The 54,873-nt window shown below is 57.5% G+C and carries 59 protein-coding genes (2 of these 59 running past the window's edge); 27 read left to right on the plus strand and 32 right to left on the minus strand.

Features of this window, described 5'->3' with window-relative positions; translation table 11 throughout:
• The 3 genes in view from leuS to holA are tightly spaced (each overlapping or abutting the next) and all read left to right on the plus strand, a layout consistent with a single transcriptional unit that may run on beyond the window.
• A protein-coding gene (gene leuS / locus AC2TCY_RS18175; protein WP_480849493.1) for a leucine--tRNA ligase crosses the window boundary here: on the plus strand, positions 1-2,325 show its 3' portion. 216 nt of this gene lie to the left of the window's left edge; 2,325 of the gene's 2,541 nt are visible here — the last part of the coding sequence; the start codon falls outside the window, past its left edge; it ends in the stop codon at positions 2,323-2,325.
• Positions 2,312-2,803 carry an LPS assembly lipoprotein LptE gene (lptE, locus tag AC2TCY_RS18180; RefSeq protein ID WP_480849494.1) on the plus strand — a complete coding sequence of 164 codons (492 nt, stop codon included), beginning with the start codon at positions 2,312-2,314 and terminating at the stop codon, positions 2,801-2,803. The genes leuS and lptE overlap by 14 nt, the downstream gene beginning before the upstream one ends.
• Positions 2,800-3,828 carry a DNA polymerase III subunit delta gene (gene holA / locus AC2TCY_RS18185; RefSeq protein ID WP_480849495.1) on the plus strand — a complete coding sequence of 343 codons (1,029 nt, stop codon included), beginning with the start codon at positions 2,800-2,802 and terminating at the stop codon, positions 3,826-3,828. The genes lptE and holA overlap by 4 nt, the downstream gene beginning before the upstream one ends.
• On the opposite strand, the gene AC2TCY_RS18190 is transcribed toward holA, so the two are convergent.
• Entirely contained in the window at positions 3,825-5,012 is a 1,188-nt protein-coding gene (locus tag AC2TCY_RS18190; protein ID WP_480849496.1) for a TIGR03862 family flavoprotein, read from the minus strand. The genes holA and AC2TCY_RS18190 overlap by 4 nt on opposite strands.
• Before the next feature lie 45 nt (positions 5,013-5,057).
• Here AC2TCY_RS18190 and AC2TCY_RS18195 point away from each other — a divergent pair, with 45 nt between their 5' ends.
• Complete coding sequence (locus AC2TCY_RS18195; protein ID WP_480849497.1) at positions 5,058-5,354, plus strand: HNH endonuclease; 297 nt, start codon at positions 5,058-5,060, stop codon at positions 5,352-5,354.
• On the opposite strand, the gene AC2TCY_RS18200 is transcribed toward AC2TCY_RS18195, so the two are convergent.
• Genes AC2TCY_RS18200 through AC2TCY_RS18210 form a run of 3 tightly spaced genes read right to left on the minus strand, consistent with a single transcriptional unit; the run spans position 5,355 to position 7,422 of the window.
• Entirely contained in the window at positions 5,355-6,068 is a 714-nt protein-coding gene (locus tag AC2TCY_RS18200; RefSeq protein WP_480849498.1) for a VOC family protein, read from the minus strand.
• Entirely contained in the window at positions 6,065-6,673 is a 609-nt protein-coding gene (locus tag AC2TCY_RS18205) for an enoyl-CoA hydratase/isomerase family protein (RefSeq protein WP_480849499.1), read from the minus strand. Before AC2TCY_RS18205 ends, AC2TCY_RS18200 begins: the two co-directional genes overlap by 4 nt.
• The gene (locus AC2TCY_RS18210) at positions 6,670-7,422 is read right to left on the minus strand and encodes an SDR family oxidoreductase (RefSeq protein ID WP_480849500.1); all 753 of its coding nucleotides are present in this window, start codon (positions 7,420-7,422) and stop codon (positions 6,670-6,672) included. Before AC2TCY_RS18210 ends, AC2TCY_RS18205 begins: the two co-directional genes overlap by 4 nt.
• Positions 7,423-7,551: 129 nt before the next feature.
• On the opposite strand from AC2TCY_RS18210, the gene AC2TCY_RS18215 reads away from it, so the two are divergent.
• The 5 genes from AC2TCY_RS18215 to lpxK all read left to right on the plus strand — a co-directional run bounded on the left by AC2TCY_RS18215 (position 7,552) and on the right by lpxK (position 13,571).
• Positions 7,552-9,075: a DUF2125 domain-containing protein gene (locus AC2TCY_RS18215; RefSeq protein ID WP_480849501.1), complete on the plus strand. Its 1,524-nt coding sequence runs from the start codon at positions 7,552-7,554 to the stop codon at positions 9,073-9,075.
• Between the two features lie 145 nt (positions 9,076-9,220).
• On the plus strand, positions 9,221-10,567 hold the full coding sequence (locus AC2TCY_RS18220; protein WP_480849503.1) for a TldD/PmbA family protein: 1,347 nt from the start codon (positions 9,221-9,223) through the stop codon (positions 10,565-10,567).
• Complete coding sequence (locus AC2TCY_RS18225) at positions 10,554-11,354, plus strand: inositol monophosphatase family protein (RefSeq protein ID WP_480849505.1); 801 nt, start codon at positions 10,554-10,556, stop codon at positions 11,352-11,354. Before AC2TCY_RS18220 ends, AC2TCY_RS18225 begins: the two co-directional genes overlap by 14 nt.
• Entirely contained in the window at positions 11,351-12,586 is a 1,236-nt protein-coding gene (locus AC2TCY_RS18230) for a 3-deoxy-D-manno-octulosonic acid transferase (protein ID WP_480849507.1), read from the plus strand. Before AC2TCY_RS18225 ends, AC2TCY_RS18230 begins: the two co-directional genes overlap by 4 nt.
• Positions 12,573-13,571: a tetraacyldisaccharide 4'-kinase gene (gene lpxK, locus AC2TCY_RS18235; protein ID WP_480849509.1), complete on the plus strand. Its 999-nt coding sequence runs from the start codon at positions 12,573-12,575 to the stop codon at positions 13,569-13,571. Before AC2TCY_RS18230 ends, lpxK begins: the two co-directional genes overlap by 14 nt.
• Positions 13,572-13,616: 45 nt before the next feature.
• On the opposite strand, the gene AC2TCY_RS18240 is transcribed toward lpxK, so the two are convergent.
• Together AC2TCY_RS18240 and AC2TCY_RS18245 are read right to left on the minus strand one after the other, a co-directional pair.
• The gene (locus AC2TCY_RS18240) at positions 13,617-14,279 is read right to left on the minus strand and encodes a DsbA family protein (RefSeq protein ID WP_480849511.1); all 663 of its coding nucleotides are present in this window, start codon (positions 14,277-14,279) and stop codon (positions 13,617-13,619) included.
• A 14-nt stretch (positions 14,280-14,293) separates the two neighbouring features.
• On the minus strand, positions 14,294-14,800 hold the full coding sequence (locus tag AC2TCY_RS18245) for a DUF721 domain-containing protein (RefSeq protein WP_480849513.1): 507 nt from the start codon (positions 14,798-14,800) through the stop codon (positions 14,294-14,296).
• An 81-nt stretch (positions 14,801-14,881) separates the two neighbouring features.
• On the opposite strand from AC2TCY_RS18245, the gene mutY reads away from it, so the two are divergent.
• Positions 14,882-15,937 carry an A/G-specific adenine glycosylase gene (gene mutY / locus AC2TCY_RS18250; RefSeq protein WP_480849515.1) on the plus strand — a complete coding sequence of 352 codons (1,056 nt, stop codon included), beginning with the start codon at positions 14,882-14,884 and terminating at the stop codon, positions 15,935-15,937.
• A gap of 59 nt (positions 15,938-15,996) precedes the next feature.
• On the plus strand, positions 15,997-17,133 hold the full coding sequence (locus AC2TCY_RS18255; RefSeq protein WP_480849517.1) for an alkane 1-monooxygenase: 1,137 nt from the start codon (positions 15,997-15,999) through the stop codon (positions 17,131-17,133).
• 73 nt (positions 17,134-17,206) lie between these two features.
• On the opposite strand, the gene AC2TCY_RS18260 is transcribed toward AC2TCY_RS18255, so the two are convergent.
• The 4 genes from AC2TCY_RS18260 to AC2TCY_RS18275 form a co-directional block, all read right to left on the minus strand.
• Positions 17,207-18,589: an adenylate/guanylate cyclase domain-containing protein gene (locus AC2TCY_RS18260; RefSeq protein WP_480849519.1), complete on the minus strand. Its 1,383-nt coding sequence runs from the start codon at positions 18,587-18,589 to the stop codon at positions 17,207-17,209.
• A 142-nt stretch (positions 18,590-18,731) separates the two neighbouring features.
• Positions 18,732-19,835: a DNA methyltransferase gene (locus tag AC2TCY_RS18265; RefSeq protein ID WP_480849521.1), complete on the minus strand. Its 1,104-nt coding sequence runs from the start codon at positions 19,833-19,835 to the stop codon at positions 18,732-18,734.
• Positions 19,836-19,940: 105 nt separating this feature from the next.
• Positions 19,941-20,555, minus strand: coding sequence for a ribonuclease HII (locus tag AC2TCY_RS18270; protein ID WP_480849523.1), 615 nt, complete (start codon positions 20,553-20,555; stop codon positions 19,941-19,943).
• A 109-nt stretch (positions 20,556-20,664) separates the two neighbouring features.
• Positions 20,665-21,129, minus strand: coding sequence for a hypothetical protein (locus AC2TCY_RS18275; protein ID WP_480849525.1), 465 nt, complete (start codon positions 21,127-21,129; stop codon positions 20,665-20,667).
• A 177-nt stretch (positions 21,130-21,306) separates the two neighbouring features.
• On the opposite strand from AC2TCY_RS18275, the gene AC2TCY_RS18280 reads away from it, so the two are divergent.
• From AC2TCY_RS18280 to AC2TCY_RS18290, 3 genes are all read left to right on the plus strand, one after another.
• Entirely contained in the window at positions 21,307-21,594 is a 288-nt protein-coding gene (locus AC2TCY_RS18280) for a hypothetical protein (protein WP_480849526.1), read from the plus strand.
• On the plus strand, positions 21,566-22,267 hold the full coding sequence (locus AC2TCY_RS18285; RefSeq protein WP_480849528.1) for a winged helix-turn-helix domain-containing protein: 702 nt from the start codon (positions 21,566-21,568) through the stop codon (positions 22,265-22,267). Before AC2TCY_RS18280 ends, AC2TCY_RS18285 begins: the two co-directional genes overlap by 29 nt.
• Positions 22,268-22,356: 89 nt before the next feature.
• Entirely contained in the window at positions 22,357-23,928 is a 1,572-nt protein-coding gene (locus AC2TCY_RS18290; protein ID WP_480849530.1) for a DUF427 domain-containing protein, read from the plus strand.
• 142 nt (positions 23,929-24,070) lie between these two features.
• Here the strand turns inward: AC2TCY_RS18290 and AC2TCY_RS18295 are convergent, their stop codons facing one another.
• The 6 genes from AC2TCY_RS18295 to AC2TCY_RS18320 form a co-directional block, all read right to left on the minus strand.
• A complete protein-coding gene (locus AC2TCY_RS18295) occupies positions 24,071-24,868 on the minus strand; it encodes a DUF1217 domain-containing protein (RefSeq protein WP_480849532.1) in 798 nt (265 codons plus the stop codon).
• Positions 24,865-25,266, minus strand: coding sequence for a flagellar biosynthesis repressor FlbT (gene flbT, locus AC2TCY_RS18300; RefSeq protein ID WP_480849533.1), 402 nt, complete (start codon positions 25,264-25,266; stop codon positions 24,865-24,867). Before flbT ends, AC2TCY_RS18295 begins: the two co-directional genes overlap by 4 nt.
• Positions 25,266-25,640: a flagellar biosynthesis regulator FlaF gene (gene flaF / locus AC2TCY_RS18305; RefSeq protein ID WP_480849535.1), complete on the minus strand. Its 375-nt coding sequence runs from the start codon at positions 25,638-25,640 to the stop codon at positions 25,266-25,268. Before flaF ends, flbT begins: the two co-directional genes overlap by 1 nt.
• A 77-nt stretch (positions 25,641-25,717) precedes the next feature.
• The gene (locus AC2TCY_RS18310; RefSeq protein ID WP_480849537.1) at positions 25,718-26,929 is read right to left on the minus strand and encodes a flagellin N-terminal helical domain-containing protein; all 1,212 of its coding nucleotides are present in this window, start codon (positions 26,927-26,929) and stop codon (positions 25,718-25,720) included.
• Positions 26,930-27,138: 209 nt separating this feature from the next.
• Complete coding sequence (locus AC2TCY_RS18315; protein WP_480849539.1) at positions 27,139-27,486, minus strand: flagellar biosynthesis protein FlgN; 348 nt, start codon at positions 27,484-27,486, stop codon at positions 27,139-27,141.
• Positions 27,476-27,751, minus strand: a complete 276-nt coding sequence (locus AC2TCY_RS18320; protein ID WP_480849541.1) for a rod-binding protein — start codon at positions 27,749-27,751, stop codon at positions 27,476-27,478. The genes AC2TCY_RS18315 and AC2TCY_RS18320 overlap by 11 nt, the downstream gene beginning before the upstream one ends.
• 110 nt (positions 27,752-27,861) lie before the next feature.
• On the opposite strand from AC2TCY_RS18320, the gene AC2TCY_RS18325 reads away from it, so the two are divergent.
• The 3 genes from AC2TCY_RS18325 to AC2TCY_RS18335 are packed head-to-tail and all read left to right on the plus strand — an operon-like array spanning position 27,862 to position 30,691.
• The gene (locus AC2TCY_RS18325; RefSeq protein WP_480849543.1) at positions 27,862-29,100 is read left to right on the plus strand and encodes a flagellar hook-length control protein FliK; all 1,239 of its coding nucleotides are present in this window, start codon (positions 27,862-27,864) and stop codon (positions 29,098-29,100) included.
• A gap of 3 nt (positions 29,101-29,103) precedes the next feature.
• Positions 29,104-29,769: a flagellar hook capping FlgD N-terminal domain-containing protein gene (locus AC2TCY_RS18330; RefSeq protein WP_480849545.1), complete on the plus strand. Its 666-nt coding sequence runs from the start codon at positions 29,104-29,106 to the stop codon at positions 29,767-29,769.
• A complete protein-coding gene (locus tag AC2TCY_RS18335; RefSeq protein ID WP_480849546.1) occupies positions 29,762-30,691 on the plus strand; it encodes a phosphotransferase in 930 nt (309 codons plus the stop codon). Before AC2TCY_RS18330 ends, AC2TCY_RS18335 begins: the two co-directional genes overlap by 8 nt.
• Position 30,692: 1 nt before the next feature.
• Here the strand turns inward: AC2TCY_RS18335 and AC2TCY_RS18340 are convergent, their stop codons facing one another.
• From AC2TCY_RS18340 to AC2TCY_RS18360, 5 genes are all read right to left on the minus strand, one after another.
• Positions 30,693-31,997, minus strand: a complete 1,305-nt coding sequence (locus tag AC2TCY_RS18340) for an NAD(P)/FAD-dependent oxidoreductase (protein ID WP_480849548.1) — start codon at positions 31,995-31,997, stop codon at positions 30,693-30,695.
• Positions 31,994-32,812 (minus strand): ABC transporter permease, encoded by an 819-nt coding sequence (locus tag AC2TCY_RS18345; protein ID WP_480849550.1) that lies wholly within the window; start codon positions 32,810-32,812, stop codon positions 31,994-31,996. Before AC2TCY_RS18345 ends, AC2TCY_RS18340 begins: the two co-directional genes overlap by 4 nt.
• Complete coding sequence (locus tag AC2TCY_RS18350; protein WP_480849552.1) at positions 32,809-33,699, minus strand: ABC transporter permease subunit; 891 nt, start codon at positions 33,697-33,699, stop codon at positions 32,809-32,811. Before AC2TCY_RS18350 ends, AC2TCY_RS18345 begins: the two co-directional genes overlap by 4 nt.
• A complete protein-coding gene (locus tag AC2TCY_RS18355) occupies positions 33,699-34,826 on the minus strand; it encodes an ABC transporter ATP-binding protein (protein ID WP_480849554.1) in 1,128 nt (375 codons plus the stop codon). Before AC2TCY_RS18355 ends, AC2TCY_RS18350 begins: the two co-directional genes overlap by 1 nt.
• 70 nt (positions 34,827-34,896) lie before the next feature.
• Positions 34,897-35,982, minus strand: a complete 1,086-nt coding sequence (locus tag AC2TCY_RS18360) for a polyamine ABC transporter substrate-binding protein (protein WP_480849556.1) — start codon at positions 35,980-35,982, stop codon at positions 34,897-34,899.
• A 176-nt stretch (positions 35,983-36,158) separates the two neighbouring features.
• On the opposite strand from AC2TCY_RS18360, the gene AC2TCY_RS18365 reads away from it, so the two are divergent.
• Together AC2TCY_RS18365 and AC2TCY_RS18370 are read left to right on the plus strand one after the other, a co-directional pair.
• Positions 36,159-36,806 (plus strand): GntR family transcriptional regulator, encoded by a 648-nt coding sequence (locus AC2TCY_RS18365; protein WP_480849558.1) that lies wholly within the window; start codon positions 36,159-36,161, stop codon positions 36,804-36,806.
• A gap of 75 nt (positions 36,807-36,881) precedes the next feature.
• On the plus strand, positions 36,882-38,279 hold the full coding sequence (locus tag AC2TCY_RS18370; RefSeq protein ID WP_480849560.1) for an aspartate aminotransferase family protein: 1,398 nt from the start codon (positions 36,882-36,884) through the stop codon (positions 38,277-38,279).
• A 167-nt stretch (positions 38,280-38,446) separates the two neighbouring features.
• Here AC2TCY_RS18370 and AC2TCY_RS18375 read toward each other — a convergent pair whose 3' ends face one another.
• From AC2TCY_RS18375 to AC2TCY_RS18385, 3 genes are all read right to left on the minus strand, one after another.
• Positions 38,447-38,710 carry a hypothetical protein gene (locus AC2TCY_RS18375; RefSeq protein ID WP_480849562.1) on the minus strand — a complete coding sequence of 88 codons (264 nt, stop codon included), beginning with the start codon at positions 38,708-38,710 and terminating at the stop codon, positions 38,447-38,449.
• A 148-nt stretch (positions 38,711-38,858) separates the two neighbouring features.
• Positions 38,859-40,175, minus strand: coding sequence for a lytic murein transglycosylase (locus AC2TCY_RS18380; protein WP_480849564.1), 1,317 nt, complete (start codon positions 40,173-40,175; stop codon positions 38,859-38,861).
• A 62-nt stretch (positions 40,176-40,237) separates the two neighbouring features.
• A complete protein-coding gene (locus AC2TCY_RS18385; RefSeq protein ID WP_480849566.1) occupies positions 40,238-40,951 on the minus strand; it encodes a helix-turn-helix transcriptional regulator in 714 nt (237 codons plus the stop codon).
• 82 nt (positions 40,952-41,033) lie between these two features.
• On the opposite strand from AC2TCY_RS18385, the gene AC2TCY_RS18390 reads away from it, so the two are divergent.
• Positions 41,034-41,732: a glutathione S-transferase family protein gene (locus AC2TCY_RS18390; protein ID WP_480849568.1), complete on the plus strand. Its 699-nt coding sequence runs from the start codon at positions 41,034-41,036 to the stop codon at positions 41,730-41,732.
• Positions 41,729-42,115 carry a DUF1801 domain-containing protein gene (locus tag AC2TCY_RS18395; protein ID WP_480849569.1) on the plus strand — a complete coding sequence of 129 codons (387 nt, stop codon included), beginning with the start codon at positions 41,729-41,731 and terminating at the stop codon, positions 42,113-42,115. Before AC2TCY_RS18390 ends, AC2TCY_RS18395 begins: the two co-directional genes overlap by 4 nt.
• On the opposite strand, the gene rnr is transcribed toward AC2TCY_RS18395, so the two are convergent.
• Genes rnr through dapE form a run of 3 tightly spaced genes read right to left on the minus strand, consistent with a single transcriptional unit; the run spans position 42,106 to position 46,140 of the window.
• Positions 42,106-44,364: a ribonuclease R gene (gene rnr, locus AC2TCY_RS18400; RefSeq protein WP_480849571.1), complete on the minus strand. Its 2,259-nt coding sequence runs from the start codon at positions 44,362-44,364 to the stop codon at positions 42,106-42,108. The genes AC2TCY_RS18395 and rnr overlap by 10 nt on opposite strands.
• Positions 44,365-44,421: 57 nt before the next feature.
• The gene (locus AC2TCY_RS18405) at positions 44,422-44,997 is read right to left on the minus strand and encodes a TIGR04282 family arsenosugar biosynthesis glycosyltransferase (protein ID WP_480849573.1); all 576 of its coding nucleotides are present in this window, start codon (positions 44,995-44,997) and stop codon (positions 44,422-44,424) included.
• A 3-nt stretch (positions 44,998-45,000) separates the two neighbouring features.
• Positions 45,001-46,140 carry a succinyl-diaminopimelate desuccinylase gene (gene dapE / locus AC2TCY_RS18410; RefSeq protein WP_480849575.1) on the minus strand — a complete coding sequence of 380 codons (1,140 nt, stop codon included), beginning with the start codon at positions 46,138-46,140 and terminating at the stop codon, positions 45,001-45,003.
• 208 nt (positions 46,141-46,348) lie between these two features.
• On the opposite strand from dapE, the gene AC2TCY_RS18415 reads away from it, so the two are divergent.
• Positions 46,349-47,407: a transporter substrate-binding domain-containing protein gene (locus AC2TCY_RS18415; RefSeq protein WP_480849576.1), complete on the plus strand. Its 1,059-nt coding sequence runs from the start codon at positions 46,349-46,351 to the stop codon at positions 47,405-47,407.
• On the opposite strand, the gene AC2TCY_RS18420 is transcribed toward AC2TCY_RS18415, so the two are convergent.
• Positions 47,404-47,748, minus strand: coding sequence for a hypothetical protein (locus AC2TCY_RS18420; protein ID WP_480849578.1), 345 nt, complete (start codon positions 47,746-47,748; stop codon positions 47,404-47,406). The genes AC2TCY_RS18415 and AC2TCY_RS18420 overlap by 4 nt on opposite strands.
• Positions 47,749-48,099: 351 nt before the next feature.
• Between AC2TCY_RS18420 and AC2TCY_RS18425 the strand changes: the two genes are divergently transcribed.
• Positions 48,100-48,603 (plus strand): hypothetical protein, encoded by a 504-nt coding sequence (locus AC2TCY_RS18425; protein WP_480849579.1) that lies wholly within the window; start codon positions 48,100-48,102, stop codon positions 48,601-48,603.
• Between the two features lie 133 nt (positions 48,604-48,736).
• Here the strand turns inward: AC2TCY_RS18425 and dapD are convergent, their stop codons facing one another.
• The 3 genes from dapD to AC2TCY_RS18440 all read right to left on the minus strand — a co-directional run bounded on the left by dapD (position 48,737) and on the right by AC2TCY_RS18440 (position 51,279).
• Complete coding sequence (dapD, locus tag AC2TCY_RS18430) at positions 48,737-49,564, minus strand: 2,3,4,5-tetrahydropyridine-2,6-dicarboxylate N-succinyltransferase (protein WP_480849581.1); 828 nt, start codon at positions 49,562-49,564, stop codon at positions 48,737-48,739.
• A gap of 153 nt (positions 49,565-49,717) precedes the next feature.
• Positions 49,718-50,317 carry a GntR family transcriptional regulator gene (locus AC2TCY_RS18435; protein ID WP_480849583.1) on the minus strand — a complete coding sequence of 200 codons (600 nt, stop codon included), beginning with the start codon at positions 50,315-50,317 and terminating at the stop codon, positions 49,718-49,720.
• Between the two features lie 44 nt (positions 50,318-50,361).
• The gene (locus tag AC2TCY_RS18440; RefSeq protein ID WP_480849585.1) at positions 50,362-51,279 is read right to left on the minus strand and encodes a threonine/serine dehydratase; all 918 of its coding nucleotides are present in this window, start codon (positions 51,277-51,279) and stop codon (positions 50,362-50,364) included.
• A 79-nt stretch (positions 51,280-51,358) separates the two neighbouring features.
• On the opposite strand from AC2TCY_RS18440, the gene AC2TCY_RS18445 reads away from it, so the two are divergent.
• Both AC2TCY_RS18445 and AC2TCY_RS18450 read left to right on the plus strand, forming a co-directional pair.
• The gene (locus AC2TCY_RS18445) at positions 51,359-52,201 is read left to right on the plus strand and encodes an LOG family protein (protein ID WP_480849586.1); all 843 of its coding nucleotides are present in this window, start codon (positions 51,359-51,361) and stop codon (positions 52,199-52,201) included.
• Between the two features lie 3 nt (positions 52,202-52,204).
• On the plus strand, positions 52,205-53,308 hold the full coding sequence (locus AC2TCY_RS18450) for a cystathionine gamma-lyase (protein ID WP_480849588.1): 1,104 nt from the start codon (positions 52,205-52,207) through the stop codon (positions 53,306-53,308).
• Here the strand turns inward: AC2TCY_RS18450 and AC2TCY_RS18455 are convergent, their stop codons facing one another.
• The gene (locus tag AC2TCY_RS18455) at positions 53,309-53,692 is read right to left on the minus strand and encodes a hypothetical protein (protein WP_480849590.1); all 384 of its coding nucleotides are present in this window, start codon (positions 53,690-53,692) and stop codon (positions 53,309-53,311) included. It abuts the gene before it with no gap.
• 160 nt (positions 53,693-53,852) lie between these two features.
• Between AC2TCY_RS18455 and AC2TCY_RS18460 the strand changes: the two genes are divergently transcribed.
• Both AC2TCY_RS18460 and AC2TCY_RS18465 read left to right on the plus strand, forming a co-directional pair.
• Complete coding sequence (locus AC2TCY_RS18460) at positions 53,853-54,776, plus strand: DnaJ C-terminal domain-containing protein (RefSeq protein ID WP_480849592.1); 924 nt, start codon at positions 53,853-53,855, stop codon at positions 54,774-54,776.
• A protein-coding gene (locus AC2TCY_RS18465) for a hypothetical protein (protein ID WP_480849594.1) crosses the window boundary here: on the plus strand, positions 54,773-54,873 show its beginning. The gene runs 244 nt beyond the window's last position; only the first 101 of its 345 coding nucleotides appear in the window; its start codon is at positions 54,773-54,775; the stop codon falls past the right edge of the window. The genes AC2TCY_RS18460 and AC2TCY_RS18465 overlap by 4 nt, the downstream gene beginning before the upstream one ends.

Below are 54,873 nucleotides of genomic sequence, written 5' to 3' on the forward strand. Positions count from 1 at the left end.
CTGCACCCGATGGGCTGGGATGCGTTCGGGATGCCGGCGGAAAACGCCGCGATGGCCATAGGCGGCCACCCCAAAGACTGGACCTACGGCAATATCGCCGACATGCGTGGGCAGATGAAGCCGCTGGGCCTGTCGATCGATTGGTCTCGTGAATTCGCCACCTGTGACCCGGAATACTACGGCCAACAGCAGGCGTTGTTCATGGATATGCTCGAGTCCGGGCTGGTTTACCGCAAGAACGCCGTGGTGAACTGGGACCCGGTCGACATGACCGTTCTGGCCAACGAACAGGTGGAAAACGGCCGCGGCTGGCGCTCGGGCGCGTTGGTCGAGCGCCGCGAGCTGACCCAGTGGTTCTTTAAAATTTCGGACTATTCCGAAGAATTGCTCGACGCGCTGGACACATTGGACAACTGGCCGGCCAAAGTGCGGTTGATGCAGGAAAACTGGATCGGCAAGTCGCGCGGGTTGCAGTTTGCATTTGATCGCACCGATGGCGAAGAGCCCATTACCGTTTATACGACCCGCCCGGATACGCTGTTGGGGGCATCGTTTGTTGGCATTTCACCGGACCACCCGATTGCCAAGCAACTTGAGGCTAAAAACTCAGAAGTAGCTGAATTCGTTGCGGAATGCCGAAAAGGCGGCACCACGGAAGAAGCCATCGAAACGGCTGAAAAGCTGGGATATGACACCGGTATTCGGGTCAAGCACCCACTGGACCCGAATTGGGAACTGCCGGTCTGGATCGCCAACTTCATCCTGATGGATTACGGCACCGGCGCGATCTTTGCTTGCCCGGCCCACGACCAACGCGACCTGGATTTCTGCCGCAAATACGGCCTGCCCGTGGTCGATACATTCTTTGCGCTGGATGACGACACGCCGGTCGACAAGATCGCCTTTGTCCCGCCAAAAACCGAAAACGTCCGCTGGGTGAATCATTTTGCCGGTCTGACCGAGGCCACAGGCGACGAGGCGATCGACGCCACGGTCGACTTTGCCGAAAAAGCGGGCTGGGGCGAAGGCGTCACCAAGTACCGCCTGCGCGACTGGGGGTTATCCCGTCAACGCTACTGGGGCTGTCCGATTCCCGTTGTGCATTGCGATTCTTGCGGCGTAGTACCTGAAAAGAAAGAAAACCTGCCGATCCGCTTGCCTGACGATGTCACGTTCGACAAACCGGGCAACCCGCTGGATCGTCACCCGACATGGCGTGATTGCGCCTGCCCGTCCTGTGGCGCCCCGGCCAAGCGTGAAACCGACACGATGGACACATTCGTCGATTCGTCGTGGTATTTTGCCCGTTTCACTGCTCCACACGCGGAAACGCCCACAGATCTGGCCGAGGCCGAATACTGGATGAATGTCGACCAGTATATCGGCGGCATTGAGCATGCGATTCTGCACCTGCTTTATTCTCGCTTCTTCGCACGGGCGATGAAGATTACCGGACACCTGCCGGAAAAAGCCATCGAGCCCTTCGATGCGCTGTTCACGCAAGGCATGGTGACGCATGAAATCTATCAGACCCGCGACAACAAGGGCCGGCCGGTCTATCACCTGCCCGAAGAAGTCGAAGACGGTAAACTCAAGGCAACCGGCGAAGCGGTCGAGATCATCCCCTCGGCCAAAATGTCGAAGTCCAAGAAAAACGTGGTCGATCCGGTCAGCATCATCTCGGCCTTCGGCGCCGATACTGCGCGCTGGTTCGTTCTGTCCGATTCGCCGCCAGAGCGGGATGTTGAATGGACCGCCGCAGGGGCTGAGGCTGCGTTCAAACACCTGAACCGGGTGTGGAACCTTTGCGACAAAATCGGTGCAATGGCCCCTGACGCAAAAGGCGAAGGGGATCAGGACTTACTGCGCGAGATGCACAAGACAATCCGCGACGTGACCCTCGGCGTTGAAAGCTTTGGCTTCAACGCGGCCATCGCAAAGCTCTATGCGTTCACCAATACGCTGGCAAAATCCAAAGCAGGAGCCGCAGCCCAGAAGCAGGCGATCAAAACACTGGCGCAGCTGATGTCACCGATGACACCGCATCTGGCCGAGGATATCTGGGCACATCAGGGCGGCGAAGGCTTGGTGGCGGTTGCCTCGTGGCCGGTCGCGGATGAGGCAATGCTGATCGACGATACCGTCACGTTGCCAATTCAGATCAACGGCAAGCGTCGCGCGGAAATCAGCGTGGCCAAGGATCTGGACAAGGCCGAGGTTGAAAAAATCGCGCTCAGCACCGAAGCTGTGCAAAGAGCGCTGGATGGTGTAGCGCCCAAGAAAGTGATTGTTGTCCCGGGCCGGATCGTAAATGTCGTCGTTTGATCGCAGAACCCTATTGTTCATGCCGCTGGCTTTGGCTGCTTGCGGCTTTGAGCCGGTTTACGCCCCCGGCGGCTCGGGCTCTGCTTTGTTTGGCAAGGTCGCGGTATCCGAGCCGAACACGACCGAAAGCTTCCTGCTGGTGCGAAATCTAGAGCATCGGCTGGGTCGCAGCGCCGAATCCAGCAGCGATTATAAGCTGAACGTGAATGTTTCGACCGTCACGCGGGCAGCGGCGATCACCACATCGAACGAGACAAATCGTTATACGATCGACGGGCGCGCCAGATACTCCCTTTTGTCGAACGAGACCGGCCAGGTCGTCACCTCGGGCAATGTGATTGATTTTGTTGGGTATTCAGCGGCAGGCTCGACCGTTTCGACACTTGCGGACGAGCGCGCCGCCAAGGAACGGCTGATGGTCATACTGTCGGATCAGATTGTTACCCGACTCTACGCGGCACCGGGCCTGTCCTCATGAAACTCAGCCCGCGCGAGGCCGAAGGGTATTTCGCCAAGCCGGACGCAAGCAAAACCGGGCTGCTGATTTATGGTGCCGACGCAATGCGGGTCGCGCTGAAGCGACAGCAGGTTCTGACGGCTCTTCTTGGCCCGGGCGCCGAGGAAGAGATGCGACTGACGCGAATGCCCGGCGCCGAATTGCGCGGTGACCCGGCCCAATTGCTGGACGCGGTCAAAGCGGTCGGATTTTTTCCCGGTCCCCGCGCGGTGTTTGTCGAAGATGCTACCGATGTTGCGGCCCCGGCAATTCTTGCGGCGCTAGAGGATTGGATACCCGGCGATGCGCAGATCATCGTGACAGCCGGACAGCTCAAACCCAGTTCCAAGATTCGCAAAGGCTTCGAAAGCCATCCTGATGCTTTCGCAGTTGGCATCTATGACGACCCGCCTTCGCGCGCAGAAGTTGAACGAGTTCTGACACAGACCGGGTTGCAGAATATCCCGCGCGATTCCATGTCGGCGCTGAGCGAGCTGGCCGTTAGCCTCAGCCCCGGAGACTTTGCGCAGACCATCGAGAAACTGTCGCTATATAAGCGTGGTGACTCATCCGAGCTTGGCATTGACGATATCGAAGCCTGCGCGCCGCGTTCGACCGAGGCTGCACTGGATGACGTACTGAACGTCGTCGCAGAAGGTCGCGCGGGCGAGATCGGACCGCTTATCCGGCGGTTGCAGGCGCAAGGCACCAACGGCGTGACCCTGTGTATTGGCGCAACGCGCCATTTTCGCACACTCTACGCATGCGCGTCCCACCCTGGCGGGGCCGCTCAGGGGATTGGGAAACTACGTCCTCCGGTTTATGGCAAGAGACGCGATCGCATCCTGCGCCAGGCGCAAGGCTGGGGCGCACCGAAGCTGCAGACTGCCCTGACGGTCCTGACGGATACCGATCTTTCGTTGCGCTCGGCTGGGCAAACCGCACCCGCCATGGCGCTGGTCGAGCGGGCGATGATCCGGCTGGCCATGCTGGCGCGCAACGGTTAACCGGCGCCTTTTTGGTCCAACCATTCCGCCGCGGCGCGCCCTGCCCAGCGACCGGAGGCCAGACATGCGGTCAGCAAGTAACCCCCTGTCGGAGCTTCCCAATCCAGCATTTCGCCGGCGCAAAATACGCCGGGCAGCGCAGTCAGCATCAATCCACTGTTCAACGCGCCACGCATTACCCCTCCTGCAGTCGAGATCGCCTCGTCCATCGGCCTTAGACCGGCGTGGTGAATTGGCAGTTTCTTCAAAACCTGAGGAGGCGGCTGCGGCAATGCCGAGCTTTTGGTCATTTCATGAAACAGAGCGATTTTCTGAGGCGACAGACGTAATCCGCTTTTCAGCCAACTCGTCAGTGACGCCTTGGGTTTCCTGGCCGCAAAGCGTGCTTGCAAGGTTTCTAGCGTCAGGTCCGGGACCAGATCCGCGAATAGGGGCTCACCTGATCGCAGAGCCGGGGTCAGCGGATACAGCCCGCCGCCCTCTAGACCCTTTAAGGAGATCACGGCTTCTCCGCGACTTTCCAATTCACCAGCGGACCAGCTGACGGACTTGAGCGCTGCGCCGAAATGCGGCTGCATGTGATGGCTCCATTTTACAGTCAGAGCCGAGTTCGCCGGGGCAAAAGCCGCAAGAGAAACACCCTTTTCTTCCAATATCCCGGCCCAGGCTCCGTCCGAGCCCAAACGCGCCCAACTGGCGCCGCCCAAAGCCAGGATCGTTGTTTCTGCTGTTACACGCTGTATACCGTCTGGTGTTTCAAAGGTCAGGGTCGAACCGTCCCAACCGGTCCATCTCCAGCGCGTTTTGACTTGCACACCCTGTTGATCCAACCGCGCAAGCCAAGACCGCAACAGGGGTGAAGCCTTCATCGCTTTGGGAAATACGCGCCCTGTCGATCCGGTGAACAAATCCTGCCCAAGCGCGCGTGCCCAGACTTGAATGGCCTGCGAATCCAGATCGGAAATCATCGGGCGCAACCAATCCGCAGCCTCTCCATAGGCGGCCATCATGGCATCCAACGGCTCGTCCTTGGTCAGGTTCAGTCCTGATTTCCCGGCCATCAGGAACTTGCGCGCAACGGACGGTTTCGCTTCGGCTACCAAAACATCGTGACCGGCTGCGGCAAGTTGTTCAGCCGCCATCAAGCCGGCGGGTCCTGATCCGATCACCATTGTCTGCGCCATTGATGTCCCCTTGCGTTATCCACCCATCGGCGCAACCCTGCCGTGATGACCACCAGCGATCCAATCTGCCCCTTGTGTGACCGGCCTATCCCCGACGGGGGCGGCAGCCTGCACCATCTGATCCCAAAACTCAAAGGAGGCAAGGGCGGACCGACTGTTCTGTTACATCAGATCTGCCACAAAGAGATCCATGCGACCCTGACCGAAGCCGAATTGGCGCGCAGCTTCCACACGGTCGAGGCCCTGCGCACCCATCCCCGGCTTGAAACGTTCCTGAACTGGGTTCGCAAACGCCCGCCCGGTTTCCGCTCGAAAGTACCGGGCAAACGGCGCGGGCGATGATCAGGCAGCGAAAATCGGATCAGTCAAACCCTCGACCTCGATCCCCTGGTAGTCGGGCACTGGGGCGAATTGAGCGTCGGCAATGTGCTGGAATTCCAGCGTCGTATAAGGGCGCTTCCATAGCCACTCGCGGTTTTCCACCGCCCACAAATCCGGGTTCGGCGGTGTTTCCCCAGTCAACGCATAGAAATGCAGATCAAACCCATAGGGTGCCACGTCCTGCATGGACAACAACCGCATTCCCAGCGACCGGCAAGCCGCGTCCTCAGCTGCGATGTCACCGGTGCGCAGTGTGATCTGACCAATACAAGCTTTTGCGAAAGGGGCCTCGGGTGATGAAACATCAGCGGGCCGGTTACCCTCAAAATCATGTTGTAGCAGTTCGATGGCAAAGCCTTCAGGATCGCTGAGATGGCACATATAGCCGATATCCAGAAACTGCTTCGGGGCGCTGACTGCTACACCCAATCGGCGCAAACACGACGCGGCCGCGTCGACATCTGGTAGGGTAACTCCGATCTTCCAGTAACGCTGACCTCTGTCCTGCGAATACCCGCCCCCACCCGGCACCAGCAACAGGTCTGAGTCCTGTCCCCGATAGCCAACGCGGCAAGCGTCGCCCTCGGCCCGGACCGTCATACCCAACGCGTCACGGTAGAATTTGGCCAAAGCCTCCGGGTCGGCCACACGCAGCTTCAGCGCAGAAATCCTCATCGACACAGGTCCGCTATTCCCTCGGCAATCTCTGGTTCGGCACCGAGGCTGTCGGCCACGAGATCGCGGGCGGACTGCATCAGCGCATCGGGTTCAACAACACGGTCAACCAAACCAAAATCATAGGCTTCTGCAGCAGTGATCTTTTGCCCGGCCATCAGGATTAACTTGGTTCGTGACGGTCCAATCAAGGCAGACATGCGTTTGGGATCAGAGGGTTGGGGAAGGAATCCCAGTTTCATCACGGGATAGAAGATTTTGGCGGACGGCACAGCAATCCGCAGGTCGCAGGCCAGAACCATCCCGTTGGCTCCGCCGGCCAGCGTTCCATTCAGCGCCGCTACTGTCAGACAGGGCAGCGCAGCAATGGCACCGGACAGCGTTTCCCACAAGTCCGACATCGCAAGCCCCGCGCGGGCTTCGTTCAGATCGGCCCCGGCGCTGAAAACACGGCCCGTGCCCGTCAGAATCAGCGCCCGGGCGTCCACGGCCGCCTCAGCAATCGCTAGCAATTCCGTCAGCATCGCGCCGGTCAGCGCGTTCGCCTTTTCGGGGTTATTGAGGGTGACCGTCCAAAGGCCGCCCTCTTTCGTCAAATCAATCACGTCAAGCCAACTATTTGGCGAATGTCCTCACGCCGCAGAGAAATCTCCGTCCCCAAAAACTCGTCGGCATCCGATGAACACATCCAAAGCAACGCCCGCGCAGGCCAGTCGGCCGGAATGTGATCATCCCAATCCAGCTGGCTTACGGGATTGATCCCGCTGGCCTTGATCACACGCTGCATGTCCGTGGCGACCGTGCCCGGAGACAGCCCCATAGCTCGAATGCCGTGATGTGCTTCTTCCAGATGCAGGCACTCGGTCAGCATCTTGGCCCCGGCTTTCGACGCGCAATAATGGCTCCAGGCCTCAACTGGATTCGACGCCGCCCCTGATGATATGGTCAGCACGGTTCCGCCGCCGGCTGCACGCATCACGGGAAGCGCGGCGCGCATACCGTAGAAAATACCCTTTAGGTTTATGTCGATCGCCGTGCTCCACGCAGCGACATCGGCGTTGGACATATGGAAGATGGGATCGATCACCCCTGCATTGCCGATCAACACGTCAAGGCCACCAAACCGGTCAACGCAATCAGCAACAACCTGTTCAACCTGAGCAAAATCGCTGACGTCACAGGCCAGTGCCATGGCGTTTTCCCCCAGTGCTGCAGCCAATGATGCTATTTGGTCGCTACTGCGCGCCACCAACACCACATTGGCCCCTGCTGCGGCAAATACGCGCCCCGCTTCAGCGCCGATCCCTCGACTGGCGCCAGTGATAAGTACGGTTTTACCTTTCATTCGCTCCATCTAATCCTTTTAGTTTGAAATCAGGTAAAGTCGTACAGCGCAAAGGGGGAATTGGTCCACCCCTTGCCCCTTGACGATGGTGGCCACAAACACGACCATGCCGAAAAATTGATAGAGAAGGGTTCTCTTATGTCTGTTTTCCTCCGCCGCAGCTGCGGTGCAGCCATGGCTTATGCCGTCGTCGCCCATGGCGCTTTCGCCGATGTGACTGCCGATGATGTCTGGGCCGATTGGAAGGCCTATCTGGCAGGCGTGGGCTACACCGTCTCCGGAGACGAAAACGTATCGGGCAATATCACCACGATTTCGAACATGACCATGTCACTGGCGGTACCAGATACTGACGAGCAGATTAATGTCGTTATTCCAGAAATGACATTGACGGAAAACGGCGATGGCACTGTTGGCATTGGCTTTCCCGAAAGCTATCCGATCACGATTGCCGGAGACACAGAAGGCGAGCCCTTCAAGGCCGAGCTGTTGTTTACCAATGAAGCGCTGGACATGGTCGTTTCGGGCACACCGGAAGAAATGACATATGACTACTCAGCCGCAAGCATGGGGTTGGGTCTGACATCAATCGAGTTTGACGGCGAAACCATCCCGAAAGATATTCTCGACCTGAACCTCAAGATTAGCAACGTGGCGGGCTCATCGCTGATGAAGATCGGTGAAGATCGCAACATCACGCAGAAGTTCACAGCTGACAACATCACGTACGACGTTGCCTTCGATGATCCTGAAAGCGACGACACCGCCCGGGTCAAGGGCAACCTGGATCAGTTGACCTTTGAGGGCGACAGCCTGATCCCGGCCGAAATCGATCTGGAGAACGTACAGGGCTTTTACGATGCAGGCTTTGCCGCGTCAGGGATATTCACCTATGGTTCCGGCAATACGGAAATGGCCGGCACCGCGGAAGGTGAAGCATTCTCATTGGGCAGCGACTCGAAAGGCGGGCGCTTTGCTGGCAGCATAGACGCCGAGCGTATCGTCTATGATCTCGAGCAAAACAGCTCCAAAGTCGCTGTTACCACGGCTGATCTGCCTTTCCCGATTGAAATTGCCATGGAAAATGCCGGTTTGAAATTCGAGTTTCCGGTTCAGGCGTCCGAGGAAATCCAGCCTTTCGGTTTCGCCATGAACCTCACCGATTTCACCATGTCCGACGTACTTTGGAGTATTTTCGATCCAGCGGGCGCACTGCCTCGCGATCCCGCCACCATTTCGCTGGATACAAGCGGCACCGCCAAGGTATTGGTCGATTTCATGGACCCGGAATCGGTTGAAACGCTTGAAACCGGCGATGTCACGCCCGGTGAACTGCATTCCCTGAAAATCAATGAGCTGATTGTCTCGTTGGTGGGCGCGAAGCTGACCGGGAACGGTGATTTCACCTTCGACAACTCCAACACCGAAGCGTTTGACGGAATGCCCGCCCCTTCCGGCGAAGCAAACCTGCAGTTGGTCGGCGCGAACGCTCTGATCGACAAGCTGATTGGAATGGGGCTTGTGTCTGAAAACGACGCCCTTGGCGCGCGGATGATGATGGGCCTGATGGCTGTTCCCGGCGAAGAGCCGGACACGCTGAATTCAAAAATCGAATTCACCGAAGACGGGCAGATCGTGGCCAACGGTCAGCGCATCAAGTAATCAAAATGCTGGGAAAGGCGGCCTGGCGGCCTTTCCCAATCAATTCCCGCCATTGCGACGCTCGGACACTGCACGCTTTTGAGCCGTGGGTCTTGCGACGCGGGCGGTCCGGGGCTAGGTCCAGATTAACCAGACCGGAGGCCACATGACCCGAACACCCGAAGAGATCAGCCATCACCTGCTGGACGCGGCCCGCAACGCGGGGGCCGAGGCAGCGGACGCCATCGTGATCGACGGGTCTTCGGTTTCCGTCGATGTACGTGGCGGTGCGCTCGAGCATGCCGAACGGGCCGAAGGAACCGATCTGGGTTTGCGCGTATTTCTGGGCAAGAAGCAGGCAATCGTCTCCAGCTCGGACAGCAGCGCCGAAACACTAAGAGCAATGGCCGAACGCGCGGTTGCCATGGCCAATGAAGCGCCCGAAGACCCCTTTACCGGCCTCGCGGACGCAGATCAGTTGATCACCGATTGGGACATGGAGGCGCTGGAGCTGTTCGATCCGACCTCCGAACCCAGCGCCGAGGCCCTGATGCAGGATGCGTTAGAGGCTGAATCGGCTGCTCTGGCGGTAAACGGTGTGACACAGGTTTCGGACGCGGCGGCGGCTTACGGCACCCATCGCGTCCACCTTGCAGCAACGAACGGATTCTCGGGCGGCTACGCGCGGACCAGCCGATCTACATCCTGCGTGGCGATCTCGGGCGAAGGTACAGGGATGGAGCGTGACTATGACGGCGACAGCCGCAGTTTTCAGTCCGACCTGCGTAGCCCAACCGAAATCGGCCGAACCGCCGGAGAACGTGCGGTTGGGCAAGTTGGCGCGCGCAAGCCTGCGACCGGCAGTTTTCCGGTTCTGTTTGACGAACGCATCTCATCCTCACTGATCGGGCATTTACTGGCGGCCAGCAACGGTGCCGCGATTGCGCGCGGGGCCTCATGGCTCAAGGATTCGCTAGGCCAGCAGGTGTTGCCCGAGCAGCTGTCGCTGATTGAAGACCCCCACCGTCCGCGCATTTCCGGCTCGCGCCCGTTTGACGCTGAAGGCCTGCCGACGCGCCGCCGTGCGATTGTCGAAAACGGAATACTGACCGGGTGGACGCTGGATCTGTCGAGTGCACGCAAACTGGGCATGGCCTCAACCGGAAACGCGGCACGCGGCGTGTCCGGCCCACCGTCCCCGAGCAACTGGAACCTGAGTCTCACGCCTGGAAACCGCAGCCGCGACGACCTGATGCGCGACATGGGCACCGGGCTGCTTGTGACATCGATGATTGGATCTACGATCAACCCCAATACCGGCGATTATTCACGCGGGGCTTCGGGGTTTTGGATCGAAAACGGCGAAATCAGCCATCCGGTTAACGAATGCACCATCGCAGGAAATTTGCGCGACATGCTGATGCGGATCATCCCGGCCAACGACGCGCGTACTTATCTGTCACGCGTGGTGCCCTCGATCCTGATCGAAGGGATGACACTTGCCGGCAACTGATCTGCCTCTACTGATCGAAGCCGCGCTTGAGTCGGGCAGGATCGCGACCCGGTACTCGGGCCCTCAGGCACAGCGCTGGGACAAACCCCAAGGCGCGGGGCCCGTGACCGAGGCCGACCTGGCCGTAAACGCGATGCTGGAACGCGACCTTCAGGCCGCGCGCCCAGATTATGGCTGGTTGAGCGAAGAGACCGAGGATTCCCCTGACCGGCTTTCCCGCGACAAGGTGTTTATCATTGACCCAATCGACGGCACCCGCAGCTTTGCCGAGGGCGCGCGGACTTGGGCTCATTCTCTGGCTGTCACTGAGAACGCAGAAGTGACCGCAGCCGTCATTTACCTGCCGATGCGCGATCTTCTTTTTGCGGCGGCCAAAGGTCAGGGTGCCACGCTGAACGGGGCACGGATCCACGCCTCGCCGCCCACTTCGTTGCAAAACGCTGAAATCCTCGCTGCAAAACCCAACCTTGACCCTAGGCACTGGAAGCTGGGCAACGTTCCGGACTTCAAACAAGCTTATAGACCCTCGCTGGCATATCGCATGGCATTAGTCGCGCAAGGTCGGTTCGACGGCATGTTAACCCTGCGCCCAAGTTGGGAGTGGGACATTGCCGCGGGTGAACTAATCCTGCGCGAGGCTGGCGGGCTATGTACAGATCGTTTGGGGCGGGCATTACAGTTCAACAACACCCATCCCCGCCTTAACGGAGTAATTGCTGCCGGCCCCGCCCTGCACGCGCAAGTTCAAGCTTTGCTTGACCCGAATGGCTCTGGAATCCCAGCATGAGCAAGCCACGTTCACTCAGCCTCGCGGCTTACCGGGTATTGTCCTGGGGGGTCCAGCAAAATGGCAAGACCGTCGCGACTCCGCGGCCGGATGGCGAAGTTCTATGGGTTCACATCGACTCTCAGGACAGGCTGCGAGTGGTCGATGATGTCTGCCGCCGAATACTATCCGCGCGGCCAGGGCTGTCCCTGCTTTTGACGGCGCCGCCCGACGCGGATCTGACCAGATGGGATGACAGCGTTGCACCAGTGGTCAGCCTGCCTGCGGAACAGACAGGAGCCGCACGCGGATTTCTGGAACACTGGTGCCCGGACATGGGGATCTGGGTTGGTGGTGGCTTGATGCCGAATGTCATCACGCGCGCAGAGGAACGGGGTATCCCCCTGATCCTGATTGAAGCCGGGCTGGATACCAAAATTGCACGCGGCGGACGCTGGTTGCCTGACATAACACGCTATACGCTGGACTGCTTTCGTCAGATATTGGCCCCGAATGACGAGATCGCACGCCAGATCAGGCGTCTGGGTGTCACCTCGACCAAAGTGACTGTCTCACCCCCGCTGCGGATTAGTTCAACCCCTAGCCCCTGGCCCGAAGACGAGCTTATTGAAACCAACCACGCATTGGCAGGCCGACCCGTCTGGCTGGCGGCATGGGTGAAGGACAAGGAATTCATTTCGGTCCTGAGCGCCCACCGACAGGCGCTGCGGATGCTGCCACGCCTTGCGCTTGTTTTGCATGTTGCAGACCTTGCCGAGGCTGCTCCGTTGCAGCGACGGCTCGAATCCATGGACCTGCGGTGTGCGAATTGGGATGACGGCCAGCCAATCGAGGACACCACACAGGTGATCTTATCCGCCGAAGCTGAGGATCTGGGGCTTTGGCATCGCGTGTCGTCCGTGACATTCATGGGCAGCTCGCTGGAACGCGGCGCGGGCGGGCGCAATCCTTTAACCTCAACCGCATTGGGGTCAGCAGTCGTCCATGGACCCTTTGTGCACAGGTACAAGGACAGTTATGACAAGCTCGATCAAGCGGGTGCAGCACTGACCGTTAGGTCCGCCACTGAATTGGGCGATGCGGTTGTTGAAGTACTCGCACCGGACCGCTGCGCTGATATGGCATTGTCAGGATGGCAGGTGGTGACTGAAGGCGCCACACAGACCGATCAAATGGTAGACATGGTCTTGGACATTTTGGACCAGCGGAGAGCCCAAGATGCGCGCACCTGACTTCTGGAACACAAAACCTGATCAGCTTGATCTGCGGGCGCGGCTATTGGCACCTTTGGGTCGGCTCTACGCAGCGGCCACCGCGCGACGCGTTGCGTCCGAACAGGGTTTCGTGCCTGGAATACCAGTGATCTGCGTAGGGAACCTGAATGCCGGAGGCACCGGGAAAACCCCGACCGTGATCTGGGTTTTGGAACAATTGCGGGACAACTGGCATCGCCCGCATGTGGTCACGCGCGGCCACGGCGGATCGCTGGAAGGCCCTATACAGGTTGACCCTCGGGTTCACACCACGGCGCAAGTTGGAGACGAACCGCTATTGCTCGCGGCCTTTGCCGAAGTCTGGGTGGCCAAGGACCGCGCTGCCGGAGCGCAGGCCGCGGCAAAAGAGGGTGCTACGGTGATCGTTCTGGACGACGGGTTTCAAAATCCCTCGGTCACAAAGAATTTCTCGATTCTCGTCGTGGATGCGGCGCGCGGATTCGGAAACGGTCTGTGCCTTCCCGCTGGCCCCTTGCGTGAGCCTGTTTCGGCAGGACTTGAACGGGCTGACCTTGTCCTTTCGCTGGGTGACGCTGACGCTCAGACCGGATTCGCCGAAACCTGGAGCGACTGCCTGACCGTCCCACATGCGACCGGTGAAGTCCGACCTCTGCAAACCGGTATGGACTGGAGCGACACTCCGGTTCTGGCTTTTGCCGGTATCGGCTATCCGGAAAAGTTCTTTCAAACCTTGCGCGCAGAAGGTGCGACGTTGCTACGAGCCGAGGCGCTGGACGATCACCAACCACTGACTCCGGCCCTGATGACTCGTCTGGAGAATGAAGCCAAAATCCTGAAGGCACAGTTGGTCACCACAGAAAAAGACGCAGTTCGCCTGCCCGCCACGTTTCGCCATAAGGTGATCACATTGCCGGTTCGTCTGAACGTGAACGAAAAAGACAGGGTGAACGAAATGCTTACGCAGGTCGCGCCGTCCCCCTGATCCGGGGATGCCGGCTGGCCCCGACGAGGCCGGCCAGAGAAGCTATCAGCTGCCGAGTTCGTCTTCGATCAGCTTTTTGAAATCTTCGTAAGACTGGTTTTCAACCTTCTTGCCGTTGACGATGAACGACGGAGTCGCCTGAATCCCGTCACGCTCGGCGTTTTCCTGATACCAGGCAACCAGCGTCTGCGCGCGGGTTCCGTCCTGCAGACAGGCGTCCAGCTGGTCGTTGTCGATACCGGCCAGGCGTCCGAGCTTGCGCAATTCATCCACGATCTCGGCTGGGCCACCTGCTTTGGTCCATTCCGACTGACCTTCATAGACCAGATCGGTGATGCCAAAGAACTTTTCGGGCCCGGCACAACGCGCCACCATTGACGCCCACAGGCCATAGCGATCGAAATAGACTTCACGATAGGTGAATTTAACCTTGCCGGTGTCGATGAATTCTTCCTTCAGCTGCTTGAACGGCCCCGTGTGGAAATTCGCGCAGTGCGGGCAGGTGTAGGATGCGTACTCGATGATTTCGACCGGCGCGTCCTCGGCCCCCTGCACCATTTCGACGATGGTCGAGGTGTCCAGGTCAGCCTCTTGCGCCTCGGCGCTGCTAATCAGCGGATAGGCGGGGTTGGAATTTGACAGCGTCAGCCAATAGCCGCCAGCGGCTACGGCGACAGCCGCACAGATTACGGTTGCAATACGGCTCATTACTCAGCCCTTTCTCAGAGTTTCTGCTTGGATAAAACGTTGCGGCCCAGACGTTCAAGAGCTGCGCGCAAATCTCCGTCAAGGACATCACGCGACACATTGTCTGCCTCGGCTACAATTTCAGGTGGTATCTCGGGTTTCGCTGGTTTCGGCTTGTGTTCGAAACTGGCCTGCCCCTCGGCAAATCCGGTCGGAGCGGTCTGGGTGATGCGTACACGGCTGATCGCATTGAAGCCATAAACCGCATTGACCTTATCGCGCAGCTGATCCTTTTGCATTTCCAGCATCGGAGCCTGCGGCCCGGTCGTCAGCACAGTCAACGTCGCGCCAAACCCGCCCTTGCCATAGCCCACCTTTACCGGGCGGGCGATTGTGGCGATGTCTTGCCCCACGATCTCGGCCCAATGGGTCAGAAGACGCGATACGGCAAACCCACGGCTTTCGCCGGCACGCCGAATTTGGTCGTTCAGCAAGGTTGCGGTGCGTTTGAACCCGCGGGTCGAGGAACGTCTGCGCTGCATCTGGTTTCCAACTCCTGCGCCGCTATTGTAAAGGGCAGAATAACGGGCGCCAGCGAAACCCGACAGGGAGATAGATAAAACTTGCGTGACTCGAGTGATTTTGACGTGAGCGCCGCTTTGCTCGACTGGTACGACGGCCACGCGCGGGAAATGCCATGGCGTGTTGGTCCGGCGGATCGCGCGGCAGGTGTGCTGCCAGATCCCTACAGCGTCTGGTTGTCCGAGGTGATGCTGCAACAAACCACTGTTGCTGCCGTGCGCGACTACTTTCTGCGGTTCACGGCGCGTTGGCCAGACGTAATGGCATTAGCCGCTGCACCAGATGATCAGGTCATGGGTGAATGGGCCGGACTGGGATACTACGCCCGTGCCCGCAATCTGCTGAAATGCGCTCGCGTTGTAACACAGGACCATGGCGGTAATTTCCCCGACAGCTATGACGCGCTGCTGAAACTGCCGGGCGTTGGCCCTTATACGGCCGCCGCGATTTCCGCCATTGCCTTTGATCGGCCCGAGACGGTTCTGGATGGAAATGTTGAGCGGGTCATGGCGCGGCTCTATGACATCCACGACCCTCTGCCGGGGTCAAAACCTCAACTCAAAGAAAAGGCCGCAAACCTGACGCCCGCGACGCGCCCCGGGGATTACGCTCAGGCTGTCATGGATTTGGGGGCTACGATCTGTACGCCCAAGTCTCCGGCATGTGGTATCTGCGTTTTACGTGCCCCTTGCCAAGCACAATTCGCTGGAACTCAGGCCGATCTGCCACGCAAATCGCCAAAGCAGCCCAAACCAACGCGCTACGGCCATGTCTATATTGCCCAGCGGGCGGACGGGGCAATGCTGCTGGAACGTCGCCCCGACAAAGGCCTATTGGGCGGGATGCTGGGTTGGCCAGGATCGGAATGGTCCGAAACCCCATCCGAGGCACCTCCATTCCCGGCCGACTGGCAAACCTTGCCCGGCGAAGTGCGTCACACGTTTACACATTTCCACCTGGTCCTGCACATCTGGACGGCCCACCTACCCGAAGACGCCCAGATCGGGGACCTGATGGTATTGGAAAAACACTCCTTTCGCCCCGGAGACCTGCCTACTGTAATGCGCAAAGCCCATGACCTCTGGCGCGGCCAATAGCCCGATTGTGCATTCCAATTGGACGTGGCTAGTTGGCCGCAATTCTTTGGAGGTTCACGATGATCCCGCCAGGCACTCTGTCCCGTTGGCAATCCGCCCTGCCCTTTTGGGTTTCTTACCTGCTGATCCCGCTGATCTGGGTAGCTGCCTGTTCAGGCGGCTGGTACATTCTGCTGGTTCCGCTTTCGACCTGGTGGGCATTTGCGGTACTGGACAGGTTAACCGGACTAAACCTTGAGAACGCGGACCCAGATACGCCCGACGCAGCGCTGCGCTGGTACATCCTGCTGACACAGGCCTGGGCTCCGGTGCAATTCCTGACGCTCTTTGGATTGATCTGGTATGTGACCGGTTCTGACGCATTGTCTCCGCTGGAGAAGGTTGGCGTATTTTTTGGGATGGGCGTAATCTCGGGTACGGTCGGGATCAATTACAGCCACGAACTTATGCACCAAATGGGGCGACTGGAACGTTGGCTGGGCGATATCCTTCTGGCAATGGTGCTCTATTCTCATTTTCGATCCGAACACCTTTTGGTCCACCACCGCTATGTCGGCACCCCGCGCGACCCGGTTTCGGCGCGATACAACGAAGGGTTTCACCGCTTTTACCCGCGTGTCCTGCGCCAAAGCCTGATTTCTTCCTTCCGGGCCGAGCGCGATAAACTGGCCCGAAAAGACCGCCCGTGGACCGATCTTTCCAACCCCTTCTGGAGGTATTGGTCGCTACAGGGTGTGATGCTGCTGCTGGCTCTGTTCGTCGGGGGCTGGTCGGGCCTGGGGTTGTTTCTCATACAAGCTGGCACTGCAATCTGGCAGCTCGAGCTGGTGAATTATGTTGAACACTACGGCTTGACCCGCAAATATCTGGGCGACGGAAAGTACGAACATGTCCATCCGCGTCATTCCTGGAACGCGTCGCATATGGCGTCCAACTGGCTACTGATCAACCTGCAACGCCATTCAGACCACCATTACAAACCAAACCGGCGGTTTCCACTGCTGCAACACCACACTCAGGACGCCGCACCGCAACTGCCGCATGGGTATCCTGTGATGACGTTCGCAGCGATGATCCCCCCTTTGTGGCGGCGTGTCATGAACCCAAAGGTCCGCGCCTGGCGCCGCCAATACTATCCTGAAATCACCAACTGGCACCCTTACAACAAAGCGCAAAACCCAATGCCGCGTGGATAACTCCGGCATTCCTCCCGACGCAACCGAGAGCAAGGTATCTTCGATGTGTTGCTGACGGTCGAGCGCAAATTGCCTAAAGCACCCAAACATTCATTGGCACGTCTACGCCGCGAACTGCTTGATTTGTCTTCGCGACAAACCCCGACATCGCATCCTGTGCCGCTGGATCTTCACGGCTTACCTGCGCACGCACCGCATCGCTAACGACGATACTTGCTCCAAAGTCACGGGTCAGGGCCTCAAGCTTGGCCGCCACGTTCACCGCATCGCCGATGACCGCAAATTCCAACCGATTTGCGCCGATATCACCGAGAACCACCTGCCCGTAGTGCACTCCGATCCCCACGTGTATTTCGGGCTCGCCCGCCCGGTGCCGATCCTGGTTCCAGCGGTCGATGGCAACGGCCATCGATCGCGCGCATCCCAGCGCATTGTTTGCGTCCAAAGGCGTCGTCACCGGTGTGCCAAACGTGGCCATCAACCCATCGCCCAAGTACTTGTCCAAAGTGCCGTGATGGCGAAAAACCTCAGTCTCCATGCGCGCATGAAACCCTCGCAAGACCTCGATCACATCGTAGGGATCGCGCCCAGCCGCGTATTTTGTGAACCCCACAATATCGATGAACAGTACTGCTACGTTCTCTTTGCGGATCTGCTTCAAGGGCTCATCATTCTGACTCAGCTCCTCGACAACGTTGGGAGAGAAATATCGCGACAGGTTTGCCCTTTCACGTTCAAGACCCGCGTTGGTCATCAATAACCGGTTCAAACGCTGCATCGAAATGGCAAGGGTGACCGCCACCATCACAAAAACGATAACCTGCTGTATGCGCTGAGGGATCATGAAGCTGTTGGGATCCAGAAATTCGGCCACATCTGGATAACCTTGCAATGCCTCGGCGACTTTTTCACTTATACCCGGAATCGGGGTTGCCACCCACGAGGCGACTATCCATCCCACGGTCCACATCATCGCCGTCCACGAGCCAATGGCGATCACAGTTCGCCACGAATAGGCCAGTGTGCCAGCGGCCAGAATGATGAAGAAATACTGGAAATTGTCGAACCGGTACTGCATCGCCAGGGGGCGCACATCGTCACTGAACGGGTTGGGAATGATCATTCCCAGCGTCATGATCAGCAAGTCGACGAAGATCAAAAACAGCTCGGTGCGGGATTGCCCCACCCGACCTGCGCGCCGGATCAGCCAGCCATTGGCGCAGATCAGCAGCAGGATAAAATGGTACCACAACACGTCCCATTGCGGGTTTAGATAGATCAACAGGATGCTTGTAAGCCCCATCGCAACCCAGCGTGCGCGCACGGCCAGTTCCAGACCTTCACGCTTGTGCCGCTCCATCGCGGCCTCGGTGTATTTATTGTCCAGATCGTAGTTATCCGGCTGCGTGAGAAACATCCTGTCGAAACGAGATCGGTTGGTAGTCGCTTCTGTCATGGCCTTGGCCTCCCACGCAGGCTTTCAGGGGGTTCACCCTATGCAAACACCCTTAATGCAAAAACAAAAGACCCCGCCGGGAACGGCGGGGCAAGGCTTAGTGCCTTGTGTCAGGCCACAGGCACCGGCGGTATTTTTGAAATCAGTTGTGCATCTCGGCCCGAATCTGCTGGCGCAGCACATCGATCGGCACCGTTTTGCCCTCACGCTTGAAGCACCAGTAAGTCCAGCCGTTGCAAGACGGCGCGTTTTCCAGATGCGCCCCGACCTGGTGGATCGAGCCCTTGACGTTATCGCCCACCAGCGTGCCATCCGCACGAACCTTGGCCTTGTGGCGCTGGTTCATGGAATAAAGCTCTTCACCCGGACGCAGCATGCCGCGCTCGACCAGCTGGCCGAAGGGCACGCGCGGCTCGGCGCGTTTGCTGGCGCTGACTTCCAGGGCCTCACGGTCAAACTTGCGGACTTTGGCAATGCGTTTTTCGGCCACCTTGCGATAGCTTTCCTCACGCTCGATCCCAATGAACTCGCGGCCCAGCATCTTGGCCACGGCGCCCGTGGTCCCAGTGCCGAAGAAGGGATCCAGAATCACATCACCCGGATTGGTCGACCCGATCAGAACGCGGTGCAACAGCGATTCCGGCTTCTGCGTCGGATGCGCCTTGTCGCCGTTTTCGTCCTTCAGCCGCTCATGCCCCGTACAGATCGGCAACACCCAGTCGCTGCGCATCTGCACGCCTTCGTTCAAGGCTTTGAGAGCTTCATAGTTGAAGGTGTATTTTGCGCCTTCCTGCTTGCTGGCCCAGATCATCGTCTCATGCGCATTGGTGAACCGCTTGCCACGGAAATTCGGCATCGGGTTCGATTTGCGCCACACAACATCGTTCAAAATCCAGTACCCTGCATCCTGCAGGGCCGAGCCGACACGGAAGATGTTGTGATACGACCCGATCACCCAGATCGCACCGTTTGGCTTCAACAGGCGATGCGCAGCCTTCAGCCACTCCCGTGTAAATTGGTCATAGACGCCAAAGCTGGAAAACTGGTCCCAGTGATCATCAACCGCGTCCACCTGGCTGTTGTCCGGACGATGCAGCTGGCCTTTAAGCTGCAAATTATATGGGGGATCTGCAAAGATCAGGTCAACCGACGCCTCGGGCAGACTGTTCATCACCTCGATGCAGTCTCCGGATAGAATCGTGTTTAAAGGGAGCGCGGCTGCGCCCTTTGTCTTGATTGTGGTCATATCACTGCCTCAGTTCCACGGCGCTTTTGCGCTCATTTGGTTGAGACAAGGATGAGTCAAAGATGATTCGCCGTCAATTTCTTTTTTGAATCAGCGGCTTACGATTTACTCTTGATACAAGATATTGTGGACCGTTTTGAACGAACGTCTATGGTGTGGGGTCACGCCGAGATTTTGCAGTGCTTCGCGGTGCTGTTTTGTCGGATAACCGGCGTTTGCTTCCCACCCATAGCCTGGATGCTGTTGCGCCAAATCCACCATCAGTTGATCGCGCCAGTTCTTGGCAATAATCGAAGCGGCGGCAATCGACACCGAACGCCCGTCACCCTTGACCACGGCTTCCGACGGGATCTCTAGCCCGCGCGGGATCATATTCCCGTCGATCAGCAGAAAATCCGGCGCGGGGCCCAGCGCCTCGACTGCGCGGATCATTGCCAGATGCGAAGCGCGCAAAATGTTGAGCTCATCAATTTCAGCGACCGAAGCTTCGGCCACGGCAATCTCGGCCCGTTCCCGCAGAGCGGTATCCAACATGGTACGCCGCTTGAGCGATAGCTTTTTGGAATCGTTCAGTCCTTCGGGAAAGTCGTCGGGGTTCAGAATCACAGCTGCGGCGACCACTGGGCCAGCCAACGGCCCGCGCCCCACTTCATCAACACCGGCAATTCTGACATGGCCTTGCGCCCGCAGTGCCCGTTCCAATTCAAAATCTGGTTTCATGGCAAACGGCAAACCGCTTTTCGGTGCACTACGCAAGAAAAAAGAGGGGCGGCTCGCGCCACCCCCTCCAGCGCAGCGCTTCTGCGGCGCTGCTCCTGCTCGAAAATCGTTACTGGTAAACCACGCGGTATCCTTTCTGGCGCAGGCATGCAGGTTCATACGCCCGCTTCACCTCTTTGCCGTTCCAGAAACCAACCTTGCACTGACTGGGCAGGCTATTGGCATGCTTGTAGTACTTCTTCAGGCATTTCGGCCCAAGCAACTGGCGCTTTGGCGAATAGGCTTTGAAGGTGCGCATGCACCTTTGAGGCAGATCGTAACGCGCCACGCGCCTGGGCACCGGGCGAACCTCGGGATGAACAATCTTGGGTTCCTTGTAGACGTGTCGATACTGGCGGCTGGCCTGGTTCTTGCGTTTTTCCTTGTTGTAGTGATTGACTGCCGCGCCAATAAGCGCAATCGCAGCCAGCCCCCCCAGGATATCCCTGGTATCCGCCGCGCGCGCTTGTGAGACGGATACACCGGTAACGGCGATAGCGGTGGCAACGATCAAGGCGATGAATTTCCGGTGCATGATGCGTGTCCTTTTCGGATGTTGTGGCGAGCCTGTAGCGGACCGCGAAAGTGATGCCCTAACGTTGCGATCGCTCTGGTCAGACAAGCAATAACGCGCGGTTGTTATCCAATATCAGCTGCGTCTTTCCCCTTATGTTATTGAATATCCGGGTTACTCATGCGCAGGATGCGGCCTATGAAACAGATCCTCTCTTCTCTGACCGTCGCGGTCCTGATATCGGTTGGCTCCACCGCGTCGGCGGCGGATTGTTATGCGGATTACAAAGCCAAGCAGGACAATCCGCTGCGGCTGCATTACGGCGTTATGCAGGTGTCGAACTGCAACAAGGGACAGGCCCAAAAAGAGGTCTCTCAGCGCCTGAAAGGTTCAGGCTGGACCTTGCTGAACGTGATGTCCGTGTTCGGGCCGGAAGGGTTGGATCAAAGGAAGGCCAATGCCGGAAAATTCTATCTCCGTTTCTGAGGCACGCCGTTCGGGTGTTCGGCTCGTGGGCGCAGGTATCGCTGCGATTGTTGCCATTCTTGTTACAGCAGCTGTCTTCCTGTTCTGGACGCTGCCCGATGCCAATGCCTTCAACGCAAGGGTCGAGCGGCTGTTTGTCGAGGCCGACCTCACCTCGCAAACGGAAATCCGGTTGCTCGAGATTCTGGCCCAATCCGGCACCGCCTTTGCCGATACGCTGTCCAGCTACCGTATGGTGATTTTTGTTCTGCTGGTCTTTGCAAGCGCCATGTTGGTCGCCGCGCTGGTGTTTCTGGTGATGCTGGTGCTGCTGAACCGGCGCATGGCGCAGATTGAACGAACGGGTATTCAAGTCACTTCCCTTCTGATCAACCGGGAAGAGAACACTGTTTACCTGAACAACATGGATTTCAAACTGACCCCCGCCGCGATGGAAACCCTGTCCATTCTGGCCGAATCCCGGCTGGATGACGAAGTTCTCTCGGGCGTGCAAATCGAGTCGATTATTTCAGGAAAGGAAGCCGCTGACTGCGACGAGGCGGCCGGGGCCACACGGATAAAGCGCCTCAGGGATGCATTGGGCAATCAAATGGTTAGCGAGTTGCTGGTGAAAAACATCGCCAAGAAAGGCTATATGCTGTCGATCGAAAAAGATGTGATACAAATGGTCTGATCTCCGTTTCGGGGTTATTTCGGCCTACCCTCTTGGAAATTACGCCCTCAGGGCCCATCCTATAGTCACCCGGGCAAGGGAGGCTGATGATGAACGTCCATGCCACACCAGGTTTAAGCGGCTACGGGATCTCCGTCGAACGGCTGAAGGGCCGCATCGCGATCTATCGCGGTGATCTGTTGCTGGCAGAAAGCCGCAACGCAAAGGTCATGTACGAAACACGGCTACCGCCGGCAATCTACGTGCCCCGCGAAGACCTGAGTATCGATATCAGCCCCGAGACCGAACTGCAGACTTTTTGCCCTTTTAAGGGGACAGCCACATACCACGACATAGATCTGCCGGGCGAACGGCTGACAAATTCCATTTGGGCTTACGAGGATGCCCTGCCCGAAAGCGCGGCCATTCAGGGGCATATCGGGTTCATGCCCAACGCGTATACGCATGTCGATCTTGGTGAAAACCAGCTGCGCAACCCCGATGACGGCAATATCAGCGGACCTTTGATTGATTGGCTGATGCGTGGAGCGTCCGAGGTTCAGACGCCCGAAGCGTTCACCATGGCGCTGGCCGAAAAGATGCTGGAACATGGGATTGCCATTCAGCGTCTGAGCATTCTGACCTGGTCGCTACACCCGTTGATCGCTGGAAAGCATTACATCTGGGAAAAGGGTGAGGCCGAAATTTCCACCAATATTCCCAGCTACGAAATTCACGATCATCCAGCTTATATCAACAGCCCGTTGCGCCATGTCTCGAACGGCCTTGGCGGAGTGCGGCAACGGCTGAACGACGACAATCCTCACAACAGCTTTCCAATCATGGAGGATTTGCGGGCCAAAGGTGCAACCGACTATGTCGCCATGCCGCTTCGCTTTTCTGATGGGCGGACCAACGTCCTGACCCTGACCTGCGATCATCCCGACGGGTTTACAACCGCAAATCTCGGGCTGGTGTTCGAATGTTCCTCCGTCATTGCCCGGTTCTATGAAGTGTTCATGCAGCGCGAAAATGCTCAGGTGCTGCTGGAGACCTATGTAGGCAAACGAACAGGTGCGCGCGTTTTGGGTGGTGAAATCCGACGCGGCGACGGCGACGACATTGACGCCGCGATCATGTTCTGTGACCTACGCAATTCGACCACTTTGGAAGAGAAGCTCGGCCGCGGCGCCTATATCAATCTTCTGAACAGCTTTTTCGAAACCGTTTCGGGCATCGTGCATGAAAACGATGGCGAAGTTCTGAAGTTTATTGGCGATGCTGTTCTGGCAGTTTTTCCGGCAGGGGAAGACGCCGCGACCGCGCGGTCAAATGCTCAGCGCACCGCGGTTGAAATTGTCGAGCGATTGGCGGAACTGCGGCAGTCGGAACCAGATCATCACTGCGACTGCTCGATCGGCCTCGCCTATGGCCGTGTGACATATGGAAATGTTGGTTCACGCGAACGTCTGGATTTCACGGTTATCGGACATGCCGCCAACGTCGCCGCCCGCCTCGGCGAATACAGCAAGTCGACCGAATACAGAATTGCGGTATCGCAGGATATCGAACCCGCTTGCAAAGACGCAGTGCCCCTTGGTCCGATCAAGCTCCACAATGTGTCGGAACCGGTCATCTGCTACGCCTTGAGAACAGCAGCGGAAGCGACTCTGGATGCCTGAGGATTGGCAGGGCCATAAAGTTAAATGCTACAGCCGACAAAGAACAGTCGATGCGGTGCCCACCGAACCTTCAAGACCTCAGTGTCCATGTTTGAAGAAGAGTTCGACACTGCCTGCCACCATTGAACCAATGCTGCTGCGCCTAAAACTGCGCCCCGAGCAGGATCAGCGCTGTCTGCCCGGGCGAGACCGCTCCCTGGATTTGGGCAATTTGATTTCGGGCCAGATATGTGTCCGTCAACTTTGCGACCGCGTCCGGATCAGTGAATTGAGAAAGGCTTTCAGACCCCGTCACACGCGACAGTCGGTCCTTGAAGACTTCCAATTGCTTGTCGATGTCCAGCTGAGCAAAGGTGGAAGGCAAACCCAAGGCCGTTTCCATCATGCTGCGCAACGGCGGTAAGCCCATCAAGTCATACCACTTTCGGTTATCACTACCCTCCTGCGCTGCGAGGTCGCTCAGCTTGTGCTGCGAATAAAGGGCGATGCGCATTGTATCATCTTCATCACCAACGGCGACTTCGAACCGGTTGACCAGATTATCCCCAACAATCTTTTCCATGTCGGTAATCAGCCCGGTTTTACGCACATCACCGGGGCCCAAACCAAAGGCATCAGAAAACTCGCGATACCTGCTATCTGCCAGTCTGTTGGCCAACGCATCTTCGGCCCGTGTCCCGTCAGACAGTACTTTTTGGATAAAGAAGCGATTGTCCAATTCTGCCTCCAAACCAAACGCACCCAGCGCCACTTGCAGCAGTCGCCGGTCCGAAACCAGATCTTCTGCGGATCGCACCTTGTGAATATTCTCCAGAAAGTACTTCGAATCCCGCTGGTCGAGGTTTGATGCGGAATAACTTTGGAATTGCGCATCGTAGGTTCGTTGCAAAAACCGCCAACCAACCAGCCCGCCCGTTGGTATGACAGGTTGAAAGGTCATTGCCGATACGCCATCAGACGCTCTTCCCGTGGCAAGAGCGAGCGCAAGGATTTGAGGCATTTATAATATTGCTCGGCAACCAAAGCTTCGGTCGCTTCAGCCAGAACCCGGCGGCTGTCAGCATCGGTGAAAACCTGGCTCAACTCCTCGACCCGGCGCAACAATTGCAATCGAGCTTGGTCAGGTTCCACATCGCCGGCCAGAACCAACTGAGCCGCATAACAGACACGGCGCACCGGTGTGTTGACCTCTTCCGGGTGTATCGCGTCTCGCAAGCGTAACACATTGGCCTGGGGCGTCATGATCGAAAACCGGCTGCGGCGATCACCGTTTTCGATCACAACACCGTTGATCAGAACTCTTTCCTTGGGCGCAAGCTTCAGTACCAGACCGCTCATCACGCGCGCCCCATTTGGCGCAACCCGCGCAAAACCGCCATGTTGATTTCCAACAGAGGTTCAACCGCTGCCTTATTGCCCAAAACTTGACTGCTGTGCTGTTCAGTGAACTCAGCCAAATAGAAAATCCGAGCACGCAAGTCGTTCGGGAGTGCATTGTCTGCATCCGACACGCCCGTAGCCAGCACACTCCACAAACGCCGATTTTCGTGCAGCGCCTGCACAAAACCGCTGTAATCCGCTCCCTTACGCGCAGCGGCCGCCTTCAGCCGGTGCGTAATTCTCGATATCGCTTCATATTCTGTGTCCCGAGGCGTCCGCGTCGGAGCGGTTGACTGCCCATAGGCCCGTTGTGCAAGAGCTTGCGGTGTCACTTGAAATCCTTCCAATTGTCTCACAGGGGGCTTTCGTTACCGGGGCGCGATGCGCGCGCCCCGGATCGTGTCCGCAATTAACGGAACAGCGACAGGATGGACTGCGGTGCCTGGTTGGCAATCGACAGCGATTGCGTTGCCAGCTGCTGTTGTACTTGCAGCGCCTGCAAGCGGGCCGAGGTCTCTTCCATATCGGCGTCAACCAGCGACCCGATACCGGATTTGAACGAGTCCGCCAGGTTCGAAATAAACTCTTTCTGGGTCTCGATGCGGCCCTGAGACGAACCAAACGCTGCCGAAGCATCGATCGAAGTATCAATTAGCGTTTCAACCGCTGCCAGAGCAGCCGTTGCCCCCGGACCGGTCGACACATCAATGCCTGTCAGCGCGCCCAATCCACCAGATCCCGCGTTCACATACTGAGCCGAGAACGATACATCCGCTCCGGTGCCGTTTGTCACAGAGAGAGTGCCTGCGGTACCAGAGTCATAGTCGACTGTTAGACCAGAGATGCCTAACTCTTCGATTTTTGCCTTCAGGCCCACGGCAACAAGATCACCGGTTGTAGTGGCCGCGGCATCTGCTGCGGACACCGTGTAGGACACGACTTGATCATCAATCGCGACAACCACTTTGTCCCCAGCCGCAAAAGCACCGCTGGTTTCGTCTGTGACCAGTGCAGTCGCGGAAGTTGCACCATTGTCGATAGTAGCACCAACCCGGTCATTGCCAGTTGAAGCACCCGTCGAACCATCAAAAACCTGCGCCGCGACGTAACCACCGGTCGAAAGGTTCTGGCCGGCGACAGAGATGGATGAAGCCGTTACCGCACCAGTGTTGTCGCGATCCAGTGAGGCGAGGATCGAGGCAGACCCCGTAGAACCGTCAACTAGGTTGAGGCCGTTGAACTGAGCCGCACTCACTACCGAAGCGATTTGTTCCTTCAGCGCGGTAACGTCATCATTGATTTTCCCTCGATCAACATTGTCTTCCTGCGCCGCGACGATCTTGCTCTTCATCTGAGTCAGCAGGTCGGTCACGGTTTCAGCGGCGTTGCGGGCCACAGCAACGGTCGATTCACCTAACGCAAGGCTGTCCTTGATCGCATTGAAGCCGTTCACGTCCGATTCCATCACTTTCGAAATCGCCCAGACCGCCGAGTTGTCTTTTGCCGTTGCGACATCCTTACCTGTCGAGATCGCGTTCTGGGTTTGCGCCAGGTTCTTGTTGACCGACTTAAGGGTTTGCAGCGCCACCATTGCGCCGTTGTTCGTCAGAATGCTGGACATTTAAGTCATCCTTCTTTCGTTCGGGCGCATTTAACGCCCATGTTGACCCCACCTGAGCGGTGGGCATTCTGTCGTTCTGACCTGTGCGTCGTGCCTTGCGGACAGCGCGCCACCCGTGCTTCAGGTGCACGGTAACGTTTGACTGCTATCCCCTAACGGAGTGCTAAAACGTCTGAACTTGAAAGATTGAATTTGATTCAACCTGTGCCTCAGGCTCTTTTTTCCAGCTTAGTTTTGCTGCGCACTGCAAAACCGCTGCGCTGACCCGCCGCGTCATAGGTAGTGAATTCCTGACGAACTTTCCTCAACTCAGACATTCTGTTTGCCACGGCGCGAATCCCGTCGGCGGCGCTGTTCAGCAGGGCCTGGTTCCGCGCGACTTTTTTTTGCACGCGGATCAGATCCTGACTGTCCAACACATGCAGTTCATTTATGGCATCGATCAGTTTCGCCTTTTCCGGTGCCATATTGCCCAGGCGATCCAGGTCGCCCTGAACCAGCGCCGCACGTTCCAAGTCCAGAACTTCTTCCAGCGCATTGATCAGATCATTCGCCATGGGCTTTCTCCATCATTGCATTGAACAGGATTTCGGAAAGACCGATGCCGCCGGACCGCGCAAGCTGTTGCGCCTGATGCTGCACCAAAATCGAGGCGAACTGATCCTCGCCTGTTCCGCCCCCGAATGACTGGCGTGCTTTACCCAAGCCTGCGGATTTCAACATTTCGGCCAGGAACGTAGCCTCCAGTTCGACTGCGGCTGCTTTTAGCTTCGATTCAGCCGAAGGAGGGGGCGCAACAGGCGTGGTCACTGGAATCTTCATCGGGTTCTCCGAAAATTGCTTCGAACTTTCACGATCAAAGAGGATAGCGGTTAAAAAAAACGTAACTTCCTGAGTGCAAATTCCGGTCATACAAACGGAGCCGGAGCAAAATGCCCAACCCGCTGATACTGACACCCAGCGCCCCGAAGGTTGCGGGAAGACACGAGGCGAACCAGCACGAATCCAAAGATTCCAACAGATCTTTGGCCTTTCAGGATGTTCTGAATGACGATTCCACCGTCGAGGTAGCCGAGAACAATTTTGCGGAAGTACCAATTGCGGAAGTCGCTGCCGAATCGGGTTCGGAAACACCCGAGGCCGATCCATCCCTGCAAGCTCCGCTCTTGCCAGAGCCCACAAAGCAGGAGGAGAACGCCCCACCCGCCGAGTTGCTCAGGGCGCACTCCGATACATCGCGTTCAATTCGAGACCTTCCTGAAAGTGGAACAAATGCGAGGGGTGCAACGACAGTGGTGCCAGAGACCGGGATCTCCGGGAAAAGTGAGATCCCCTCGTCAGACGATAAGATGAGTGTAAAGGCTTCGAACCAAGCGGCATCTGGACAGCAATCTGGACAGACAACTGGTGACCATAGGCGAACGCCATCTGGTCACATCGCAGAACAGACGGTAATCATGCAGGCAGGTCGGCAGACCTCGATCCGAACTGAGGAACCGCTTCGTTCTCAGGAAAGATTTAGGGGCGAGCCGACGCCAACCGCAGAGTCAGTGAGCGTTTCCACACCCGCTGCGACTGGCATCGGTACGAAGGTTGCTTCGGCAACAGCTAGTCAAACTCAGTTGTCATCCCACCCGGAATGGGATCGGTTGAACGATCGAACCGAAACAAACCACTTAGGTGAGACTGAAGGGATTGCGCACCAGAAGAGCGAACCAATTCCCCATAACATTCGGGATGCCGGGCCGCATCAATCTCTCGCTTCTGCCCGCTCCGAGATGGCCCGCGCGATAGCTGGGCAAATGGCTGCAGTCATTACGACCAAAGCCGGTCCTGGCGGGGTCGAAATCGCCCTGAACCCCGAGGAATTGGGCCGCGTATCGATTGTATTGAACGGGCGCGAGGACGGATTGCATTTGACCATCGCGGCAGAGCGCCCTGAAACACTGGATCTGATGAGACGTCACATTGCGGTTTTGACAGACGAATTTCAGAGGCTTGGTTATGGCGACCTGTCTTTTGATCTTGGTACATCAGCAGACACGCCACAGGATGACGCCTCAGCCAACTCTCAATCACCCTTTGACGCTGGCGATCTGGACTCGGAGCCAGAAAAGACTGCCAGACCTTACCCAACCGGCCACACCCACGGCCTTGATATAAGGCTTTGACCCATGATCTCTGCAATCAATTCTTCCGCGCAGACCAGCGCGCCGCTCAATGCAAATGGTGGTGCCAAGGCGTCAGCACTGGCCTCTGATTTCGAAACGTTTTTGCTGATGTTGACAGCACAGGCCCGCAATCAGGATCCGCTGGAACCCTTGGATTCATCGGAATACGCTTCCCAACTGGCGCAGTTTTCAATGGTAGAACAACAGGTCCAGACAAATGACCTGCTGTCCAATCTTGCCGTCGCACTCGGCAGTGTCGACCTGGACCAACTAGCCAGCTGGGTTGGGATGGATGTACAGGCCGCCGTTGCATTTCGCTTCGATAGTGAACCCGTGACGATCTCTGCGACCGCGGACACGTCTGCCGATCGCGCTTTCATGGTGATCCGGAACGCCGACAGCGCTGTTGTCGACCGTATTCCCGTACCCATCGACGGCACTGAATTTGTGTGGGCCGGAGTGGACAACACAGGCAGTCTGATGCCGGCCGGTACCTATTCAGCTACGCTCGAAAGCTATAAGGGCGCAGATTTGTTGTCGCAGAAACCTGCCGCAGTCTACAGCAAGGTTGTTGAAGCCCAGATCGAAGGCGGCTCGATCGTCCTGACTCTCGACAGCGGAGCCGAAATTCCCGCAGATCAGATCAGCGGGATACGAACAGGTGCTTGATCTGCAGAGCGGCGCGGTCCAAACCTTGGCAAATCGCGACTCGCCTGAAGAATTGGGTACTCCTCTGACTGATCTTTCTTCTCCACCACCTGATCTTGTCACCCTGCTCGGTGAAGAAGGGCTTGTCGATTCAGGTGCTCGATTTGAGACATTGTATGGGGGGCGTACAAATCAGGTTTGGAAAGTGCAGGACAAATGCAGTGACGCTGTTCTCAAGCTTTACAGAACCACACTGAGGAACCCTTTGTTCCGCAACGATGCCAGTCTCGAGGCCATTTGCCTGCGTGCGTTAAAAGAAACGGGCTTTGTACCAAACTTGCGCGCGACCGGGTCATATAATGGCGACCATTGGGTTTTCTACGACCATGCTCCGGGCGTGCCGTGGCGGCAGAATACAGAAGCGGTCGGCCAGCTTTTGAGAGAATTACATGCTCTGCCTGTGACAGTCGCGGCTCCCGCCGGGTGTAACGGCAGCGCAGATCTGGCCCTGCATGCTGAGCAAATCCTTGATAATTGCCGGTCTGAGAAGCGCGAAATTCTTACGACGCTACGCCCTCGCCACACCGTCGCCCCGCTACACAATCGATGCCTGGTGCACGGCGACCCTGTACCAGGTAATATTCTGGTCGCCGCCTCGGGTCTTACACTGATAGATTGGCAATGCCCGGTTATGGGCGATCCATGCGAGGATCTGGCCATGTTCCTGTCGCCTGCCATGCAACAACTTTACCGGGCTGCGCCTTTGACGCCAGCAGAACAGACTCAGTTTTTGGCGGCTTATGACCAAGACGAAATCGTTGTCCGGTATGAGGCCCTCCGCCCTTGGTATGCGTGGCGCATGGCAGCTTATTGCCTTTGGCGTGCAGAACGCGGCGCAACAGACTACCTGACCGGTTTCGAACTGGAGATTGACGCGCTTTGATTCACTTAAGATCAGCCAAAGCCAGCAGAGCATAAGCAGGCGGCATCAAAGCCCGCCGCCATTTCCCCAAAGGGAATTGTCGCGGTTGGTCCGAAATCGCCCTTGGCAATCCAGACGGCTGACCCAACGCCATACGTGCCAGCGCCCTTCCGCAATACGTCCCCATGGCAACGCCGTTTCCATGATAGGCAAACCCTGCGAACATCCCCGTTTGACCTGGAACAGGGCCGGCAAAAGGCGTCAATCCACGCGACAGGCAAACCATACCCGACCAAATATGCGTGGGCTCAACGCAGCCCCATGCCGGAAACATGCGCCGGAAGTCCTTTACAAGACTGCGCCGAATCCCCGCTTCGGCTGAAGGCGAAGCTGATAGCCCACCGCGCATTCCAAACAGAAACCGCCGGTCGGGCATCAGACGGAAGTAGTGCAATAGATTGCGTGTATCATAAGACATCTGATCGGTGGTCCAGCCCTGAGCCTGCAATTCAGCTTCGGTCAAAGGGCGTGTCACCAAAACAGTCGACTGCGCGGGCATATACCGGGCGGCCATCCAATGTGGTACGTCCTCGCTGGAATACCCGTTGGTACAAATCAAAACCTGCTTGGCCCAAACGCGACCCTGCGCGGTCAATAGATCGAAGCCGTTTTGGGTATTGATCACGTTCAAAACAGCACTTTTCTGGAACAGGGTTGCTCCTTGTGATTTCGCGGTAGCGGCTAGGCCAAACAAGTATTTTCTTGGGTTCAAACCAAACCCAACCGGCAACGTGTAACCACCATGAAACTGCCCGCCAAACCCCAGCGCAGGCAGTTCATCGGGCTCGTGCAGCACGCCATGCTTATCCGCCGATTTGCGCAGCCGCTCCATCGCTTTGGAAGAATGGGCCAGCTGAGTTTCCCCCTTTGAATGGATGTCTGCATCGATCTGATTGTCCGCAATCAAGTCGGCGACCAGAGATACCGCATCCACTTCGGCCTGTTCATAGGCGATTGCACCTTCCGAGCCGTAGCGGCGGGCCAGTGCCGCGTGATCCAGCTTCGATCCGCCAAGGCAACAAAATCCGCCGTTGCGCCCGGACGCACCCCAACCCGGCGTTTCTGCTTCGAGTACCGCAACCGAAACGCCGTTTTTCGCCAGATGCAGCGCTACTGAGACTCCGGTGAACCCACCGCCGATCACTGCGACGTCGACTGTTAAATCACTGTCCAACTGTGGCCAGTTCGGCGAAGTGATGGTTTCATCCCACCAACACCCCGCACGCGGCCCAGGGCCGTAAGCATAGTCTGAGAATAGGCGTCTCATTCCGTTCTTGCAGCGGCCAGTTCATCTTGGCGCTGGCGCACCATTGCGCGTTTGGTCACCAGTGACGCGGTGATCACGCCTACTGTAACAACTGCGATCATCAGGGTGGATAGGGCGTTGATTTCAGGGCTGACGCCCAGACGCACGGCCGAGAAGATCTTGATCGGCAAAGTTGTCGCCGACGGCCCCGAGGTAAAGGACGCAATCACCAGATCGTCCAGAGACAAGGTAAACGCCAACAGCCAGCCCGAGATCACCGCAGGCGCAATGATCGGCAATGTGACCAGGCGGAAAGCCTGCGCCGGAGAACAGCCAAGATCCAGCGCGGCCTCTTCCAGCGACTTATCGAAGGTCACGAGACGAGACGAGACGACAACTGAGACAAAACACATCGAAAAGGTCGTGTGGGCCAGAACGATGGTCAGGATGCCTCGGTCCAGGCCGATGCCGATGAACAGCAACAGCAGCGAAAGACCGGTGATCACCTCGGGCATCACCAGCGGCGCGTAAATCATGCCGGAAAACAGCGTTCGGCCAAAAAACCGCCCGCCACGGACCAGAACGTATGCTGCGGCCGTCCCCAGAATGGTTGCCAACGTTGACGAGAACACCGCGACCCGCAGCGTCACCCAAGCCGCATCCAGAAACGCCTGGTTCTGGACCAGTTCCCCATACCATTTGGTCGAGAACCCAGCCCAGACAGTGACCAGTTTGCTTTCGTTAAAACTGAAGATGATCAGGATGATCATGGGGATATAAAGGAACGCGAACCCGAGCGTCAGAGAGACCGCGTTGAACCAGCTCATCCTTTTCATTGTTCGGCCTCCGTCTGCTTCTGCTGGTTACGCTGGAACAGCACAATTGGCACCACAAGGATCAACAGCAGAACCACCGCCACGGCGCTGGCCACCGGCCAGTCGCGGTTTGAGAAGAACTCTTCCCACAGCACTTTGCCGATCATCAGAGTTCCGGAACCGCCCAGCAGCGACGGGATCACGAACTCACCGATCACCGGGATCATCACAAGGAAACACCCCGCGATTATGCCCGGGCGAGACAGTGGGATGGTCACCAGCCAGAATGCCTGAATACGCGAGCAGCCAAGATCCTCTGCCGCCTCGATCAGCGACTCGTCCATGCGTTCAAGCGCCGAATAGATCGGCAGGATCATGAAGGGCAGGTAGGTGTAAACGATGCCGATATAAACCGCCGTATTGGTGTTCAGAATGGTCAGCGGGGTCGAGATGATGCCTGTCCACAGCAGCAACTGGTTCAGATACCCTTCGTTGCTGAGAATGCCCATCCACGCATAAACGCGGATCAGGAACGAGGTCCAGAAGGGCAGGATAACCAGCATCATAAGCGTCGGGCGCCATTCCGTGGGCGCGCGGGCCATGCCATAGGCAATGGGATAACCTACAAACAGCGTCAGTACGGTTGAGATCAGCGCGATCTTGACGCTGGACAGATAGGCTTTCCAATAGAGGTCATCTTCGGTCAGCCAGATGAAGTTCTCGAAGTCCAACTGGCTGAAGAAATCTTTGATCCCCGCCCAACCCTGCGCCAGATCCAGTGTCGGTGTATAGGGCGGAATAGCCAATTCAGTGTCCGACAGGGAGATCTTCAGAACAATGAAGAACGGCACCAGAAACAGGGCAAGCAGCCAGACATAGGGGACTGCAATCAATAAGGCGCGGCGCATCAGTTCGCCAGCAGAACCGCGGCTGTTGCTGTCCAGGACAGCCAGACCGGGTCTTCCCATGTGAACGAGCGGCGGGAGATTCGTCGGGTATTGGCAGTTTGAGCTTTGATTATCGTGCCGTTTGCCAATTCGACATAGTAGGTAGACAGGTTCCCCAGATAGGCAATGTCGTGCACTTTGCCTTGAATTGCGTTGATGGCGTCTGCGGGGCGCTCGGAAGAAATCGTCACCTTTTCGGGTCGAATCGCAATGTTGCAGGCCTGTCCGTTCGCAAGGTCCACTGACGACGTGGCCGTCAGGGGCGCTTGACCTTCAGCCCAGTCAATTTGATAGGTTTCATCTCCGTTACCGGTCGCCCGGCCCTGGATGATGTTCACATCGCCAATAAAGTCCGCAACATAGATCGAGTTCGGTGTCTCATAAATGCGATCAGGGGTGGCGACCTGCATCAGTTGTCCCTGATCCATGACGGCCACACGGCTGGCGACGGTCATCGCCTCTTCCTGATCATGCGTCACAATCACGAAAGTGGTGCCGGTCTTTTCCTGAATATCCATCAATTCGAACTGAGTGTCCTGGCGCAGTTTTTTGTCCAACGCGCCCAGAGGTTCGTCCAGCAACAGCAGTTTCGGCGCCTTGGCCAGGGATCGGGCCAGCGCAACCCGTTGTCGCTGACCACCCGAGATCTGGTGCGGCTTGCGGCGGGCGAACTGTTCCAGTCTGGTCAGGCGCAGCATTTCCTCGACTCGATCCTCGAGATCGTGCTTGGGCATGTTATCCCTACGCAAGCCAAACGCGATATTTTCCCAAACACTAAGATGTGGAAACAACGCATAGGACTGGAACATCATATTCACCGCCCGCTTGTTTGGCGGGATCGGGTCTATGTCCTGACCGCCCAGCAAAATATGCCCTTCAGTCGGGGTTTCGAACCCAGCCAACATCCGCATCATGGTTGTTTTGCCGCACCCGGATGGACCAAGCAGAGCAAAGAATTCTTTTTCGAAGATATCCAGGGACAGGTTGTCGATGGCCGTGAATTCACCAAACCGTTTGGTGACATTCTGGAACTGGATCAAAGGTTTCGCCTGCGGGTCATCCCACGGCGCAAAGACGGTAGAGTTCAAAACGGCCCCCGTTCGGCAATCTGTAAAAAAGGGGCAAGGCGACAGGGTCGCCTTGCACAGACAAATCGGATCAGGTGCCCGATTTGATCTTGGTCCACATACGTGTCACGACACGTTGCGTTTTTTGTGGGTAAGAGCCCTTGATATAAGTATTTTCCATAGCTTCGGGCGAAGGGTAGATGGCCGGATCTTCGATCACGTCGGCCTCCAGGAATTCCTGAGACGCCTTATTACCGTTGGCGTAATAGACATAGTTCGACGCCGCTGCCATATTCTGGGCATCCAGCATGAAATCGATGAACTTATGCGCCCCATCGGGGTTCGGGGAGTCTACCGGTATGGCCATTTGGTCGAACCACATCTGCGACCCTTCCTTGAAGGCGTTATACGCGATTTCAACCCCGTTTTCAGCCTCGGCAGCACGGTCACGCGCTTGCAACACATCACCCGAGAACCCCACAGCTACACAGATCTCGCCGTTTGCCAGCGCATTGATATATTCCGAACTGTGAAACTTTTTCACATAGGGCCGCACGGCGGAAAAAACTTCTTCTGCCTTGGCGAGTTCTGCCTTGTCGTGCGAGTTCGGATCGTAACCGGCATACACCATCGCGGCGGGTACCATCTCATCTGGCGCGTCCAGGAAATACACACCGCACGCGGCCAGTTTTTCCATATTTTCGGGGTTGAAGATCAATTCCATCGAGTCGACGGGGGCGTCCTCACCCAACACTTCGTGGACCTTGTTAACATTGACACCTAGACCGGTCGTTCCCCACATATAGTTGACTGAGTGCTTGTTGTCGGGATCGAACCGGGACACCCGTTCAGCAATGACATCCCATTCGTTGCCAATATTAGATAGTTTCGATTTATCCAGTTCCTGAAAAGCGCCCGCCTGAATCTGTCTACCCATGAAGCTGCCCGTCGGCACCACCACGTCATAACCAGACCCGCCGGCCAGCATCTTGGTTTCCAGAACCTCATTGCTGTCGAACACGTCATAGATCAGCGTCAGACCAGTCTCTTCCTGGAATTTGCTCAGCAATTCTTCATCGATGTAGTCAGACCAGTTGTAGACGCGCACCTCTTCGGCGAAGGCTGCCGAAGTCCCCAATGCAACGACTGCTGTCATCGTCAGCGTTTTGATATCCATTTTGCTCTCCCTGAAGTTATGTGTGTATTTTCACTTTTTTTTGGATTTGATCAAGTTTTGCGTTTTCCCTCGATACAGCGTATGGTTTCACGAGGTCAGAAACCCGGCACGTTAACACTACGAAAAACAGGGCAAACCATTTGGATTTGATCAAAAATAAGGCATCGAGCTTGAAGATGGATGATGAGAAACGGCCCGCTCATGAGCAGGTGTATCAAACACTCCGGTCGCAGATCATGTACGGCGAATTGGTCCCCGGACAACCCGTCACGATACAGGGGCTGACTGATTCGCTGGGTGTCGGCATGACTCCGGTACGCGAGGCAATCCGACGCCTGATTTCCGACGGCGCTTTGGTGTTTCAGGGCAATCGCAGGGTGAGTGTCCCGGTTTTGGAGAAAGGCGATGTCGAGCAGATGATTTTCGCCAGAATTTCAATAGAATCAGAGCTTTCTCGCCGATCGACCGCCAATGTGACAGCTGCGGATATTGATCAGTTGGAACACATTGACCAAAAGCTGGACCGCACAATCTCCGACGGCGACGTCAGCGGTTATCTTCGCCACAACCATGCGTTCCATGAAACACTCTATTCGTACGCTGAGGCACCGATTCTCAACGATCTGGCGGAGAGGCTCTGGCTCAGGTTCGGCCCTTCATTGCGCGTCGTTTGCGGTCGATTCGGGACCCAAAGCTTGCCAGATCGACACAAGGACATCCTGTCCGCCTTGCGCGCCCAGGATGCCGAGACGGTGGCAAAAGCGACTGCTCAGGACATCGAGCAAGGGATGGAACTGATGGTCGACGCCTTGAGGAACACCTAGAATGCTTCGATTCGATTGACAGCAGAAAATTTGATCATATTCTAATCGACAATCGCTCTTGCAGGAGATTCCCGGATGTCGACCATCACAAATCATATGCCCACGGCCGAATTGCAGGCCCTTGACGCAGCCCACCACATGCATCCGTTCTCCACCAACGGATCGCTCGGGAAAGAAGGCGCGCGTGTCATCACCCGAGCCAAAGGCGTTTATCTGACTGATAGTGAAGGCGCTGAAATTCTGGATGCCATGGCCGGTCTGTGGTGCGTCAACATCGGCTATGGCCGTGACGAGCTGGCCGAGGTCGCAGCCCGCCAGATGCGCGAGCTGCCCTATTACAACACCTTCTTCAAGACAACTCATGTCCCCGCCATTGCATTGGCCGCCAAACTTGCGGAGTTGGCACCGGGTGATCTGAACCATGTCTTTTTTGCTGGGGGCGGGTCCGAGGCAAACGACACCAACATCCGCTTAGTGCGCACCTACTGGGCCGAAAAAGGCCAGCCCGACAAAAATATCATCATCAGCCGACATAACGCCTATCACGGTTCATCCGTCGGTTCGGCCTCGCTTGGTGGTATGGCGGGGATGCACGCACAGGGCGGCATTCCGATCCCGAACGTCCATCACATCAACCAGCCGAACTGGTGGGCCGAAGGTGGAGACATGACACCCGAAGAATTCGGCCTTGCACGCGCACGTGAGTTGGAAGAGGCCATTCTGGAACTGGGTGAGGACCGTGTCGCGGCCTTCATTGCCGAACCCGTACAAGGTGCAGGTGGCGTGATTGTTGCGCCCGACACCTACTGGCCCGAAATTCAGCGTATCTGCGACAAGTACGATATCCTGCTGATCGCCGACGAAGTGATCTGCGGATTTGGTCGCACCGGCAACTGGTTCGGGTCGCAAACCGTTGGCATCAAGCCGCATATCATGACCATCGCCAAGGGTCTCAGTTCGGGCTATGCACCGATCGGCGGCTCGATCGTATGTGATGAAGTGGCTGAGGTGATCGGCGGCACCGAGTTCAACCATGGCTACACCTATTCCGGCCACCCGGTTGCCGCTGCCGTAGCGCTGGAGAACCTGCGCATTCTCGAAGAGGAAAAGATCGTCGAGCACGTCCGCGACGTGGCCGCGCCCTATCTGAAACAGAAATGGGAAGCACTGGCCGATCACCCGCTGGTGGGTGAGGCCAAGATCGTCGGCATGATGGCCTCGATCGCGCTGACCCCGGACAAGGCCAGCCGCGCCAAGTTCGCCTCCGAGCCCGGCACGGTCGGCTATATCTGCCGTGACCGCTGCTTTGCCAACAACCTGATCATGCGCCATGTAGGCGACCGCATGATCATCTCTCCGCCGCTGGTCCTGACCCCTGCGGATATCGACGAGATGTTCGTGCGCATCCACAAATCACTGGATGAGGCGCAGGCTCAGATCATCGAGCAAGGGCTGATGAAGGCTGCGTCATAGTTAATGTTCCGGTACACCAGATGAAACACGGGGCAGCTTGCAAGAGCTGCCCTATTTTTCTTTGAGATATCGCAACATGGTTCTGTTCGCCCTGAGCTCTCAATGAAGCGCATCACACTGATTTCGCAATTGGACCAGTTTACTTAGCCCTTACAAGCAAGTTCGCCTCACCCTGCTAAGAGGGTTGATTGTTCAGCCGGATCTTTCGAGACTTGGTAAAATCGCTCGTGCCCTAGCATGATACCCGATCCAACTAAGCTGCCGGGAACGGTCGTGTCGAACTTTTCATTGTTGTTCGGATCATCCCATCGGCGTTTGTTCAGTGACGCCCTGGACAATGGCCGATTGGAATCATTCCGTCCGGCAAACTCAAGGATTATCGCAACGACAATCAGCAGTAGCGCAATTTCAGGAACCAAATTCCAAATCATCTTGGCACTCCTTTTCTGACGAACTGGCACAGCTCGCCCCATCAGAAGCCCGGACGGGGCGCCCAGAGCGGGCGAATTTACGATAGCACGAAACGGCAGCTTTGTCCCGTGTAGTGGATCGCGCCACAAGCAGACACCGCTTGGTCGATCAACGCATACGTTCCAAAAGTTTCAGGCTGGCATATCCGTCAGGCAATAAGCCCTGCGCCAGTTGATACGCTCGTACGGCGTCGGTCGTGTTCGGTCCAATACGACCATCTATGCTCTGCGTATCAAACCCAGCATGCGTAAGGCGTGTCTGCAATTCCTTGCGTTCGGAGAAGCTCAGGCCCCGGTCGCCCCGCGGCCACTTGGCTTGAAAGGCGCCGCGTCCAGACAGCCTGTCGGCCAGATGTCCAATTCCGATCACGTAGGCGTCGGCACCGTTGTACTTCTCGATCACTTTGAAATTGTCAAAAATCATCAGCGCCACGCCCTGTCCACCTGCCGGTAACAAAATCGCCGCCTGACCATGATCCGGCACCGGCGCGCCGTCAGGTGCAACCACACCGCGGGATGCCCATTGCGACGGCGTCAGTGTGAAATCCCGTTTGGCCGTGGAATAGTCGAACCCGTCCGGCAAACGCACTTCAACGCCCCATGGCTGCCCCTTGGTCCAGCCAAACCGCGCCAAATAGGCCGCGGCCGAAGCCAAAGCGTCGCTCGGGTCATCGGACCAGATATCGCGCCGACCATCGCCGTCGAAATCCACGGCGTGATCCAGAAAGGATGTCGGCATAAACTGCGTATGCCCCATCGCTCCGGCCCAGCTGCCGACCATATCACTGGGACTGACATCGCCCGCCTGAATGATCTGCAAAGCAGCAACCAGTTGGGTTTCGAAAAACTGTGCTCGCCGCGCATCGAATGCCAGTGTCGCAAGAGATCGGATGGTTGGATCACTGCCCCGATAAGTACCGAACGAGGTTTCGAGCCCCCAGATCGCCGTCACAATTTCTTTTTCGACACCGTATCGGGCTTCGATCCGCGCCAAGGCCTCGCGATGCCGGTCCAACCCGGAAAGCCCGTTGGCCACGCGCGTGTCGGAAACCGCAGAATCCAGGTACTCCCAAATTGGCTTCGAGAACTCAGCCTGATTGCGATCTCGCTTGATGACCTCTTTGTCATAGATCACACCGGCCAGCGCCACATCTAACGTCGCGGGGCTGATTCCCTGCGCCAAAGCTCTTTCGCGAAACGCTCCGAGCCACGCCTGAAATCTTGCATTTCCTTCTGCTGACACGCGCTGCACCTTAGTTGAGGGCCGCAAGACCGGCCGGATCGAAACGGCCACATCCGCCGAGGCCAGTTGGGTCGAACCTGGAAGGTCTATAATCATTGACCCAAGAGAGTTGCTCGTAGATTCCGCCTGCACAATGGATGCCCATAATGCGGCGGTCATGATGCCACCTATGCATTTTTGCATTCCGAATTTCCTGATTTCTGCTCAACCGCAGGATAGCGCAAAACCGGGTTTTCACAAAGCGCTCAGGTTTCGTTTTCGCGGTCTTTTGCCTCCCGCTCTGCGCGAATGCGGGCCAATGCCTCGCGCAGCAAGGGCACGCGATTTGGCCTAAAGCTTTCATACGAAACGGACATTTCACGTATCCGGTCCAGCCGAAAGACGCGAAAATCCTGGCGCAAATGACACCAGCTGAGCAACACGCTGGCACGATCCATGTATACGATACTCAGTGGGTTGACCTTTCGCCGGGTGTCATCGCCCTTGGCATCTGTGTACGCAAACTCGATCACACGCTCGTCCCATGTGGCATTGCGCAGATCGGCCACGTCGATTGTCGGTTTGGCGGGCCGATCAAAGCGCGTCGCGGTCAGGACAGCATGACTCAGGCGATGAGACTGGCGTTGTGGCAACCGTCCTTGCAGTTTCCGCAATGCCGCACTGGCCGCGTCCGACAAGCCGGGATCGCCAATCAACTGCACCTCGCGCAGGCCCAGGACAAGCGCCTCAAGCTCGTCATCGGTAAAACCCAATGGCGGCAGCGTTGCATCTTCGATCAGGGTGAAACCAAAACCAGCTTCGCCATCAATCACCGCGCCGAGCCCGCGCAACGCGTCGATGTCACGGTGCACGGTGCGAGGCGATATACCCAAATCTTGCGCAAGTTGGCCCGACGTTTTCGGCGAAGGGCCGGAACGCAGGGCTTGCATCAGTTGGAATAGGCGAGCGGTACGGGACATAGCACAGACTAGTCTAAACCTGATGACAGTTTCTGTCATCAGAGTGATCTATCAACTGGGCATCCCAACCACGGAGCCAACGATGTTGACCCTTTTGACCTACCCCTCTGCTTTTGGCCTGTTCAGCGCCAGCCCCTTCTGCGTCAAGACCGCTTATATGCTTCAGCACTCGGGCCAACGCTGGCAGCGTTCTGATATGCTGGACCCTCGCAAGATGCCGCATCAGAAACTGCCGGTCCTGCGCACGCCTGAACGTCTGGTGCCGGATAGTGATCTGATCCGCGACTGGCTCGAGGCGCAGGGAGCGGACTTCGACAAGGGGTTGACCGACATACAAAAAGCTCAGTCCCGCACTCTGATCCGCATGGCGGAAGAGCATCTTTATTTTCAGATCGTACTGGATCGCTGGGCCAATGACGATGTCTGGCCAGTCCTGCGCGAGACTTTTTTCTCTGTAATTCCAGCGTTGATCCGATCGCCAGTATCAAATTCCATTCGCAAGAAAGTCGTCAATGGCCTGGCGTTTCAGGGCGTCGCCCGATTTTCACCGGCTGAACGGCAAGACAGGTTGGAACGGGACCTCGAAGCAATATCTGCCTATCTGTGGCAATCGCCCTATCTGGTCGGAGACCAGCCAACTTCCGCTGATATGAGCGTCGGGCCTATGTTGGCCGCCATGCGCGCGACACCGGCGGATACCCCGCTGACCCGACGAATAAAGCAGGATAGACTGTTGAACAGTTACATAGACCGAATGGAAGAGGCGATCCCGTTGTCATGACACCATTTGATGACGCCGCAGTTGCCGCCGCCTACGATGCCTTTCCGCAGAGCACCCGCAAAGGTGCTCTGATCCTCCGGGAATTGGTGCTGGAAACCGCGGAGGCACTGTCCGACGCCCAGCCCCTGCAAGAGGCGCTGCGCTGGGGTCAGCCCGCTTATATGGCGCCCAAAGGGTCTACAATCCGACTGGGAAGCCACAAGTCCGCTTCGTTCGCTTTGTTCGTTCATTGCCAAAGCCGGCTGATGGGCGATTTCACGTCGGCATTTCCGGGTGAGGATCGGATCGACGGCAATCGGGCTGTGCTGTTCGACGACCCCGATCAGATCGACGCGACCCGTCACGGCTGGCTGATTGCCCGGGCCTTGACCTATCACCTCTGACGGCGTTTTCGCTCGATCTTGCGCTTGATCTTGTCCTTCTTGCGCTTCGAGCTGACGGCCTTCCTGCGGGTCGAGCGCCCGGCCGGACCGCGACTGCGCGGCAGCGCCTGATCATCGATGGACAACAGTTCCAATTCCAGTCCGCCGGTCACCGGCGTCGCCTCGGTCAGACGTACGGTCACGCGCTGGCCGATCGCGATGATCAGGCCGGTGTCCGCACCCATTAACGTTCCGGCCTCGCGGTCGAAATGAAAGAACTCACGCCCTAGCGAGCGCACGGGGACAAGTCCGTCAGCCCCCGTTTCATCCATCTTTACGAATGCCCCGAACCGCGCAATGCCGCTGATCCGACCTGCAAACTCATTGCCCACCCGCTCACTGAGATAGGCAGCAAGGTAACGATCCGTTGTGTCCCTCTCAGCCATCATCGAGCGGCGTTCGGTGTCCGAGATATGTGTGGCGGTTTCCTCGAGCCGGTCGATTTCCTCGTCGGTCAACCCGTCCTTGCCCCAACCATGGGCCGTGATCAGCGCCCTATGCACAATCAGGTCGGCGTAACGACGGATGGGAGAGGTAAAGTGAGCGTAGTTCTGCAGCGCCAGCCCGAAATGGCCAAAATTTTCGGGATTATAGTAAGCCTGTGCCATCGACCGCAGCGTGCTGAGATTGATCAGCTCGGCGTCCTCGGTGCCCGCAGCAGCGTTCAGCAACGCGTTCAGGTGGCGGGTCTGCAGGACCTGGCCCTTCGCCAGGTTCAGCCCAGAAGCTTGCGCCGTTTCCCGCAAGCTCTCCAGTTTTTCGGGCGCGGGTTCCTCGTGAACGCGGAACAACAACGGGCGGCGTTTCGCGATCAGGGTTTCGGCTGCGGCGACATTGGCGAGGATCATGAACTCCTCAATCAGTCGGTGCGCGTCCAGCCGGTCGCGGAAGGCCACACTTTCGACTTCACCCGTTTTGCTGAGCACGATCTTGCGCTCCGGCAGGTCCAACTCCAGTGGCTGCCGTACCGCCCGCGCCTTTTTCAGTGCAGCATAGGCGGCATAGAGCGGTTTCAGAACGGTTTCCAACAGCGCTCCGGTCCGGTCATTTGGACTGCCGTCGATGGCGTCTTGCACCTCGGCATAGTGCAGCGAGGCTGCAGAACGCATCAGGCCGCGCACAAAGCGATGGCTGATTTTGTTGCCATCTGAGTCGATCTGCATTCGTACCGCGATACAGGCACGCGGGACACCTTCGTGCAGCGAGCACAGATCACCCGATAGCCGGTCCGGCAGCATCGGGACGACACGATCCGGGAAATAGCTGGAATTCCCCCGCTTGCGGGCCTCTCGGTCCAGCGCTGTTCCGGGCTGCACATAGGCGGCGACATCTGCAATGGCGACCCAGATCACATGCCCGCCGATGTTTTTAGGATCGTCATCTGCATGCGCATAACAGGCATCGTCATGATCGCGCGCGTCCGAAGGGTCGATGGTCAACAAAGGCATATCCCGCAGATCTTCGCGCCCCTTCAAGCCCTCAGGCTTGGCCTTGTCGGCTTCGGCGATCACTTTGTCCGGAAAATCGTCCGGGATGCCATGCTGGTGAATGGCGATCAGCGAAACGGCCTTGGGCGCAGATGGATCGCCCAGCCGCTCGACGATACGCGCGCGTGGCAGACCCATGCGGTTCTTTGGTCCGGCCTGTTCGGCCTCGACCAGTTCACCATCCCTGGCGCCATGTAAGGCACCGTCCTGCACCAGCCACTCAGTCTGGCCTGCCTTGTCAATGGGTACGATCCGCCCTCCCTCGGCCCCTTTGCGGAAAATACCGACAATCTTGCGCGGATTGGTTCCAATACGGCGGATCAGCCGCGCCTCGTAATTGTGGTCTTCCTCATGCACCACCGTCAGACGAGCCAATATCCGGTCGCCTTCGCCCAGCGCAGGATCACTGGCACGTGCGATGATCAGAACAACGGGCTCTACCCCTTCACCGTGCCATTCCAGAGGTCGCGCGAACAGATCGCCATCAGAATTCGGTGCTTTGACCTGTAGCACGCTGACAGGTGGCAACCGATCCGGGTCACGATAGCTGCGCTTTCGTTTTTCCAGATGACCTTCGGCCTCAAGTTCCTTGAGGATACGCTTTAGATCAATCCGGTCCGCGCCCTTGATGCCAAAAGCCTTGGCGATGTCGCGTTTCGAGGTCAGGGTGGGGTTCGCCGAGATCCAGTCGAGGACCTCCTGCTTGGTGGGGATGCGAGTCATATCTTCGGCGTATCACGCGGATGCGACCGCGTCATGACCAAAAAGCGGCACCTGAGGTCAGGTTTTCAAATCGGCCATCGTGTCGATGTCGTGCAAGTGATCTAACATAGCGACCCGGCTATCCGGAACCGAAGCCAGCGTGTCAGCCAGCGCATGTTCCGTTGACCATCGCACATTGCCGAACATTCCAGACGGCAGAGCACCATAGCGCTGCGCCCCAACAAGCCAGTAGCCCCCATCCACTGCAGGTCCAAACACCATCTGATCGCTGCCCAACACCTTGAAGGCTTTCGCAATATGGTCACGCGTGATGCCCGGGATGTCCGCACCAATCAGACAAACAGGACCTTTGGGCGCCGCACGCAGCATTCGCCCCATGCGTTGGCCCAGGTCGCCCTGACCCTGCGCGGCACGCGGAATGTCGGCAGGCCAAAATCGGCTGTTCAACCCTTCCCTGTCAGGCGAAACGGCCAGCAGGACCTGCCAGCGCGGATCACGCATCCGTCGGATCAGTGATCGCGTCTGATGCCGAAACCACCAGGCTGCACCTGTCATACCTATTTCCCGCCCAAGCCGGGTTTTGACGCGCCCCGGCCGAGGTTCCTTGACCATAATAATCAGGGTGCGCTGCATGGATCAGGCAAAATAATCCGCCAGGATGCGTGCGTAGATTGTCTTGAGTTGCCGTATCTGATCAATCTCGACGCATTCGTCGACCTGATGCATGGTGCGGCCGACCAGCCCGAACTCAACCACGGGGCAGTGGTTCTTGATGAATCGCGCGTCCGAGGTTCCTCCGGTTGTCGACATCTCGGGTTGCACGCCAGTTTCAGCCTGCACCGCGCGCGCCACGAGGTCGGACAGTTCACCAGGTGGCGTCAGAAAGCTTTCACCCGATATCTTGATTTTCGTATCGACTTTGACGCTGAACTCATCTGCGACCCTCGAGGCCTCGGCATTCAGCCAATCGCTGAGGCTTGCACCGGAATGCAGATCATTGAACCGGATATTTACGGCAGCACTGCATTGTGCCGGAATGACGTTGGTCGCAGGATTGCCTGTGTCCATGGTCACCACAGCCAGAGTGGATGTGTCGAAATGGTCAGTTCCTCGGTCCAGCTCGTGACTGGCCAGGCGATCCATCAATCGTGCCAACGCAGGCAGGGGGTTCTTTGCCCGGTGCGGATAAGCCGAATGTCCCTGCACGCCGGTGATCGTGAACCAAGCAGTCATCGAGCCGCGGCGCCCGATCTTCATCATCTCACCCATTTTGCTTGGGCAGGTAGGTTCACCGACCAGGCAGGCGGACATGCGTTCGCCCGACTGCTGCATGTAATCCAGTAAAGCTGTTGTTCCGTCCAGCGCATCGCCTTCTTCATCACCCGTAATCGTAAGGATTATGGCCCCGTCCGGAGGTGTTTCGCGAACAAAGTCAATCGCGGCCGCAGCAAAAGCGGCCACTCCCGATTTCATGTCCGTCGTTCCCCGACCGTACATCACCCCTTCGCGGATTTCGGCGCCAAAAGGCGGCATGGTCCAGGCAGCCTCATCCCCAACCGGAACAACATCAGTGTGACCATTAAACCCAAAGCTGCGCGCATGCCCCTTTTGCCCCCAACGTGCGAACAGATTGGCGATGCCGCCGCGATCCACACGGGAGCATTCGAACCCGGCCCCGGACAAAAGTCGCTCCAACAGGACCAGCGCACCGCCCTCTTCAGGTGTGACCGAAGGGCAACGGATCAGATCTGCAGTTAGCTCGACGGGATCGGTCATGGGATACCTCTAGGTTTTGTTCTGGCCTTGGTTCGCGCACAGATTCAACGAATTGGCCGAATTGCCAACCCCGGAGGGCCAAAATCTTATGACAGACCTGTTCTTGTTTCGTATTGGTACGCCAATAAAACAGCCAAGATGACCCCGCGACTGCCTTGCCGCGCAACCCGCAATTGCGTTACAGCGCCGCGAAACAGGTAAATTGACAATGATGCGTGCCCTCTTCGCTCTGATCTGCCTGACTTTCGCGGTCATTGCACAGCAAAGCCAGGCTCAGTCCCTTACGGTCACGACCGTGACCCGCCCACCGTTTTCCTATGTTGAAGACGGGGCTGAGACCGGTTTTTCGATGGATTTGCTCGAAGCGCTGTCCGAGGCACTGGGCTGGGATTACACTCTCAACCGGGTCGAGGCGTTCGGTGACATGCTGACCGCCGTGCGGGACGGCACTGCCGATCTGGCGATTGCGAATATCTCGATCACTGCAGCGCGTGAAACCCAGATGGATTTCAGCCAGCCAATTTTCGAGGCCGGGTTGCAGATCATGGTCCCCTCGGACGCGGCGCGCAGACCATCGCTGCTGCAGGCGCTTCTGTCACGAGAACTGTTTATCGCCATCGGCCTGGCCTTCGCCATCCTGCTTGGCGGCGGTATGCTGATGTGGGGTTTCGAGCGTCGCGCACAGCCCTACTTTGACCGCAAGCTCAACGAGGCCTGGTTCCCGTCGTTTTGGTGGGCGCTCAATCTTGTCGTAAATGGCGGGTTCGAAGAACGCATGCCACGCACTCCGTTCGGGCGTCTGCTGGGGGTGGTTCTGGTGGTGTCGTCGCTGTTCATCGTGTCCGTTTTTACTGCCCGTATCACCTCGGTCATGACGGTGGATGCGATCAGCGGTAATGTGAATTCAGTCAATGACCTTTACGGCAAGCAGGTTGGCACCATTTCGGGCTCGACCGCAGCCAGCTTTCTGACCCGTCGTGAGGTCGAGTTTGCCGGCTATGACAACCTGGATGGCCTGCTAACGGCATTTAGGGATGAGGAGCTGGACGCTGTTGTGTTTGACGCCCCGATCCTGTCGTATTTCGCGTCTCATGAAGGGCGCAGGTTCGCGTCCATGACCGGCGGTGTTTTCCTGCGTGAGAATTACGGCGTCGCTTTCCCGACCGGATCACCCCTTGTCGAAGACGTCAATCAGGCCCTGTTGGCCCTGCGAGAAGACGGCACCTATGACGAAATTTACCGCAAGTGGTTCGGAGTTCGGAACTAAGCCAGTTCCTCGTCGCCAAAAAACGGTGTCATCTGTGCGACAATAACCGCGTTTTCGTCCAACGCCCGCTGCATCAGTGCGCGTTCATCGGGATCGATGTCGTGCCCCTGCGCTTCACGTTCGGCTAATGTGCCATAGCCGGTGACATCCAGAGGCGCGGTATCGGCCTGCTTCAGAATAGCCACTGTCTCGCGTACGGCCTCGGCTTCGTCCACGCCTGAGGCGAAACACATCAGCGCCGCTCCGGTCGCCCCTTCAGGCAAGCCGTCGCCGTCTTTGCGGCCAATCTGAACCAACAAGGTGTAGACCTGCTGGCGCGAGGGTTTCTTCTGCTTTTCCATGCAGCCTGCCTTACGTGCGGAACAGGACTTGGTCAACTCATTCACCTATCTAACTAGCTGCATCGATTCGCCAAAACCTCGTTTCACAGGCAAAGCGAGCAGTGAATCATCACTTTGATCTGTGCAAAATGGACACACTTTATTGGTGAAGTTTTCTCCAAGGGATTGACAGCTTCCTCCGGCAAGAATCCGACAGGTTGAAAACGGCGTTAAACAGCCGATGAATCTGCTGTCACTGCGCGAGTTTTGGCTTACCACGACACAGCCTTTCCAAGCCGTTACGTGGTGAAATCAACAAAATCTAGAATGCCCCTCACTGCAAATTGACATTTTTTCGAAAAGGGAAGTTAGATGAGTATGTTGTCCAAATTCCTAACTATTGTAGCGAGCTTGTTCGCGTTGGCTCTGGCCCCCGCAGCGGTCGTTCTTTCTGTTTTCTCCCCTGATGCCGCTTACGCACAAGACGGCGAAAAGTCCGAGGACGAAGGTGAGTCCGAGGGCGAAAACGAGTCCGAGGGCGAAAACGAGTCCGAAGGCGAAAACGAGTCCGAGGGTGAAAACGAGTCCGAGGGCGAAAACGAGTCCGAAGGTGAAAACGAGTCCGAGGGCGAAAACGAGTCCGAAGGTGAAAACGAGTCCGAGGGCGAAAACGAGTCCGAAGGTGAAAACGAGTCCGAGGGCGAAAACGAGTCCGAAGGTGAAAACGAGTCCGAGGGCGAAAACGAACCCGAGCGCGAAGGTCGTTCAGGCGATGAAGAAGTAGAGGAAAGCGAAGAAGAATCTGAGGAAAGCGAAGAATCCGAGGAATCTGAAGAAGAGAGAGAAGAAGTAGAACGCCCAGGCGAAGACCGCTAACCGAAAGTGGTTATTGTTTTCAGCAAGGCCGCCTGATCAGAGCTTAGAAAAGCTAAGATCTGCTTCCATCCTTCGCTAATCGTTATAAAGGCCGGGGCTGCGCGCTCCGGCCTTTTCTTTTTTGTCTAAATTATCAGTCGCGCAGCAACTCGTTGATGCCGGTTTTCGAGCGGGTTTTCTCGTCCACACGCTTCACGATCACCGCGCAATAGAGGCTGATGTTATTCTTTGACGGCATCGAGCCTGAGACCACTACGGAATAAGGCGGCACTTCGCCATAGGTCACTTCGCCGGTCTCGCGATCGACGATCTTGGTGGATTTGCCGATATAGACACCCATTCCCAGGACCGAGCCCTCGCGGACAATACAGCCCTCGACCACTTCGGACCGCGCGCCGATGAAGCAGTTGTCCTCGATAATGGTCGGGCCGGCCTGCATCGGCTCGAGCACACCGCCGATACCGACACCGCCGGACAGGTGAACGTTCTTGCCGATCTGTGCGCAAGACCCCACAGTAGCCCAGGTATCCACCATGGTGCCTTCGTCCACAAAGGCGCCCAGATTGACAAAGGACGGCATCAACACAACGCCCGGCGCAATATAGGCAGACTTACGGACCACGCAGTTCGGCACCGCACGGAAACCTGCGGAACGCCACTGGTTTTCACCCCAGCCTGCGAACTTACTGTCGACCTTGTCCCACCAGCCGCCGTCTTGCGGACCGCCCTTCTGGATTTCCATATCCTTGATGCGAAAGCCCAGCAGAACTGCCTTTTTGGCCCACTGGTTCACGTGCCAGTTTCCATCGGCCTGCTTTTCCGCCACCCGCAGCGACCCGCTGTCCAGAGCATTCAGCGTATCCTCGATCGCCTCACGTTGCTCACCAGTGGTGGCTGGGGTGATCGTGTCGCGTGCCTCCCAGGCGGCTTCGATTGCGGCTTCCAATTGCGCGTTGGACATGGGGCTACTCCCTACAGAATCTGTTCACGTTGGTTTGGCCTATACGCAAGCAGGACTCAGGGCGCAATGCGACGCAGAGGACCCTTTTTACGCCAACATGCCGCCTGCGCCCTGCACAGTATAGGAATTGCGAGAATCTTACGAAGGACGGCTTTAGCTGGCGCGACGGATATGGCGCACCAAAATCGAGGTTGCAGCCGAGGAATCCCTGTTCTTCAGGGCCTGCACAATGGCCGCATGATCGGTATCGACGCGCTGCACCCATTTCGGTCGCCAATGCGCGAACAAGTGCCGTGCGCCGGCGATGTGAAGATCGTCGATCGTGTGCAATAGACGCGGCAATGCGCAGGGCGTCAGAATGGTCCGGTGAAAGATACGGTTCCGCGCCTCCCAAAGCGGCATGCTGTCCGCCGCGTCGCAGGCGATCCGGGCGTCATCCGCCAGCTTCAGGGCTGCAGGTGTCATGTTCTGGACCGAATGCTGCAACGCCAGCGATTCCAGTGCTACCCGCATTTCGGTCACTTCGCGCACTTCGGCTGGGTCCAGAGCGGTTACGCGCATACCGCGTCGGGGCTCACTTTGGGCAAGCCCGTGCGCCTCAAGTCGCAACAATGCCTCGCGCACGGGCACATGGCTTGTCTCGAAACTGCGGGCAATATGGTCCTGGCGCAGCTTCTCTCCGGCCACAAGGTCGCCGGTGACAATTTGCTGGCTCAGTTTTTCGTAGATCGTGTCGGCAATGGTCGCGTTCATGGATTATAGATAAAAAGCGCAACCTTTTTCCACAAGCAGATAATTCACCCGTCCAAGGGGTCAGGGGCAATATTTCCGCCGCATACCAAAACTGCGACGCGTTCACCCGGTTCGGGCAGATACGCACCCGAGATTAACGCGGCCAAAGCTGTTGCGCCCGCTGGTTCAACCAGAATGCGGTGGGCCTGCCAGAGCGTCCTCTGTGCGACAGCGATAGCCGTATCCGGAACCAGAACCGAGGTCATTCCTTTCGCCAACCCGAAACAGATATTCCCGATCCGTCGTGCGCCCAGCGCATTCGCCGCAATGCCGGACACTGTCACGTCAATCGGCTCACCCTTTTGCAGCGCCGCATTCAACGCGCAGGAGGTCTCGGGCTCGACCGCGACAACCTTGCGGGCGCCCTGGAACCAGGCCAACGCGCCAGCAATCAGACCTCCGCCACCAACGGCAACAAGGACAGTGTCCGCCTGCAGGCCTTGCGCATCCCATTCCGCAAAACACGTACCCTGCCCGGCCACGGTGGCCGGAGCATCATAGGCGTGGATTTGCATTGCGCCGGTTTCTGCCTCATGCGCCTGCGCCAACGTCAGCGCACTGGCATATTCGCCTGGAACGACACTAAGGTCTGCGCCAATTCGTTCGATCAGACCAATCTTGGACGGCCCGGCGAGTTCAGGCACGAAAATCTTGGCCGGGTGCCCCAATGCCCGCGCAGCGTAAGCCGCCGCCGCACCATGATTGCCACCTGACGCGGCCACGACGCCTGCTTCGGGCACATCCATGCTGAGTAAAGTATTGAATGCCCCGCGCGCCTTGAAGCTGCCGGTATGCTGCAAATGCTCCAACTTCATCTCAACCGGGAATTCCAGCCCCAAAACGCCACTCTCCATAACCGGCGTTTTTTGTGCATGGCCGTCGATGCGGTTTGTCGCTGCCGATATTTCAGTCTTCCAATTCATTCTTGTCTTTCCGTGACTGGCACTCTGCCCACGAACCCTATAGCTGTTTGGGAAACACGCAAGCAGGGATACTTCAACCATGAGAGAAGACCGCCTCAGCCCGTTCCGCGACGCGCAAACCGATCGCTCGACCGCAAGCGAAGTGCCAGATACGCCACAGACGCGGTCCCCGGCTTATCGCCTTGCCTTTGCCGATGACGATTTCCTGTGCCGGGACGAACTGCGCCCGGTGCGTTTGCAACTGGAACTGCTGAAACCCGAAATGATCATGAGCGAGCGTGAGATCACCTCGACCATCGTGATGTTCGGCGGAGCGCGCATTCCCGAGCCTTCGCAGAAGCACACCGCACGGACGGAAACTCTGGCGAGTCTTTCGGCCTATTACGACGAAGCTCGTGAGTTCGCGCGTCTCATGACCGAGAAATCGAACGAGACCGGGTGCCGCGAGAATGTGATCGTCACCGGCGGCGGTCCCGGGGTAATGGAAGCCGGAAACCGAGGAGCACAGGACGCGGGCGGTTGCTCCATCGGCCTGAACATCGTGCTGCCGCACGAACAGGCACCCAACCTTTATGTGACGCCGGATCTCAGCTTCAACTTTCACTACTTCGCCATCCGCAAGATGCATTTCCTGATGCGCGCCCGTGCCATCACCATCTTCCCCGGCGGGTTCGGCACGATGGACGAACTGTTCGAGTCCCTGACCCTGATCCAAACTGGCCGGATGGAACGTGTACCTTTCCTGCTGTTCGGGCGCGCGTTCTGGGAAAAAGTCATCAACTGGGAGGCGCTGGCCGACGCCGGAACCATCTCGGATGAGGATCTGGACCTGTTCCGCTTTGTGGATACCGCGCAAGAGGCGGTTGAGATTATCGAAAACTGGGAACCTGCCCCGCCGCGCGATAAAATTCCGGGGCGCTGAGCGATGACGACGGTTAAGACCGGAGAGATGCTCCACCTGCGCGGCAACGCCCTGAACAAGGGCGAGCCGGTCGCACTGCCTCTGACCCAAAGCAGCATGTTCCACCTGCCGGGCGCGCCTGACGGTCACGCCACTTACGGACGCGTCGACAATCCGACATGGGTTCATTTGGAACATGTGCTGTCGCATCTGGAAGACGCGCCTTGCCTTAGCTTTCCTTCTGGCATGGCGGCGATCTCGGCGGCACTGTTTGCCACCGCTCAGTCCGGTTCGCGTCTTCTGATCCCGTCGGACGGCTACTATGTCACGCGCCTGCTGGCGGACCGTTTCCTGTCGCGCCTCGGCGTGGTGGTCGAGGAACGCCCCACCACCACATTTTCAGAGGGCGGCTTTGAAGGGTTCGACGTGGTTTTTGTCGAAAGCCCTTCGAATCCTGGTCTAGACATGATCGATTTGTCCGCAGTGGCACAACAGGTGCGTGCCGCCGGGGGCGTGACCATAGCCGATAACACGACCTTGACGCCGCTGGGCCAACGCCCGCTGGATCTGGGCATCGACGTGGTCGTGTCGTCCGATACCAAGGCGATGGGCGGGCATTCCGATATGCTTATGGGCCACGTGGCCAGCCGGAATGACCAGATTATGGAGCGTATCGAAGAATGGCGAAAGGTGTCCGGGTCGATCCCCGGCCCGCACGAAGCCTGGTTGCTGCATCGGGGGCTGGAAACGTTGGATGTGCGGTTTGACCGCATGTGCACATCGGCACATATACTCGCCGAGCGACTGGCGGTGCATGAGGCCATTAGACAAGTACGATACCCCGGCTTGCCAGATGACCCAGCGCACGCATTGGCCAAAGCTCAGACCGCGCGTTTCGGATTTCTCCTGAGTCTCACCCTGAACTCCGAGGAAATGGCAGAGCGGTTCATCAACTCCTGCCCGCTGCTACGCCCGGCCACGTCATTTGGTGGCGTCCACAGTTCAGCCGAGCGGCGTGCGCGTTGGGGCGACGATGTCGACCCGGCCTTTGTCCGTTTGTCGGTTGGCTGCGAACCTGTCGAAGAGCTTTGGCAGGCCATCGAGGCCAGCCTCAACGCTCTGAACTAACTATTTCTTGGCGTCACGCAGTTCCTTGAACACGTAGATCGGCAGCACGACGCTGGCGATCAACGACCCCAGCCAGACCAGCAAGGTTGCCGCCAGCAAGTTGGATATACCGCCAACAGTCAGCCCTGCAGTAATCAGGTCTGTCGCGAGCAATCCCACGAAAGTCACAATCAACGCGATCCCGCCTTTCAGCGCGGGCGCTTTCTTTTCGCCCAGCTTCAGGATCAAAGGCTCGGCCACCACCTGAACAACGGTAAAGACGATCACCACAACGATGAAGGAGATCGGCCTGATCGCAAACCCCGACAGCAGCAGCGAAGCAAGCAGTAACCCGATGGCATTCCCAGCCAACAAGGCCAGAGCGGACTTAATTCTGCGCGACATGAGGCGATCTCCGTCAGTTAACAGTTCGATAAGTGCAGATATTATCAGGTCATCGCGATTTGGCGAGAGATTTCAAATACCTCTTCCTTTTGACCGGTTGAAATCGCATGATAAAACACATTCATCAAGATCAGACCTGCCCACATCCGCGAGAGGTGAGATGAGCGACGATCCCTATGCCGCCCTCGGCATCGCCAAAGACGCAACCGATGCCGAGATCAAGAAAGCCTATCGGCGTATTGCCAAGGAATGTCACCCAGACCTGAAACCCGGGGATACCGAAGCAGAAGCCAAGTTCAAATCCGCCGCTGCTGCCTATGATTTGCTAAAAGACCCGGAAACCCGGGCACGCTATGACAATGGCGAAATCGACGCTTCGGGTCAGGAACGGCCGCAGCAGTATTACCGGGATTATGCCGAAGCCGCGGGAAACCCCTATCGGTCCGGCGCGGCCTATGGCGACCCCGACGACATGTCTGACATTTTTGCCGAATTCATGCGTGGCCGTGGCGGTCATGGTCAGCAGCGCACGCATGAATTTCACGCACCGGGCCACAATCGCAGCTACACATTGCAGATCAGTTTTCTGGACGCTGTCTTTGGGGCCAGCCAAAAGCTGACTTTGCCCGATGGAGACCGGATCGAGGTCAAGATCCCGGCAGGTATTACGGAAGGCCAGACAATCCGGTTGCGTGGCAAAGGGGCTCCAGGTTTTGGCGAGGGGCCGCCGGGCGATGCGCTCGTCACTGTCTCTGTCGCGAAACACCCCGTGTTTGACCGACAGGGGGACGACATCCACATCACGCTGCCCATCACGATTGATGAGGCGATTTTGGGCAGCAAAGTCGCCGCCCCCACAATTGATGGTGGCGTGAACGTAACTGTTCCGGCAGGCACCAGCAGCGGCAAGACCCTGCGCCTGCGCGGCAAGGGCGTTAAGAAACGCGGATCGTCCGATCGAGGGGATCAGTTGATCGAACTGACGGTCACCATGCCCGACCAGATCGACGAAGACTTGAAGCAATTCATGGAAACATGGCGCGAAACGCACCGCTATGATCCGCGCAAAGGAATGCCGTCATGACCCGCCATCTGACCGAAGAGGAACTGATCGCAAAAATTACCCGCCTGACCTCGGACCGGCTGACAGAATACCTGGCGGCCGAGATCGTGATCCCGGA

Source organism: Ruegeria sp. HKCCD7181 (assembly GCF_057221055.1).

Excerpts from the sequence above, each read along its gene's own strand:
- AC2TCY_RS18285 (WP_480849528.1), top strand. The coding sequence starts at position 21,566 with ATGCCGGAAAATTCTATCTCCGTTTCTGAGGCACGCCGTTCGGGTGTT.
- dapD (WP_480849581.1), bottom strand. The coding sequence starts at position 49,564 with ATGTCCAACGCGCAATTGGAAGCCGCAATCGAAGCCGCCTGGGAGGCA.
- AC2TCY_RS18360 (WP_480849556.1), bottom strand. The coding sequence starts at position 35,982 with ATGGATATCAAAACGCTGACGATGACAGCAGTCGTTGCATTGGGGACT.
- AC2TCY_RS18435 (WP_480849583.1), bottom strand. The coding sequence starts at position 50,317 with ATGAACGCGACCATTGCCGACACGATCTACGAAAAACTGAGCCAGCAA.
- lpxK (WP_480849509.1), top strand. The coding sequence starts at position 12,573 with ATGCGCGCACCTGACTTCTGGAACACAAAACCTGATCAGCTTGATCTG.
- AC2TCY_RS18270 (WP_480849523.1), bottom strand. The coding sequence starts at position 20,555 with ATGAAACCAGATTTTGAATTGGAACGGGCACTGCGGGCGCAAGGCCAT.
- AC2TCY_RS18385 (WP_480849566.1), bottom strand. The coding sequence starts at position 40,951 with ATGTCCCGTACCGCTCGCCTATTCCAACTGATGCAAGCCCTGCGTTCC.
- AC2TCY_RS18375 (WP_480849562.1), bottom strand. The coding sequence starts at position 38,710 with ATGATTTGGAATTTGGTTCCTGAAATTGCGCTACTGCTGATTGTCGTT.
- AC2TCY_RS18195 (WP_480849497.1), top strand. The coding sequence starts at position 5,058 with ATGACCACCAGCGATCCAATCTGCCCCTTGTGTGACCGGCCTATCCCC.
- AC2TCY_RS18450 (WP_480849588.1), top strand. The coding sequence starts at position 52,205 with ATGACGACGGTTAAGACCGGAGAGATGCTCCACCTGCGCGGCAACGCC.
- AC2TCY_RS18280 (WP_480849526.1), top strand. The coding sequence starts at position 21,307 with ATGAAACAGATCCTCTCTTCTCTGACCGTCGCGGTCCTGATATCGGTT.
- AC2TCY_RS18220 (WP_480849503.1), top strand. The coding sequence starts at position 9,221 with ATGACCCGAACACCCGAAGAGATCAGCCATCACCTGCTGGACGCGGCC.
- AC2TCY_RS18345 (WP_480849550.1), bottom strand. The coding sequence starts at position 32,812 with ATGAAAAGGATGAGCTGGTTCAACGCGGTCTCTCTGACGCTCGGGTTC.
- AC2TCY_RS18460 (WP_480849592.1), top strand. The coding sequence starts at position 53,853 with ATGAGCGACGATCCCTATGCCGCCCTCGGCATCGCCAAAGACGCAACC.
- AC2TCY_RS18215 (WP_480849501.1), top strand. The coding sequence starts at position 7,552 with ATGTCTGTTTTCCTCCGCCGCAGCTGCGGTGCAGCCATGGCTTATGCC.
- AC2TCY_RS18240 (WP_480849511.1), bottom strand. The coding sequence starts at position 14,279 with ATGAGCCGTATTGCAACCGTAATCTGTGCGGCTGTCGCCGTAGCCGCT.
- AC2TCY_RS18230 (WP_480849507.1), top strand. The coding sequence starts at position 11,351 with ATGAGCAAGCCACGTTCACTCAGCCTCGCGGCTTACCGGGTATTGTCC.
- AC2TCY_RS18255 (WP_480849517.1), top strand. The coding sequence starts at position 15,997 with ATGATCCCGCCAGGCACTCTGTCCCGTTGGCAATCCGCCCTGCCCTTT.
- AC2TCY_RS18245 (WP_480849513.1), bottom strand. The coding sequence starts at position 14,800 with ATGCAGCGCAGACGTTCCTCGACCCGCGGGTTCAAACGCACCGCAACC.
- AC2TCY_RS18310 (WP_480849537.1), bottom strand. The coding sequence starts at position 26,929 with ATGTCCAGCATTCTGACGAACAACGGCGCAATGGTGGCGCTGCAAACC.
- AC2TCY_RS18440 (WP_480849585.1), bottom strand. The coding sequence starts at position 51,279 with ATGAATTGGAAGACTGAAATATCGGCAGCGACAAACCGCATCGACGGC.
- AC2TCY_RS18445 (WP_480849586.1), top strand. The coding sequence starts at position 51,359 with ATGAGAGAAGACCGCCTCAGCCCGTTCCGCGACGCGCAAACCGATCGC.
- flbT (WP_480849533.1), bottom strand. The coding sequence starts at position 25,266 with ATGAGCGGTCTGGTACTGAAGCTTGCGCCCAAGGAAAGAGTTCTGATC.
- AC2TCY_RS18390 (WP_480849568.1), top strand. The coding sequence starts at position 41,034 with ATGTTGACCCTTTTGACCTACCCCTCTGCTTTTGGCCTGTTCAGCGCC.
- AC2TCY_RS18295 (WP_480849532.1), bottom strand. The coding sequence starts at position 24,868 with ATGACCTTTCAACCTGTCATACCAACGGGCGGGCTGGTTGGTTGGCGG.
- AC2TCY_RS18455 (WP_480849590.1), bottom strand. The coding sequence starts at position 53,692 with ATGTCGCGCAGAATTAAGTCCGCTCTGGCCTTGTTGGCTGGGAATGCC.
- holA (WP_480849495.1), top strand. The coding sequence starts at position 2,800 with ATGAAACTCAGCCCGCGCGAGGCCGAAGGGTATTTCGCCAAGCCGGAC.
- AC2TCY_RS18330 (WP_480849545.1), top strand. The coding sequence starts at position 29,104 with ATGATCTCTGCAATCAATTCTTCCGCGCAGACCAGCGCGCCGCTCAAT.
- AC2TCY_RS18425 (WP_480849579.1), top strand. The coding sequence starts at position 48,100 with ATGAGTATGTTGTCCAAATTCCTAACTATTGTAGCGAGCTTGTTCGCG.
- AC2TCY_RS18210 (WP_480849500.1), bottom strand. The coding sequence starts at position 7,422 with ATGGAGCGAATGAAAGGTAAAACCGTACTTATCACTGGCGCCAGTCGA.
- AC2TCY_RS18200 (WP_480849498.1), bottom strand. The coding sequence starts at position 6,068 with ATGAGGATTTCTGCGCTGAAGCTGCGTGTGGCCGACCCGGAGGCTTTG.
- AC2TCY_RS18415 (WP_480849576.1), top strand. The coding sequence starts at position 46,349 with ATGATGCGTGCCCTCTTCGCTCTGATCTGCCTGACTTTCGCGGTCATT.
- AC2TCY_RS18370 (WP_480849560.1), top strand. The coding sequence starts at position 36,882 with ATGTCGACCATCACAAATCATATGCCCACGGCCGAATTGCAGGCCCTT.
- AC2TCY_RS18405 (WP_480849573.1), bottom strand. The coding sequence starts at position 44,997 with ATGCAGCGCACCCTGATTATTATGGTCAAGGAACCTCGGCCGGGGCGC.
- AC2TCY_RS18190 (WP_480849496.1), bottom strand. The coding sequence starts at position 5,012 with ATGGCGCAGACAATGGTGATCGGATCAGGACCCGCCGGCTTGATGGCG.
- dapE (WP_480849575.1), bottom strand. The coding sequence starts at position 46,140 with ATGACCGATCCCGTCGAGCTAACTGCAGATCTGATCCGTTGCCCTTCG.
- AC2TCY_RS18315 (WP_480849539.1), bottom strand. The coding sequence starts at position 27,486 with ATGGCGAATGATCTGATCAATGCGCTGGAAGAAGTTCTGGACTTGGAA.
- AC2TCY_RS18350 (WP_480849552.1), bottom strand. The coding sequence starts at position 33,699 with ATGCGCCGCGCCTTATTGATTGCAGTCCCCTATGTCTGGCTGCTTGCC.
- AC2TCY_RS18275 (WP_480849525.1), bottom strand. The coding sequence starts at position 21,129 with ATGCACCGGAAATTCATCGCCTTGATCGTTGCCACCGCTATCGCCGTT.
- AC2TCY_RS18365 (WP_480849558.1), top strand. The coding sequence starts at position 36,159 with ATGGATGATGAGAAACGGCCCGCTCATGAGCAGGTGTATCAAACACTC.
- AC2TCY_RS18340 (WP_480849548.1), bottom strand. The coding sequence starts at position 31,997 with ATGAGACGCCTATTCTCAGACTATGCTTACGGCCCTGGGCCGCGTGCG.
- lptE (WP_480849494.1), top strand. The coding sequence starts at position 2,312 with ATGTCGTCGTTTGATCGCAGAACCCTATTGTTCATGCCGCTGGCTTTG.
- AC2TCY_RS18260 (WP_480849519.1), bottom strand. The coding sequence starts at position 18,589 with ATGACAGAAGCGACTACCAACCGATCTCGTTTCGACAGGATGTTTCTC.
- AC2TCY_RS18395 (WP_480849569.1), top strand. The coding sequence starts at position 41,729 with ATGACACCATTTGATGACGCCGCAGTTGCCGCCGCCTACGATGCCTTT.
- AC2TCY_RS18325 (WP_480849543.1), top strand. The coding sequence starts at position 27,862 with ATGCCCAACCCGCTGATACTGACACCCAGCGCCCCGAAGGTTGCGGGA.
- AC2TCY_RS18265 (WP_480849521.1), bottom strand. The coding sequence starts at position 19,835 with ATGACCACAATCAAGACAAAGGGCGCAGCCGCGCTCCCTTTAAACACG.
- AC2TCY_RS18320 (WP_480849541.1), bottom strand. The coding sequence starts at position 27,751 with ATGAAGATTCCAGTGACCACGCCTGTTGCGCCCCCTCCTTCGGCTGAA.
- AC2TCY_RS18380 (WP_480849564.1), bottom strand. The coding sequence starts at position 40,175 with ATGCAAAAATGCATAGGTGGCATCATGACCGCCGCATTATGGGCATCC.
- AC2TCY_RS18420 (WP_480849578.1), bottom strand. The coding sequence starts at position 47,748 with ATGGAAAAGCAGAAGAAACCCTCGCGCCAGCAGGTCTACACCTTGTTG.
- rnr (WP_480849571.1), bottom strand. The coding sequence starts at position 44,364 with ATGACTCGCATCCCCACCAAGCAGGAGGTCCTCGACTGGATCTCGGCG.
- AC2TCY_RS18290 (WP_480849530.1), top strand. The coding sequence starts at position 22,357 with ATGAACGTCCATGCCACACCAGGTTTAAGCGGCTACGGGATCTCCGTC.